Raw genomic sequence first — 45,517 nt, forward strand, 5'->3', positions numbered from 1 at the left:
GCTTTAAGTCGGGGAGTTTTTCCATTCCTTTATCTAATGTCTATCTCCTCTTCTTGTCAAGGGGGTTGAGCAATTACAATAATTTTAATGGACTTACCAATTATTTACCACGAAGATTACATTGCACCTCTGCCACCGAATCACCGCTTCCCGATGGCAAAGTTTCGGATGCTTTACCAGATGCTGCTCGCGGACGGGGTAGCAGATGAATCGCAATTTCACGCTCCCGAACTTCCCCCTCAAGAATGGATTGAATTAGTCCACGACCACTCCTATGTTCAAGCTTACTGCAACGGGACGCTCGATAACAAAGCGACTAGGCGAATTGGTCTGCCTTGGAGTAGCGCCCTTGCTAATCGCACTTGCACTGCGGTTGCAGGAACTGTACTAACTGCCAAGCTCGCTTTAGACTACGGTTTGGCTTGCAATACTGCGGGCGGAACTCATCACGCCTTCCCTGCTTTTGGGTCGGGTTTTTGTATTTTTAATGATTTGGCGATCGCCTCTCGCGTCTTACAAAAAAATGGTTTAGTTCGCAAAGTTTTAATTGTCGATTTAGATGTCCACCAAGGAGACGGAACCGCGGTAATATTCCAAGATGACAGTAGCGTTTTTACTTTCTCGATGCACTGCGAAGTCAATTTTCCCGGCACTAAACAAAAGGGCGATTTAGATGTACCTTTGCCTGTCGGTATGGAGGACGACGAATATTTACAAACATTGGATAAATTTTTACCAGATTTGCTGTCAAGTGTCAAGCCTGATTTAGTTTTGTACGATGCTGGAGTAGACCCTCATCAGGGCGACAAACTGGGAAAATTAGCTTTAACTGATACGGGCTTATTTCGCCGGGAAATGCAAGTTTTGATGGCGTGTTTGGCTGGTGGCTATCCCGTTGCCTGCGTGATTGGCGGGGGCTATTCCGATGACGCTAAGGGGTTAGTTTACCGACATTCACTGCTGCACCGAGCCGCCAGTCAAGCCTACAGGCAGTATCGACTTTGATCGAGAGTGGCCAGATTTCCGAAATATGGCCGAAAAAACAGTCTCCCTCACCCAAACAAATAAAAATACTATTAGCGCTCGCTCCAGCTTGCCAGATCGGTACAACTTGAGCTAAAAAGTTGTTAAACAAACAACGGTACTTATGTCGAAGGCCAGCGAGTCCAATCACCCCTATCCACTGCTGGTTGTCATTGTTAACTACCGAACCTCTAGTTTGACAATTGACTGCTTGCGCTCTCTAGTTAGCGAAGTTCAATCGCTGCCTGGTATGCGAGTTGTAGTTGGCGACAATGCTTCAGGCGATCGCTCAGTCGAAGAAATTAGTAGTGCGATCGCCTCAGAAGGCTGGAATGAATGGGCATCCTTCGTTCCCCTAGACCGCAACGGCGGATTTGCCTTCGGCAACAACGCCCTGATCCGTCCCGCCCTCCAATCCACCAATCCCCCCCCTTACTTCCTGCTGCTCAACCCAGACACCATAGTTCGCCCCGGTGCCTTAAAAGCCCTCGTCGATTTCATGGACACTCATCCGGAAGCCGGCATCGCCGGCAGCCGCTTGGAAGACCCCGACGGCACGCCCCAGGAGTCAGCTTTTCGGTTTCACAACATCTTGACCGAACTCGATTTTGGTTGGCGGACAGGCTTTATATCTAAGTTATTAGCCAACTGGGTCGCAGCGCCTCCCATTTCCCAAGAAACCTGTCAAACTGATTGGGTAGCTGGAGCCAGCATGATCGTCCGTCGCGAAGTATTTGAAAAGATTGGCTTGATGGATGAAGCTTATTTCATGTACTGCGAAGAAATGGACTTTTGCCTGCAAGCGAACAAAGCTGGCTGGAGTTGCTGGTACGTACCCGAAAGTCGCGTTGTCCACTTAGTCGGGCAAAGCTCAGGCGTCACTGACACCAAAAAGCCCGCCAAGAGGCTGCCTACCTATTGGTTTGATTCACGGCGTAGGTACTTTATCAAAAACTACGGCTTGGTTTACACAGCATTAACTGATGTATCCTGGGCTTCTGGTTTTGCAGCCTGGAGGGTGCGCCGCGTACTTCAAGGCAAACCCGATGGCGATCCACCACAATTACTGAGGGACTTTGTATTAAATAGTGTATTTTTTAAGGGGGGTAAGATTGAAAAATCCAAAAACTTTTAAAGGGAGTTGGTAAATCGGTCAAAGCCAACTATACCCGGTTGACCTAGGCAAGCAAAATATTTTATGATGCAGCCGAGAAATTAGTATTATCGATCAACAAAACCGGATTGCTCCTTCCTCAAAAACCTGATAGACCCATTAATATCGTCGGCATCTAGCAATAGAGTAAACAAGCAATAGTGTCAATTAGAGCTTATGGTAACTGAGCAAAACTTAATCACCAGTGAAAATCAAGTAGAAGACCCAGGCCTGGGACTGTGGCAGCAAATTAAAGAAGACTGGATTGCTCATGGTCGAGATTGGACAAAACCGGGATTTCGCGCCGTAGCAGTGCAGCGTTTTGGCGTCTGGAGAATGCAAATAGAACCGAAATTACTTCGAGCACCTTTGAGCATTCTTTATCGATCGCTCTACCGAAAAGTTCGCAATAGTTACGGGATAGACTTGCCTTACACTGTGAAGCTCGGTCGTCGGGTGGTGATTGAACATCAAAACGCTATTATTATTCACGGATATTGTACGATCGGCGACGACTGCATTATCCGCCAAGGTGTAACTTTGGGAAACCGATATTTGGACAAACCGCTGGAATCCCCTCAATTGGGCGATCGGGTTAACGTCGGCGCTGGTGCAAAAATCCTCGGCAAGGTCAACCTAGGAGACGACGTAAATATTGGGGCCAATGCTGTAGTTTTATCAGATATTCCAGCCGGTCAAACTGCCGTTGGTATCCCTGCCAAAATTATCAAATCTCGGCCTCCTGAAAACAACGCTTAAATCATTTTCTTCCTTATGGCTTCTGCTATAACTCTGCGGAGACTAAATAAATCTCCCTAGTCAAGTTAGAGATTCTTCTTAAGGTAAACTGCCCAAACAGGCACAATTGTCAACATCATCAAAAAAATGCACAAACAATGGTTGAGTCAATCACTAAGTCAATCATTTCTGCTACAGAACCAGACTGGAGCCGCGAAAAACTTAGCAAGTGGTGGGAACCGAGTCGCCAACTGCTTAAATCTATCCGCAACTATCAAAAGTGGCAGCATCAGGGTGGAATTGGAGGAGATATTTTAGGCCGTTGGAACGTGATCCAGCATCGATTTTGGAGCGTTGTCACTGCAACAGACATCCCTTTGAACTGCCAAATACAAGGAGGACTGCTGCTGACTCATCCTAATGGCGTGGTCATTCATCCCAGTGCTTCCATTGGTCCTAACTGTCTGATTCTTCAGCAGGTGACAATTGTTGCTGATGTCAAAATCGGTGGTCATGTCGATATTGGTGCAGGAGCTAAAATTATTCGCTCCGTAACGATCGGCGATCATGCTTTGATTGGTGCTAATGCTGTGGTGATTTGTGATGTGCCACCGGGTGCAACCGCAGTGGGAATTCCCGCAAAAATCATCGAAAAAAAACCCCAGGAAGTCTGAAAAATAATTTCTAGAAGTCGCAGAAAAATTATGAAATTAGCTGGAGTTTTATTAAAATATAAAACGAACTACTCAGTAGTCCCTTTCAAGAGGTAAAACTTGAAAGAAATTGGATTAGTTGCGAACAGCTAGGATTTTGGATTTAAAATTAAATAAAAAACCCGTGGCTTTCAGTTGCGGGAGCGTCCAAAAGCTCAAGTTTTCTCCCTCACTTTTCAAGCTGGTTTCAATCTTTCGAGTACCAACTCAGCTCGCCGCCGTGCCACTTTTTCCCACGTAAATTCCTGTGCCCGCTCGCGGGCAGATTTACTCATCCGAAGCCGCAAATCGGCACAACCAGCTAACTGTTGCAAGCCTGTCACTAGCGCTTCTTCATCATAGGGCGAAACAATTATGCCATCTTTGCCATCTCGGACAACCCCACCCGCTCCCATAGGTGAAGTTAAAACTGGCAAACCGTTAGCCATCGCTTCATAAGTAACCAGCGGGCTGCCTTCTTCCAAACTGGGAAAGGCAAAAAAGTCAGCTTCGCGATAAGCAAGGGCAATATCGCTAGTGTAATCCCTATGAATTACATCTGAGCGTGCTAAAATGCTGCTGCAAGTTTCAGCAATTGCTGGCTCCATACTTCCGCAAAGCAGTAGTCTGCCTTTAATTCCTGCTTTATCCCAAGCCCGCAACAGTAAATGAGCTCCTTTTCTGACGCAAACGCTGCCCGCAAAGATAACAGTAATCGTTTCTGATAGTGGCTTGTCGCTCACAAAAGGCGGGAAGCGCTTGGGAGACCACCCGTAACTGGTAAGGATCAGTTTATGTTCGGGAACCCCCGCTCCCATAAAAGATTTTTTCACCTCGGGACTCGGACAAAAGATGAAATCAGCCAAACTAATTTGTTCATCCTCTTCATGAATGGTATCGGCAGTAATTTGGTGTTGGGGATCGATTCCCAAGCGATGGTAAGCATCATCAATAATAAATTTAGCCGGCTTTGTATAGCAGTTGATCCGCTCCAAAAGAATGGGTGTGCTCTCCTGTTTAACTTTCCTAAAGGTTTCGATCGAAGTGTTAGGCCACAAGTAAATTGCATCAAAATCCTTTACATCTCTGAGGAAAAGCTTTTCTGTACAATTTCTAGGTCTGTCAGCGCTGCGGTAATATAGCCATTTGAAGTATCTGGGTACAGCTTCAACAAGATTCGGTCTGCGACATGAGGGATCGCAATTCGGAACAATCATGCGGACTTTAAAGTCAGGGTAGTTCCACTGTTCGCAGAGTGAAAAAAATGTATGGCTGGCTCCCAGGTTCGTACAGTAAAGTGCGAAGAAAGAACTTAAATTTAGCATTGTTAACTAAGCTCTACTCAACATGATCTGTCTGGCTCTTAATACAGAATAGGTTAGAGACAGTTTAACACCAAAAACCGCAGATTAAGGTAAGTTAACAATATAAAGATATTGTAAACTTACCTTGAGTGTCACTAAAATATTAAAATAGCAACTCGCGAGTCGAATTCAAGAGGTAAAGGTTGAAACAAATTGGATTAGTGGCGATCGGACGAAATGAAGGGCAGCGCCTCCGCCAATGCCTAGTCTCCGCCACAGACAAAGTTGCCCGCGTCGTCTATGTCGATTCCGGCTCAACAGACGGTAGCCTAGAGTTAGCCCGATCGATCGGAGCCGATACAGTAGAACTAGAATTATCTATACCGTTTACCGCAGCACGTGCCAGAAACGAAGGCTTTGCCCGCTTGCTGGAACTAGGGCCAGACATCGAATTTGTCCAATTTGTGGACGGTGACTGCGAAGTAGTTGACGGATGGATCGATCGAGCCTACAGCGAACTCGTAGCCAAACCAGACGTAGCAGCAGTCTGCGGGCGCAGGCGTGAACGATACCCCGAAGCAACCATCTACAACAAATTGTGCGACATCGAGTGGGATACGCCCATCGGCGAAACCAAAGCCTGCGGTGGCGACTCCATGATGCGCGCAGCAGCATTTGAGCAAGTCGAAGGTTTCAATCCCGCACTAATAGCCGGCGAAGAACCCGAACTGTGCTTGCGGCTTCGCCAAAAAGGTTGGAAAATCCTTCGCTTAGACGCAGAAATGACCCTGCACGACGCGCAAATGACCAATTTCGGTCAGTGGTGGAAGCGGGCTCAAAGAGCGGGTCACGCCTATGCCGAAGGATCCTGGATGCACGGCAGCGAACCAGAGCGCCATTGGGTCAAAGAAACGCGCAGCACATGGTTTTGGGGCTTAGTCTTGCCAGCCCTAGCCTTGGCAATGACATGGCCGACAAAAGGCTGGAGCTTGTTACTATTGAGTGGCTACCCCTTAGCAACCTATCGCACCTATAACTATTATATAAAGCATCGGTACCTCACAACTAAAGAAGCAGCCATCTACGCTTTGTCATGTGTATTAGCCAAATTTCCCCAGCTACAAGGTCAAATCCAGTTTCACCAGCGCCGATTGCTGGGGCAGCAGAGCAAGCTAATCGAATACAAAACCACCCAGTCTATTAATTCAGCCAGCTAGAATTACAGCTAACATCCCAGAAAGTTCACCCCTGAGTAGTAAACAAATGAGCGATCAAAAATTAAAAGTTTTACTAATTGTAGAGCAGTGCAATCCTGACTGGGCATCAGTACCTTTGGTGGGCTACAACTTTTTTCAACAAATAAACAATTTAGTTGATGCAACACTCGTTACCCATATTAGAAATAAACCAGCTCTTGACAAACATCCAGAATACGAAAAAATATTCTACCTTGAGGAAGGAAAGTTAACCAAACAATATTATAAGATAGTTGAAAAAATTACCGCAAACGGGCGCGTAAATTGGCCTCTTTATAATGCATTGAGCTACCCCATTTATGAAGAATTTAATCAACAAGTATATCAAAAATTTAAAGGAAAAATCCTCAACGGAGATTATGACATAGTTCATGCAATTACCCCGATGATGCCGCGGTATCCGTTTAAGGTAGTCAGTGTGTGCCAGCAGACTCCTTTTATTCTAGGACCTGTGAATGGGGGCATTCCCTTTCCACCAGGTTTTCAAGAAACTGCCAGACAAGAATTTGCTCAATTCAACTTTTTGAGAGCAGTTGGTCGAGCATTAATTCCAGGTTATGTAGAAACTTACAAAAAAGCAGACAAAATCTTAGCAGGTTCAACCTATACTTTAAATATGCTCAAGGATTTGTTTGCAATCCCCGATCAAAGAATTGCTTTGTTCTACGAAAATGGCATTTCGGAGAAATTTTTAAATCCGACAAATATCCTTGATAAAGATGTCAGCCAGATAAATTTGCTTTTTGTGGGTCGATTAGTTCCTTACAAATGCGCCGATATTGTCATTGAGTCTATTGGGAAATTAGAGCAGGCAATTCAAAGTAAAATACGCTTAACCATAGTAGGAGAGGGTTCAGAAAGAAATAACTTGGAAAACAGAGTGAAGGAACTTAATTTAGGGGAAATAATCAGCTTTGCGGGATGGGTAAATCAACAAGAAACTCTGGATTATTACAGGAAAGCAGATATTTTTTGCTTCCCTTCGATCCGAGAGTTCGGCGGCGCAGTGGTAATGGAAGCTATGGCTTGTGGGCTTCCCTGCATCGTTGCCAATAATGGCGGTATTGGTGAATACGTGAATGAAGAAACTGGTTTTAAGATAGAGCCGATTTCTAGAGAGTATCTCACCCAGGAGTTGACAAGTAAAATTAAGCTGTTGGTCGAAGATGATCGTCTGCGGGAACGTATGTCAGCTAAGGCGATCGAAAAAGCCAGAGAATTTGCTTGGGAAAACAAAGCCGTAAAAATCGTCGAGATTTACGAAAAAATGCTCGCTGAGAAAAGTGTTAGTGCATCGACATAGTAGAGCGATATTGTTTAGTTAAAAATTAGAAAGCAGGTACGAAATGAAGGCAAAAATTGGATACTTTATTCCACAATTTCCAGGCCAAACACACATCTTTTTGTGGCGGGAGCGACAATTTCTTGCAGATCTTGGAATTGAAACAGATTTAGTATCAACTCAACCGCCTCCCAGGGCGATCGCTTCTCACGTATGGGCAGAAGAAGCTCAAAAAAATACTGTTTATCTATTTCCCTTTGCTGCGAAAGATTTTATTAACTCATTCCTAGAGATTCTCAAAGCTGGTCCCGCTGCATGGTGGCAATGCCTCGCAGTTATTGCCAAAGCGAGTGACACATCCTTATCTGAAAAGGTGCGACTCTTGGCATGGATTTTTGTGGCTGGCAAACTAGCAGGATTAACAAAAACAAAAGGTTGGTCTCACATCCACGTTCATTCCTGTGCCAATGCCGCCAATATAGCCTTATTTAACTCAATTCTTACAGGCTCTACTTACAGTATGACTCTTCACGGGCCTACTCTAGAAGTGTACGGGTCAAATCAGGAACAAAAATGGAAAAATGCTGCTTTTGTGATCGTCATATCTCAACTGCTTCTCAATGATGTCAAAAATAAATTAGCCAACTTTCTTCCCAAACAATTAGCTGTTGCTCCAATGGGAGTTAATTTTATAGAAATTAAACGCAGCAGCCCTTACACGCCTTGGCAAGAAGGAAGTCCGTGCAAGATTTTTGCTTGCGGTCGCCTCAACCCGGTGAAAGGTCACAAATACTTGGTTGAGGCGGTAGAATTGCTGCGAAATCGGGGATTTGACGTGAGGCTGCAAATTGCAGGCGAGGATGAACAAGGGGGCAGCGGATATCACCAAGACCTACAAAAAATAATTGAAGATAAATCGATGTCCGAATGCGTTGAGCTACTTGGGGCTGTTTCGGAACAGGCAATTCGCCAAGGTCTAGAAGCAGCTCACGTTTTCGCTTTGGCAAGTTTGAATGAAGGAGTTCCGGTTGCTGTGATGGAAGCAATGGCGATGGAGGTTCCGGCGGTAGTTACTAATGTAGGCGGAACTTCTGAGCTAGTAGATGACGGCGTGGATGCTGTATTAGTCCAATCAGAAAAACCCGAAGAAATGGCAGATGCGATCGCCAATCTCCTCCAAAATCCAGAACTTGCTTTGAGCATCAGTCAGCAATCCCGGAAAAAAATCATGGCCAAATTTAGCCACGGTCGCAGTGCAGAAACTTTAGCTCAGTGCTTGGAAAAACTTGGAATAAATAACCCGTCTTAGTGATTCCAAAGAAGAAATTTAATCCCAGAGTACATAAATGTAGTTGAGTCCCATACAAGTTATGCGAATTTTAATTGGTGCTCAGAACGCCTCAACTAAATTCGGCGGCGAGTCATTGCCGCCGCTCAACTACTTTTGGATACTTCGATCGCGCCAAATAGAGACATGGTTAGTGGCGCACGCCCGCACTCCAGCAGAACTCACAGAGCTGTTTCCACAAGAGCGCGATCGGATGCACTTTGTACCCGACACTTGGCTGCACCGGCTGCTTAACAATTGCGGGCGATTTATCTCTGAAAGAGTGAATGACTTTTCTTGTGGGCTTCTCACTCACCTGTACACCCAATTGCTACAGCGTCGTATTGTCCGGCGGCTGGTGAGCGAACACCAGATTGATGTTGTACACGAACCGACGCCAGTCTCGGCAACAGTTCCTTCGTTGATGTTCGAATTGGGAGTGCCGGTAGTTATCGGTCCGATGAACACGTCGGTTAAATTTCCTCTGGCTTTTCGATCGCGCCAAAATCCTACCATTGATATTTTAATCAAGATCGGTCACCAGTGCGTCGATTTCTTCAATCGTCTGTCTTTTCCCCGGTAAAATCAAAGCTGAGACGCTGTTAGGGGCAAACGATCGCACAAAGCAGGCACTTGCATCTGGGGTCCAGGGTAAAATTATTGAACTTGTGGAAAACGGCGTGGATTTCTCGGTGTGGCGATCGGACTCTAGCTTATCAAGAGCAGCGACCGGGTAGGTTCATTTTATTTTTTTAGGCAGGCTGATCGACTGGAAAGCTGTAGACTTGCTGCGGGAAACCTTCGCGCCTGTCGCCGCTCAAACCGATGCAGTCTTGGAAATCATCGGTGATGGGCACATCCGAGGGGAACTTGAAGCTCAAACAGCTCGTTTAGGCATCGACCGCAGCGTTGTATTTAGTGGGTGGCTGTCTCAGAAGGAGTGCGCTCTCAAAATGCAAGAAGCTGATGCAATGGTTTTCCCCAGTTTGCGGGAATGCGGCGGGGCAGTGGTGATGGAGGCAATGGCAGTAGGCTTGCCAGTCATCGCAACGAACTGAGGCGGTCCGGTAGATTATCTGAATTTCACTTGCGGTATTTTAGTAGAACCCACTTCTAAAGAAGGATTTGTCCTGGGACTGACAGATGCGATGCTCAAGCTGGCTCATTCACCAGAATAGTGGCAGAGTATCGGTTGTGCGGGAAGAGAACAAGTTCGGCAGCATTTTGATTGGGAACGCAAAGTCGATCGAATACTTGAAATTTATCAACAAACGATCAACGATCGCCCGAAGCATTAAGTAGCCGACCATTAAAGCATAAAGCAGCAGCTTTCACGTGGAGAGCTGCTGCTTGGGGGTGCTAGAAAAGTATGTGGCGGCCCAAAGACCCCCCTCTACATCCTAGCGATCGAAAAACGGGTTAACCCGTTTTTTTGGTTAACCCGCGAGCTTGGAAACATGCAGATCAATTAGTTTTGCACTACCAGCTTAACGTTGGCATTTTGCAAACCGCGCTGCTTGACTGCGGCCAAGGTCTTGTTAACTGCGTACTTCTGGTTGATGGAGTTGATTAACTCAGTTTGATTGTGTTTTTTGGCGACGCCCCAGAGGTCCGCAATCAGGTCAAAGGAACCATCGCTATTGCGAGACCAACCGAGGTCATATTCGCCTTCGAGAATCGCTACGATGTCGGAGCGAACGCGCTGACCATTATAGCCACGAACATCAGCTTCTGACTTGACTGAAATGCCCAAGTCACGCAGGGAAGCTTTCAGGATTTCGGCGTCGGTGATTTTGGTACGCAGAGTGCTAAAGTGAGACATTGGATTTCCTCCTAATAAAACTGAGAGAGAAACAACAACGGTCTGGATTTAACGGTGCCGCTGGGCGGCTCTTGAATCGAACTGCTAGCTGTTGCTAGCCTTTGCTCCTGTTTGGACCAGGAGAAAGCTTTTAGAATTCCATTCGCTGGTATTCAGCGACGGAAGACGCAGCGGGCCGTGCACGCTGTCTAGCCCAATCTCGCAGGGCGGTGACCTGTTCGGTCATTGTTTTAGACAGTGGCATTGTGGATTTAATGGCCGCGATGATGTCTAGCTGCGTAAACTCTCGATCTTGAGCGAAGGCTTCGTACATTGCGGCTACTAGCGCTTGCTCAATCTCTGCACCTGAAAAGCCCTCGGAAACAGTGGAAAGTTGCTCTAAATCGAAGCGAGTAATTTCCCGACGGCGCTTTGACAGGTGAATCTTAAATATATCTTGGCGTTCTTCCTTGGTAGGCAGATCAACAAAGAAGAGTTCGTCGAATCGGCCTTTCCTCAAGAATTCTCCCGGCAACCGCTCGATTCGGTTGGCTGTTGCCATTACGAAGACTGGGGAAGTCTTTTCTTGCATCCAAGTGAGGAATGAACCGAAAATCCGGCTGGAGGTACCTCCGTCTGAGTCGGCCGAACCAGTGCCTCCTGCAAAGGCTTTGTCTAGTTCGTCGATGAAGAGGAGGGCTGGAGAGATGGATTCTGCAGTTTTGAGGGCATTGCGGAGGTTTGCTTCCGATCGACCCACCATCGAGCCGTCGTAGACTCTACCCATATCTAGCCTCAGCAGGGGAAGTCCCCAGAGGCGGGAGGTCGTCTTAGCAATCAGCGATTTTCCGCATCCCGGTACGCCGAGAATTAACATCCCTTTTGGTTGGGGCAGACCGTATTCTCTCGCCCTTTCTGTAAAGGCGTTGGAACGCTGTCTCAGCCACCGCTTCAGCTCTTCTAAACCGCCGACTGCATCCAGGGTTTCGTCTTCTTCAATGAACTCTAGAATGCCGTTGCGCCGAATTAATTGCTTTTTCTCCGAAAGAACTATGTCTACTTCTTCTTCTGTGAGGCGCCCAGTCGAAACTTGGGCTTTACGATAAACTTTTTCAGCTTCGTCCTTGGTCAATCCCAAGGCTGCTTTTAAAAGTTTTTCTCGCGCTTCTGTGGTAATGCGTCGCGATTTCGTTTGCTCCAACTGACCAGACAATACTTGGTTTAGTTCCTTCATGTCTGGCAACGCGAAGTCTAATACCACTACTTCCTTTTCTAGCTCGATCGGAATTTGCTGCAAAGGAGACATCAGTATAATTGTCTTTTGCGTTCCTTTGAAGTTGGCGATCGCATCGCGCAACCACCTCGTTACCGGAGGAGAATCTATAAAAGGATGCAAATCTTTGAAAATGTAGATGCTAGCGTTACTGTTGGGTTCTCGCTGCCTGATCACCCATTCAATTGCTGCCTCTGGCGAGACGGTGTTGTGTTGGGTGGTGGTGCGGGGTTGACCATACTCCACAATGCCGTGAGTTACAGTCCAGATAAATACTCGTCGCTGTGGTTTTGCTTGAGCTATTGTCGAAATTGCTTGCTCACACCGCTCTTCCTCGGATGTCACGAGGTAGATCAGAGGATATTGAGCTTGGATTAGAATACTGATCTCTTCTTGCATAGTCCTCGACCCACTAGAGACGGTGCTATCTTTGCTGAATCTCAATGCTGCCCTTCGCCCTCTTACTGAAAATTGCAGTTTTAGCTTTTTGGGGAAGCAAGGCATTCTTAGCAGGGAACCAATTCTTCCTCTCCCGGTTTGGCCGTGCTCGCGCCGACGCCCGACACCTGCTTTACTGGAAGATCCTGTTCAGCCAATACGCTCGGCTGACTTGTTACGGATGCCAGTTCTCCATCTCGCATTACTACTGAACCCGTGCATTCTGGACAGTTGTATACCCGATGGGTTTGTCCGTAGGAGGCTTCTACTTCGTCAACCAGTTCGGGATTTCCTAGGTAGAAGACAATTGCCCTTTCTGCAATTGATGACATCGGTTCAGTTTCGACTGCGGCTCGGATTTTGAGCTGGCGATGCAGTTCTGGTGGAAGATACAATGTAACTTTTTGCTTTTCTTGCATATGACAGTGAATTGACTTACCCGGGTATGTATATCAGATTAGCCGCTTAATTCTTTGCTGTCAAGCCTCTATGCTGCTTTAGCGTCATCTTGTAATATTTCGTTACATTTAAGGTGACTCTGGGGCAGTTAACAACGAAAAAATTAGGGGTGTAGCTGATGAGGCCGAGGTGCAGCGGCAGGTATGGATAGCGTCAAGCACGATCGACCACCTATAAATATGAACAATAGATATATAGGAGTAGGGCCAACAAATCCTTTGAGCCGCCATCTGGGGTAAGGTGCGCCATCAGCACCCAGCCCGCTCATGAGGTTACTAACTTTGGGCGTTTTTATTTTGAAACCAAACTCCCCCAAACAGTTTTTATAGCTTTAAGTGTGAAAAATCCGAACGTGAAATAACCGTTTTCGGCTTTTGATCGGGCTCAGATTTAACACACCTGGACAGCGCTAGCGCTCAGCACCCTACCGTTAAACTTTTTGGATGACCTTGTGTAAGGTATTACGCACTTACTTTTTTTGCCCAAATGCTCGCTACAAGGACTCTAGGCTGCAAAATCTTAAATTTAGATGGGTGTCAGCTTATCTTTAATAGGGCAGTGCTGCGTAATATATACTTGGATGCGGACCTGCTAACCTGAAATTTTTAATTTTAGATATCAAAGAACTGACTGATGGATTTAGACCAACAGATTCAAGCATTGATCGAAAAAGCTCCGCCCGACGGTTCGACGCCACAAATCTTAAAGGCGATCGCCCCGGCACTGGTGTTAATTGCCCAACAGCTACAGCACCTCGAATACTCGATCCTGCAAGCGGTAGACCAAAGTTGGGCGATCGTGGTTTTGAGCAATCTCAAGCAACCGGGACGGGAGAAGAGGGTGATTTATGCTTGGAGCAGTATTAAAGATGCGTCGCAGGCTGCGGCTGCTGGGGGCGATCGCCTCAGACCGGTACTTTTGCCTGTTACTCACATTTTATTTCAGATGATAGCTCTGGAAGGTCTTGACAGCATTGTTTTTTTTGAAAGTCCCGGAAACCAGGAAGTCGGGACGGAAATCCCTCGCGAGCAAGTACAGAGTTTAATTAACGTTTACTTGCAACAGTATCGATCGGCTCCACCGCCGGATATTGCCTAAACAACTCAATTTTCTATTTATTGGTAACAGGGCATTAGGCATTGGGAATTCCCCATTACCAATAAAGTGTAACTTTTTAACCTCTAATAAAGTCTGCTCAAAACGTATTCAGCCAAATCAATCAAAGCTTGACGGGACTCTGAATGGGGCAGCGCAGCTAAATATTCGACGGCTTTCTGTGCGTGATTTGTGGCTAGTTCTCGCGATCGCTCTATGCCTCTAGAATCTTCTACCAGTGCCAGGGCCTGCTCTAGATCTCCTTCTTGGGCAAATTCGCGTTCTATGAGAACTTCCAAGTAAGGTTTTTCTTCTAGGGCGAATAGTGCGGGTGCTGTCAGATTACCGCTTCTGAGATCCGAGCCGGCCGGTTTCCCCAAAGTTTCCGTTGAAGCGGTGAAATCTAATATATCATCTACTATTTGGAATGCCAAACCAATGTTCCGACCGTAGTTGTACAAATCGTCTGTTATTTCCGCTGAAACCTCGCTCAAACAGCCCGCTGCTTTTGAACTGTTGGCAATTAAAGACGCTGTTTTGTAATAACTTTTTTCGAGGTACGCTTCGATCGACAAGCTGGTGTCAAATCCATTGAGTCCCTGTTGAATTTCCCCCTCAGCTAAATCCATAATCACTTCTGAAAGCAGTTTGACTACTGGCAGGTTGTCGAGATTTGCCAAATGCCAGGAAGATTGAGCAAACAGAAAGTCTCCTGCCAATACTGCCACTCGGTTGTTAAACCGACTGTGAACCGTCGGCACTCCCCGCCGCAGATCCGACTCGTCCACCACGTCGTCGTGCACGAGACTAGCTGTGTGGATCATTTCCGTGATTTCAGCGAGGCGGCGGTGTTTTTCCGTGATTTCCCGATCGGGCATAGTCGCCTTGGCCATCAACAGAACGATCGCGGGTCTCACTCGTTTTCCCTTTGTGCCGAATAAGTATTCTGCAGCCGCGTACAAGATGGGATGACGGGCACCCACTAACTGTTTTAAGTTTTCTGTCAACAGTCGCAGGTCTTCTTCAACCGAGGAAAATAGGAGAGTGCTAGAGATCATGGATACGCCGACTCAAGCCGTAAAGTAACAAAATTTTACATATCATATCTTTATTTTAAGGTAATTCTCTGCAATAGAAAAGAAAAATCTAGGCGATCGGCAGTTATTTGTCATCTGGCACCCGATGGGAGTCACCCGCCTGCCAGAGGTGAGTAGCCTGCTGCCAGAGGGGTTGCCCCTATTGTATCGAATTGTTAAGGACACTGCCAAAAAATCTCTAAATCCCAGAAACCCTGTGTTATTATGGGTATTAAGGATTTAAACAATTCTATACATTAAGTACAGCTAGACTGGCAGGTAGCTTTTAGGTGCCTGTAAAAGTTTCGTAGAGCCAGCCTTGTTAGTCGATCGCAGCCAAAATTTCTGGTACAGATTTTTAGTTCCTCGCGGCTAAAAGTTATCAGAAGTTAAGAGTAGCGCATCTTATGTGCACGGTAGCTCAAAGCAGCTCAAGTGGATGGCTTTAGGCTGTTTAAGCATCTGTAAAGCAGTAAATCATTATTGATGACCGGGAACGTCTAAAGGTTCCCGCAGGCTTGATATGGAAAAACAGCCTTCAGAACCAAGGCATGGTCTTGCGTGCTGACTTAATGTAGTAGGTCTTGAACTTGTCCTGCTCCTCATCGTCCTTGACTTTTGGTTCTAATTATGATTTATCGCGATATTCCTCTAATTATTCCCATTCTGGCCGCCGGCTATGTAATGACTATTTATGTACTGCTGATGTTGGCCGAACGCAGCGCTAAAATAACTCGATTGGGTGAGTAGTGTACTGCTGGGCAGCCGAAGTCGGCAGTAGCGTCCTCGCTTCACCCTTGAGAATTCGGAATACTCCATAATAACCCTGCTTTGAATGCTTGCGCGCAAAGGCAGGGTTATTATTTACAATTACGGGCACCGTGATTTTCTGGGCTGCTACTTACTGCAACACGTAGCTACAGTTATCGAGGTTCAATGCCCACAGTCTCTGAGGCAAGATATTATATTTAGTAGCAGCTTGTATAGCTCACAGCAAGTTTCATGTCAGGGAAACCCGGCTAGTGTTCAGAGAAAGCTATTAAAGTGCTCTCAAAAATACTGAGTTTGAAGTTGTCGGTTATTGTGCCAAACATCGCAATATTCCTATTTTGTATGGCAAGAAATTACAGAAATAAAACGCGAAATTGCTGAATATAGTAACCTGCTTGCTCAACAGAAGCAATCCATAAAGTTGCACTGCAATCACATATTTCATCAAAGGCTGCTTAAATGACTGATTCAAGCAGATATTCTCTGCCATTTATCCACATATTCCCAACTAAATTTGCTAGAGAGCCACAAAAGTAATTTTTAATTAAAAAATTCTTGATATAAATGTATGATAGTAGCAAAGTGATTTTCCAAATTACTGACCAATTAAAACTATACTAACTTTTAATTAAAATAACTAAAATACTTAGTAGAACTTGTCAGAAATTATCAAGTTCAACTGCCCAAATTGTTGTCTAGTGCAGATGAAGTAAAACAAGTTTCGATAAATCTGAGGCACAATGCTTTACAAGCTATAGAGAATTGCCGAGTTTTTAAATTAGAGGTGAGAGCAGAAAATCCAAGCCTGTTCGTCAGTGGCAACTGAATTACCCGGTAATTTTGCCACGAATATTTGAGCCGTTCTTTACCACAATACCCGCCGACTAAGGCAGCGGGGGGGAAAAGGAGATTGTTAAAAAAAGTGTGAAAAAACATTTGGGTAAAATAGAAGTAACATCAGTTATCGGCCAAAGGACGTGTATGCTATAAATTCCGATCGCCGTTTAGCGAACTAGCACTAAAAATCATACCAATGCGCTAGTAAAAATGCAACTCTAGACCGATGTCAAGTCTCGATTGCGGTGAGCGTGCTGTGACTGTAAAATCGGAAATCTAAAATTGTATTAAGTGCCGGTTCCGCCTGCATCTATCCTCCTTAATTTGCCCATGTCAACAACAGTTTCTGATACCCAAAGCTTTCTAAAACAGGCGATCGACCCCAAACCGCCGGTGCTGCCTCCAGACACACCCTTGAAAGTCGCAGTTGCTGCTATGACTCAGGCGAGTGCCAGTTGCATTTTAATCGCGTTTGAGCAGCAATTGCTCGGAATTTTTACAGAGGGCGATGTTGTGAAAATAACTGCTAGCGAAATACCGCTAGCAGGGGTGGCAATTTCTGAGGTAATGACTGAAAACCCCATCGCCATTTCCCTCGATAAAGCGGGGAATATCTTCAAGGTATTGAGCATATTGCGATCGAAAAGAATCCGTCATTTACCCCTCCTAGACAAAGGTGGCAACTTGCTAGGCGCTATCACCTGCGAAAGCATCCGTGAAATCCTCAAGCCGGCAGACTTGCTGAAAATGTGGCGCGCTGAAGAAATTATGACTACACAATTAATAGTTACCTCAAGCAGCGCCTCAGTTTTAGAAGTCGCAAAACAGATGAGAACCCAGCGGAAAAGCTGCATCGTCATTTGCAGTGACAGCGACAACAAAAATCAGAAACCTGTGGGCATAATTACAGAACGCGACATTGTTAAATTCCAAGCTTCTGGACTAGATTTTGCAGGCACTCCCGTCACCGCCGCGATGAGTTTTCCGCTAATACAGTTGCAGGTAAAAGCCACCTTGTGGCAGGCTCACCAGTTAATGCAGCAGCACCGCATCCGGCGCTTGGTGGTGGTGGATGAGGAAGGATATTTAGCCGGAATTGTGACTGAAATTAGCCTGCTGCAGGCCTTAGATCCGGTAGAAATGCACGCAAATGTCGAGCTTTTGCAGGAAACAGTTGCAGACCAAACTCAGGAGTTGAACAAAATGAACGAAGAATTGCAAAAAGAAGCGTTGCGGAGAACAGAAGTAGAGGAAAAGTTGCGAATTTTAAATAATAGTTTGGAAGAACAAATCAAACAACGAACTTTAGAATTAATTAATGCCAACAGTCAGTTAAAAAAGGAAATACAAGACCGCACCACCGCTGAAGCTGAAGTTCGTCGCCTCAACACCGAACTCGAACAGCGAGTTCTAGACCGCACGGTTCAACTAGCAGCCAGTAACGAAGAATTGCAGCAACAAATTAGCGGTAGAAAATTGCTCGAAGAAAAATTACACTTTTCAGAAAAGAAAGTCCGCGCCGTTTTTGAAGCCATGACTGACATCGTTTTCGTGCTAGACAGTCAGCGGAACATAGAAGTTTTGCCAACGAATGTGGCAGCGGCTTCTGAGCCTGATTGTGATATAGTCAGCTTGACCATAGAACATTTTTTTGACGACGACAACCCGGATGATTGGTGGGTGTTAGTTCAGCAAGTGTTAGAAACACAACAAACTCTTAATTTTGACTATAGCTTAACAGTTTGTGATCGCGAAATTTGGTTTTCTGCCTGCATTTCTCTCTTCTCAAAAGATGCAGTCATTTGGGTTGCCCGCAACATCAACGCCCGCAAAATAGCCGAGTCAGCGCTGTGCCAAAAAAATGCAGAGTTATCTCATACCTTAGAAGAACTGAAGCGGACTCAGAAAGAACTAATTCAATCAGAAAAAATGGCAGCCCTCGGACAGTTAATTGCCGGAGTTGCTCATGAAATCAATTCTCCTTTAGGGGCGATTCGCTCTTCTGTGCAGAACATCGCCGACTTCTGGACGGAACAATTGCAGCAGTTGCCGATATTTTTTCAACAGCTATCCCCGGAACGGCGACAGGATTTCTTTGCTTTGCTACACAAGTCCAGCCAAGAAACAGATACATTATCTAGTAAAGAAAAACGTCAGTTAAAAAAACTTTTGCAGCGGCAATTAGAATCAGAAAAAATTGACGACGCCGCCAGTCTTGCCTGTACTTTATTAGATATCGGCATAGGCAATAATGTAGAACCTTTTTTACCTTTGTTAAAAGACAGCCAAAGTCGAAACATTGTACAAACGGCCTACCAATTTGCTACGGTACAAAAAAGCACTAAAAATATTGCTACTGCCACAGATCGGGCAGCCAAAATAGTTTTTGCTTTGAAAAGCTACTCTCGTTACGACCAGTCTGGTTCCAAAGTAATCGCTAATATTACCGACGGTATTGATACTGTTTTAACGCTTTACCACTACCAAATCAAACACGGTGTGGAAGTAGTCAGAAACTATGGTACTAATTTGCCCTCTGTGCTATGCTATCCTGATGAACTCAATCAAGTTTGGACAAATTTGATTCACAATGCTTTACAAGCGATGGGCAACAAAGGAGTGTTAAAAATTGATGTCAAACACCAAGCAAACATAATATCAGTCAGTATTACCGACAGTGGTCCAGGGATTCCCCCAGAGATTATGCCGAGAATTTTTGAGCCGTTTTTCACAACTAAACCTCCAGGGGAAGGCAGTGGTTTGGGATTAGATATAGTTCAAAAAATTCTGGAAAAACACCAAGGTGAACTGCAAGTAGAAAGCGTGCCTGGTCAAACAAAATTTACTATATTCTTGCCTATCGAAATTCCTTGAGAGCAATTAAAAAAAGAGGTAAATACCCAAGTTTTAAAATTTAATAGAAGTAAAGCTTTATGCCTAAACCAGTAATTTTGTGCGTTGATGATGAAGTTGTGGTCTTAAATAGTTTAAAAATTCAACTTAAAAAAGAATTTGGGGATGCTTACCTCTATGAAGTAGCAGAAAATGCAGATGAAGCTCTGGAAATTATGGAGGAAATTCAAAAAGAAGATGAAAGTGATATTTTGGTCATAGTATCTGACTGGTTAATGCCAGGGATTAAAGGAGATGATTTTTTGATTATGGTTCACCAAAAATATCCTAAAATTGTGAAAGTCATGCTGACAGGACAAGCAGACGAAGTAGCAATAGCACGGGTGAAAGAGCAAGCAAACTTGCACCGTTGTTTGTACAAGCCATGGGAGCGCAAAGAATTAGTAGAAACTATAAAATCTGGTTTGACAAAAATATGAATAATAAACCTGTGATTATTTGCGTGGATGACGAACCGATAATTCTTCAAAGTTTGAAAATTGAGTTAAAAAAAACCCTGGGGGAAGAACATTTATTAGAAACCGCTGAAGGCGGCGAAGATGCTTTAGAGTTAATCGAGGAATTACTGGCAGAGGGCTGCGAAATTGTAGCAGTGATTTCCGACTATCTGATGCCGAATATTAAAGGGGACGAATTGCTGAAGCAGATTCACAGAATTTTGCCAAAAACTATCAAAATCATGCTGACGGGGCAAGCAGACCTAGAAGCAGTGGCGAATACTATTAAATATGCTAAATTGTACCGATACATATCGAAACCTTGGCAGTCGGAAGATTTGAAGTTGACGGTAAAAGAAGCGATTAACAGCTATTTTAGGGAGAAGCAATTAGCGGAACAAAATTCTCAACTCCAAAAGCTGAATCAAGAACTGGAAACTTTAGTCGAGGAGCGGACTGCACAACTGCGCTTGTCTGAGGAAAAGTTTGCTAAAGCTTTTCGTTCTTCTCCCAACCCGATTGCTATTACCAGACTTAATGACGGTCGTTATTTAGAAATTAATGAGGCTTTTTGCCAGATAATCGGTTATTCCGCCGCAGAAATCCTCGATCGCACGGCGCTTGATTTGAATCTTTGGGAAAATATACAAGCCCACGCCGAGTTGTTTAAAATGTTAGCTGAAAAACAAATTATTCTCAATTACGAATTTGATTTTCGCACTAAAACAGGGGAACTCAGAACCGGACTGCTGTCAGCAGAAATCATTGACATTCATGGCGAAACCTGCGTGATTTCTGTGATTCAAGATATTAGCGATCGCAAATTAGCCGAAGAAAAACTCCGAGCTGTAGCGGCTTCTTTAGCAGCAGCTCAAAGAATCGCCCGTGTCGGTAATTGGGAATGCGATTTCTCTGCCAACACAACTACTTGGTCGGAAGAGTTATCTCGGATTTTTGGGCTCGATCCAACCCAATCTGCGCCAACACTAGCTGAGTTTTCGCAATACGTACATCCGGACGATCGACAAAAGTGGCAAACAACGATCGACACTGCTATTGCTAGCGGGCAATCTTATAGTTTGGAATATCGAATTCTGCGCCCGGAACCAAAAATTCCGGCTGATAATTCCCCGTCACAAATAAGTGAAGCCGGCTTCATCCGCTACATCGAAGCCAGAGGAGAAGTAGTTGTCAACCAACAAGGGCAAGTGACAAAAGTATTCACAACTTTGATGGACATTACCCCACGAAAGCTAGCAGAAATAGCTCTAGCAGAGAGCGAAGAAAAATACCGTCATTTAGTTGAAACTTCACAAGACATTATTTGGTCTTGCAATGCTCAAGGACACATTACTTTTGTGAACCAAGCAGTTAAACAAATATACGGTTACGAGCCGGAAGAAATGCTCGGCTGTTCTTTTAGCGATTTCTTGGCTCCTGGAGAAATAGACTGGAAATGGGAACTTCAGCAGCGCTTGCTGACGGGAAAAACTGTGTTTCAGTACGAAAATATAGTATTAGGAAAAGACGGCCGAAAGATTGATGTAAATACCAAGGCGATCGCGCGCATGGACGCTGAAGGAAACATCATCGGCACAACAGGCACTGCTAGCGATATTACCGAACGGAAACAAGCTGAAATAGTTCTACGAAAAGCTAAAGAAGAAGCCGACAGAGCGAACAGAGCAAAAAGCGAATTTCTATCGAATATGAGCCACGAATTGCGAACTCCCCTCAACGCCATTCTCGGTTTCAGCCAACTGCTAGCCCGCGACCCAGACCTCGGTGCCGATCAACAGCAATACTTAAGAATTATTACCCAGAGCGGAGAACATTTGCTAGTTCTGATCAACAATATTCTGCAAATGTCAAAAATTGAAGTCGGCCTGGTCACACTTAATAATAGCACTTTCGACTTGCACAAAATGATAAAAAGTACTGAACATATGCTGAAGCTGCAAGCCGAAAAAAAAGGGTTGCAGTTAATTTTTGATTGCCCACCACATCTACCTCAGTATATAGAAACTGACGAAAGCAAATTGCGACAAGTATTGATAAATGTTGTCGGAAATGCTATTAAATTTACTGCGGAAGGTGGTGTTAATTTGAGAGTAAAATGTGAACTGCTAAAAAACAAAAGCTCCCCAGAAAATTTGCTAAGTGAGAGGTGCTCATTACTATTTGAAGTGGAAGACACAGGTTCAGGAATTTCTGCGGAAGAAATGGAGAATTTGTTTAAACCTTTCGCGCAAACAGAAAGCGGGAAAAAAGCTCAAGAAGGAACCGGTTTAGGCTTGCCAATTAGCAAGCAGTTCGTTCAGTTAATGGGAGGGAAGATGACGGTAACAAGCACCCTCGGTCGCGGCAGCATTTTTAGATTTGATGTTAAAGTCTTGCTCCCTAATGCAGTGGAAATTCAGGTGGCTCAAACAGCTCGCCGAGTGGTTGGTCTCGAACCCGGACAGCGAGAATACCGGATTTTAGCTGTTGACGATCGCCTGGAAAGCCGCTTGCTGTTGGTCAGAATGCTGACATCGCTCGGCTTTGCGGTGCAGGAAGCTGAAAATGGCGTTCAAGCTGTGGAAATGTGGTCAAGTTGGGAACCTCATTTGATTTGGATGGATATGCGGATGCCGGTGATGGACGGTTACGAAGCTACTAAACAGATTAAAGCGCATTTGAAAGGTCAAGCAACGGTGATTATTGCTCTTACTGCAAGTGCTTTTGATGAGGAGCGATCGCTGATTTTGTCTGCTGGCTGCGATGATTTTGTAGCGAAGCCTTTTCGAGAGCAAGTGATTCTGGAAAAGATGGCTAAGTATCTGGGAGTCCGCTATGTTTACGATCGAGAAGCTTCGCTCAGTTCTGATGCTGCGGTGTCCGCCGAGGTTTCGACGGCAACTGAAACGGCTGATTTGGCTTTGACACTCAATTCTTCATTTTTGGAAGATATGCCTGCTGAATGGATTGATGAATTGTATTCTGCGGCGGATGCGGTTGATAACGAGGAGATTTTTCGGCTGTTGTTGTCGATTCCTCCTATTAATGCTAGTTTCCGCAGGGCGATCGCCGATTTGGCGAATAACTTCCGATGCGATCGGATTATCGATTTGATTGAGGAGTTTAGAAATTGTTGAAGGATGAAAGAAGAAGAGATACGGGCAGGTTCAGGATTATTGATCGTGTATGTCGATCACCTATTTGTAAACTCGCCTGCGGGCATTCGGCTAATTTACTTGTAGCCAAGCTCCACACCCTGGTAATCATCAGTCATTCTCAATTCTTTAATCTCAAATCTCACATCCTAAATCTTCACTTGGATAAGTTCTGTAAATAGAAAAGGATTTCATTGAGGAGGGAGTGCTATAATTAACATTTAACCACTTTTCATAATTTCAACATTAAATTAACAAAAAATAGCGATCGATGACCAAAAATCAAATAGAAGAAAATAAAGGCAACATATTAATTGTTGACGATACTCCAGAAAATTTGCAAGTTTTATCAGCAACGCTGTCCGATCGGGGCTACAAAGTCCGCGGCGTAATTAACGGCAAAATGGCAATCAGAGCCGCGCGCTCTGGTTCTCCCGATTTGATTTTGCTCGACATCAAAATGCCGGAAATGGACGGCTACGAAGTCTGCATACAGCTCAAGGAAGATCCGAATACCTCAGAAATTCCCGTTATTTTTATCAGTGCTTTAGATGAAGTATTGGACAAAGTAACCGCATTTAAAGTTGGAGGAGTAGATTATGTCACAAAACCGTTTCATGTAGCAGAAGTTTTAGCACGAATCGAACACCAACTGACTATCCAGAGACTGAAAAAAGAATTGCTCGATCGCAATAAAGAACTGCAAAAAGAAATAATAGAACGCAAAAAAGCCGAAGAAGCAGCGGCCGCTGCATCGCTCGCAAAAAGTCAATTTGTTGCCAACATGAGCCACGAATTGCGGACGCCCCTGAACGCCATCCTGGGTTTTACCCAAGTCATGAGTCGCGACTCTTTGCTCAGCCACGAAAATCTCGAAAACCTCCGAATTATTAACCGCAGTGGTCAACATTTGCTGGAACTAATTAACGATGTTTTAGACTTGTCGAAAATAGAAGCAGGGATAATTGGCTTAGATGAACGCAGCTTTGACCTTTATCAACTCCTCGACACTCTCGAAGAAATGTTTCAAATCAAAGCTGAAACAAAAAAAATGCAACTGAGATTTTCCGTCCAGGCAAATGTTCCCCAATATATAAAAACTGACGAAAACAAGCTGCGCGTCTGCTTAATTAACCTGCTAGGAAATGCCATGAAATTTACTCACGACGGGGGCCGTATTTGGCTGCGCGTGAGCGTGGAAAGCAACCAGCCGCAGCAGCAGAAAAAATCGGAAAGTCATCCTAACTCTACCTCAGTCGAACCATTGTTAATTTTGTTTGAAGTTGAAGATACGGGAGTTGGCATAGCAACAGCAGAAATTGATACTTTATTTGATGCTTTCGTGCAAACACAAGCGGGGAGAAAAGCGGCTGATGGTACGGGGTTGGGTTTGACAATTACTAAAAAATACGTGCAGATAATGGGTGGGGATATTTGGGTAAAAAGTGTTTTAGGTGAGGGAACCAGTTTTAAATTTAATATCCGAGTATTTGCCACTATTTCGTCTGAAATAACAGTGGCGACATTGCAGCGCGTGATCGGGCTAGAAGCAGATCAACCGATTTATCGGATTTTAGCAGTTGACGACAATCAAGAAAATCGGCTGCTGCTGGTTAAAATGTTGCAACCAATTGGTTTTGAAGTCCGAGAAGCGGAAAATGGCTACCAAGCGGTTGAACTTTGGGAAAGTTGGCAACCTCATTTAATTTGGCTGGATACGCGAATGCCGGTAATGGACGGTTTTGAAGCTGTCCGACAAATTAGAGCTAAAGAGAAACAAACTCAGTGGCGAACTGTAATTATTGCTCTGACTGCTAGCACTTTTGAGGAAAAAAAAGGCGAAATTATCGCTGCAGGTTGCGACGATTTTGTGCGAAAACCTTTTCAAGAACAAATCCTCTTTGATAAGATGGCTTGCTACTTGGAAGTGCGCTATCTTTATCAAGAGTTGCCCCGGCTCCCAGTCGGGGCTTTACAGCGTTATTGTGTGAACGAAAAACCCGATTCATTTTTCGGAGAGCTACTGGCTCAGATGCCTCAAAGCTGGGTGCAGGAACTCTATGAAGCAGCTAATGATGTTAATGAAGAGCTGGCGATTCAACTTGTCGATCGCATCTGGGAAAGTCATCCAACTTTAGCTGAGGCTTTAAAAGATTTGCTTGCCGATTACCGACTCGACAAGATAATGGATTTAACTCAATCGAGTTTAAAATAAATGGATAATAGCGAAATTAAAGTATTGGTGGTTGATGACCAACCAAGCAATCTGCGGTTTTTATCCAAACTGCTAACATCCCAGGGGTATCAAGTTTACCGAGCTATTTGCGGTCCACTGGCGTTGAATGTTGCGATCAGCCATTGCCCGGATTTAATTTTACTCGACATTAGAATGCCGGAAATGAACGGTTATGAAGTTTGTCGGAGACTGAAAGCGACACCGGAAACCGAAGAAATTCCGGTAATATTTTTAAGCGTATTAGATGAAATGAACGATAAATTACAAGCTTTTCGAGTAGGAGGCGCTGACTATATTACTAAACCATTTCAAGTAGAAGAAGTTTTAGCACGCATCGACAAGCAAGTCCGCTTGCAAAAACTGCAACAGCAATTAAAAGAACAAAATTATCAACTGCAACAGTCACAGTCGCTGCTTTCTAGCATATTAAATAGTTCATTAGACTGTGTGGTGGCTTATTCTGCTGTCCGCAACAGTGAGGGAAATATTGTTGATTTCCAGTGGCTCTTGATCAACCCTGCCGCTGAAAAATTTTATGGTCTGCTATTAAATGACATAGTTGGCAAAAATTTGTTAGCGAAAGTTTCCCAATTTAGCAATAACGGGTTATTTGATTTGTATGTTTCTGTAGTAGAAACAGGAGAAACTGTAGACCAAGAATTTTATTACGAACAGGAGCGAGATACTATTGTTTGGCTGCACATTGTGGCTGTGAAATTAAACGATGGTCTGGCAGTAACATTTCGTAACATTACCGATCGCAAACGAGCAGAAATTGCCCTACGAGACAGCGAAGAACGCTTCCGCGCCATATTCGAGCAAGCTGCGGTCGGCATAGCTAAAACCGCGCTTTGTGGTAAATTTATGCGGGTAAATCCCGGCTTTTGTCAAATTGTCCGCTATGCACAATCTGAATTGTTACAGCAAAATTGGGAGGCAATTACTCACCCAGATGATAGAGAAGCGGACAGAGAATACCTGCGCTCGCTGTTATCCGGGAAGATTCAAACTTTTTCTGTGGAAAAGCGTTTGCTATGCAAAGATGAGGCAGTGCGCTGGACAAATGTTACTGTGTCGGCAATGCGCGATGTCAAGGGGACGCTGCAGTATTTGATTTGTGCGATCGAGGATATTTCCGAACGCAAGCTGGTACAAGAACTGCTGCAAGCGAGTTTAGACACTCAAACCCGCTACGCTCAAGAATTAACTCGTTCTAATGCCGAACTAGAACAGTTTGCTTACGTGGCTTCTCACGATTTGCAAGCGCCTTTGAGCACGATTGCCGGCTACGCTCAACTATTAGAAAAACGCTTTCCCAATCAACTTGATGCCCAAGGGCATAAATTTATCCGCAATATTGTTCATTCTTGCGAGCGGATGCAGGCGCTGATTGATGATTTGCTGGAGTATTCGCGGGTCGGTCGCAGTCAGAAACCTTTTGAGATGATAGATTGCAATCAGGTTTTTGAGGATGCTTGTGCTAATTTGCATTTGGCTATCCGCGAGAATCAAGCTTCAGTTACTAAGGGGAATCTGCCAAGGGTAAAAGGTGACTGTTTTCAACTGCTGCAACTATTTCAAAATTTAATTGGTAACGCTATTAAGTACCGCAGCAGTGAGGCGCCGATGGTGCAGGTGCACGCTTCGCATCAGGGGGATAGCTGGTTTTTTTCAGTGCAGGATAATGGTATTGGGATTGCCTCACAGTACCATCCGCGAATTTTTCAGATTTTTCAGCGCTTGCACACCCAAAAACAGTATTCGGGAACTGGTATCGGTTTAGCGATTTGTCAAAGAATTGTCGATCGGCATGGTGGCAGCCTGTGGGTAGAATCAGAACCAAATCGAGGCTCGACTTTTTATTTTTCTATTCCTATACCAAAGTGAAGTCAACAGCTCGCCTGAAGCAGCAACTCGTCCTTTACTTAAGCTTTAATCATCTTTATGTTTTCTTTACAAAAATGCTTATAAAGTATAGCATATTCACTGATGACAGCGAGCTAAAAATGTATCAATATAAATCTATTGGCTTTATCCTTATACAACTTATAAATCAGCGGTGCGCGCAAGACTTGTTAATTTTTTTCAACAGTATCCAGAGCATCTTGCTTTGGGATGCAATACTTTCCCTAGTAGTTCGCGGAGAAGGATTTGTAATATGTTTGCAGTTTGCCGGTTCTCGGACAGACTGGAAAGTGAAACAAGCATAATTCGCAAACCTTTGCAAATAGAAAAAAACGGGAAATGGCTGCAACACACTTTTAGTGTTCTCAGCCTGATTTACCGGATGATGGAAAGAGATCCTGTGCAGGTACTCAGACACGGCTCCAAATCACGCAACCTCACAAAGGACGTTCGTAGTGAGGCAAAGCGGTGAATTATAAAAAGAAAAAATTTACTCTTTTAATAGCAAACGATGACGAGGATACGCGCTTTTTGATGGAAGAAGCACTGCGAGAAATTCGATTAGCAATTACGAGCGAATTTGTGGAAAATGGAGAACAGGTACTAGACTATTTATACCGCCGCGATCAATATTTGGCTAGCAGCAATTGGCATCAGGCAGACTTGATACTTTTGGATTTGAATATGCCGAGGCTGGACGGGCGCGAAACACTAACTTTGATCAGAGCTGACCCCCATTTGCAACAAATTCCGGTTGTAATGCTCACAACTTCCCACCGCCGAGGAGATATCTTGCTTTGCTACCGCTTAGGAGCCAATTCTTTCATATCCAAACCAGTCACTTTTGAAGGATTGCTTGAAGTAATGAAGGCTTTATGTGAGTATTGGTTTGAAATCGTTTCACTGCCGCCGGATATGTAAACTTTAATGGAGGGCTAAATCCATAGTTTGAGTGTATAGTGAATTTGATAAGCCGAAATATTTGCCGATCGCAAGTATCGCTCTCAAAAAAAAGTTGCCTTCGACCCGCTCCGAACGCTATAGTTGTGTTAAAATGTAACCAATGTCTGAAAATTTTGTTGGTTGAGGATGACCTCGGAGCTCCGACAATGATCGAAGACCTTCTAGGGTCATTCAGCGAGTCTCTATTTCTTCTCCAAACAGTTAAGTCTCTGGAGATAGGAGTTGGGCGTCTGGAGGTAGACAAGTTTGACGCCGTACTATTAGATTTGTCAGTGTCAGACAGCTTGAGGGGAAGCGAGGCGATCGCAGTTTTGAAAGGGCGATGGCCCACATTGCCAATTGTGGTGCTGACAGATATCAATGATGAAAATATAGCCCGGTCGGTATTGCGCTGGGGCGCTCAAGATTGTTTGGTAAAGGGAAGATTTCATAGAACTCTGCTGGTGCGGGCAATCCATTACGCGATCGAACGCCAGCAAATCGAAGAACAATTGCGACAGCAGGCTCTTCGACAGCGGCTGTTGGGCAAAATGATCGAACATATTCGATCGTCAATAGATCCGGCAAGCATTCTCCAATGTACGGTTGCAGAAGTGCGCCAATTCCTCCAAACAGATCGCGTTTTAATTTATCGCTGTCAGGATTGGGTGTCTCAATTTGATGGGGAAGAGCAAAAAGGTGCGATCGTCGCCGGTGACGGTTTGCCAGAAGGTTATATTGAAAACCAAAATATTAGTGCTGCTTTGGCGGTGTCATGCTTTGTTTTAGTCGAATCCCAGTCGGTACAAGCCATAGCAGATGTCAGCACTGCCCCCTTGGCTGGCAGTTGCAAAGAATTGCTGGCAGATTGTGAAATTGCAGCAGTTATCAGCGTGCCAATTTGGCAATCAGGCGACTGGGAAACGGCAAAAGAAACACAAGAAGCCACTGTTTGGGAAGTCGAGAAAAATCAAGATGCAGCGGAAAATTATATTTGGCATCAGGCGAGTGACAACCCGGAGGCGCAGGGTAAAAATTTGCCGGATACGATCGCACAAAAGGGCAATAGTTTGTGGGGAATGTTGACAGCATACAATTGCTGCGGTGTCAGGGAATGGCAGCAGTGGGAAATAGATTTTTTACAGCACTTGGCAAATCAAGTGGCGATCGCGATCGAACAATCTCAACTTTACCGCAAGCTAGCCATAGCTAATCAAAAATTGCAGCAACTGGCAACTACTGACGGACTGACTGGCATTGCCAATCGCCGCCAGTTCGATCGCGTTTTGAGCTTAGAGTGGCGGCGATTGGCAAGAGAGGAACTTCCGTTGTCTTTAATTATGTTGGACCTCGACTTTTTTAAACTTTACAACGAGTTTTATGGGCATCTGGGCGGGGACGATTGTTTGCGCCAAGTTGCCGGGGCGATCGCCAGATCCACCAACCGGGCTGGGGATTTGACTGCCCGCTACGGTGGCGAAGAGTTTGCCCTAGTGCTGCCCAACACTAGCGCCGAAGGGGCAAACGCTGTCGCCCGGAAAATTTGCGACGGCATCGCCAGCTTGAAACTGCCCCACGCGCGATCGTCGATCGGCCCCTACGTTACCCTCAGTTGCGGCATTGCGACAGCGATTCCTTCTGCCCAGGAATCTCCCCACACCCTAATTCGCAGCGCTGACAGCGCCCTTTATCAAGCCAAAACCGAAGGCAAAAATCGCATTTGTCACGCCAGCAGTAACTCGGAATCTTCCCCGATTTTTATGTAAAAGTTGCAGGTAATTGGTAATTAGTAAGATCGTGTTTTATTTTTCACTCACAACTCATATTGTTGACCTTAGTATCGTAATAATAATTTTCTGACTGTACTGCCAGCGGAATGCGATCGAGTGACCCGGATAAAGGATAATGCTCGCTGGCAGGGTATAATTCCGATGTTACGGTATTTGATATTACCCTTTTCCGCTTCCCAATTTCCAATCACCAATTGCTAATTTATTGCCCCAAATTAGAATTACTACCTGTTAAATTCGATCGCACTGGAATTTCAATCAAAAACTCCGCTCCCTCTCCCGGTGTTGAAATACAGCTCAATCTGCCGCCGTGGCGATCGACGATAATCGAGTGAGAAATCGACAATCCCAAACCCGTGCCCTTGCCCACAGGTTTAGTCGTAAAAAATGGGTCAAACAGCCTCGATCGCACTGACTCCGGTATCCCCCGCCCGTTATCCGCAATAGATACTGCTACGAAGCCGGCAGCAGCCTGATAACTGCGAATAACGATCGTGCTAGGATGTCGATCGCACTCCTCGATTGAACGCTGCTTGTCCCGTTCTTCCAAAGCATCGATCGCATTAATTAAAATATTCATAAATACCTGATTCAACTCGCCAGGAAAACATTCAATTTGTGGCAATAGTTGGTAATCTTTAACTATCTTAATTTCTCCCGGACTGCTGTGAGATTTTAACCGATTTTGCAAAATCATCAAAGTGCTATCAATTCCCTCGTGAATATTAACCGACTTCCCAGCAGACTCGTCTAATCGGGAAAAATTACGCAACGATTTCACAATCTCGACAATTCGCTCGGTTCCTACTTGCATCGAATTAAACAATCTCGGGAAATCCTCAGCAATATAATCCAAGTCTATTTCATTAATTTTATCCAAGACTTGGGCTGGAGGATTAGGACAGTAATCCTGGTAAACTTTAATCAATTCCAGCAAATCTAAAGTGTAATTGCGAGCCGGATTGATATTGCCGTGAATAAAGCTAACAGGGTTATTAATTTCGTGAGCAACACCAGCAACTAACTGACCCAAACTCACCATTTTTTCATTTTGAACGAGCTGAGCTTGAGTCGTTCGGAGTTTGTTAATAGCTGCTTCTAACTCTAGCGCTTTTGAACGTTCTCGCGCTTCCGATTCCTGCAAAGCTGACTCGGCTTGTTTGCGATCGGTAATTTCACTTTGTGCTTGCTCAAACAGCATTGATTGCTGGATCGCGATCGCCAACTGCACGCTAATTTGTTTGAGACACTCAACCTCAATTTCCAGCCAGTGGCGGGGACCCGCGCACTCGTGAGCAATCAATAGCCCCCACAACTTCTCGCCTTGCAAAACTGGCACTACCAAATTAGCTCGCACCTGAAATTGACTTAATAAATTAATGTAGCACTCGGAAAGATCAGCTTGGTAAATATCATCGACAGCTACAGTACGACCGTGTTCGTAAGCAGAAGCATAGCTGTCTTCAAAGCAGGAATCGTCAATAGTTATTCCCTGAATAGCCAGCCAATTTTTGCCCGCTGACTCGACATTTACAAAACCGCTCCAATCGGGATTAAACTGATAAATTACTGTCCTGTCTGTTTGTAAAAAATGCCGTACTTCAGCAACAGTTTTTGTCAAAATTTCTTCTAAATTGAGAGAAGAGCGAATGCGTTCCAGCATTCCTACCACCAGGCGTTCTCGCTTTAATTGCTGGCGCAAGATAGCCTCGGCAATTTTGCGAGCGCTAATATCTTCAATCACACCAATTACATAGCTAGGTTCCCCAAACTCCTCTCGCACTAAAGATACAGTCATATTAGTCCAAATTAATGAACCATCTTTGCGAATAAAGCGTTTCTCAATGGAATAATTAAAAATTTCCCCAGCTAACAGTCTGTCGCGCGACTCGACATCGGCTGCTACATCTTCGGGGTGAGAAATATCCCCAACATTTCGTGATTTCAGCTCCAATTCTGAGTATCCGACAATATTGCAAAACCCTTGATTGGCATTCAAAAGTTGACCGTCTGGCCACACTTTCACAATGCCAATCGCCGCTTGTTCAAATACAGCGCGAAATCGCTGTTCGCTTTCTTGTAAAGCAATTTCTGCTTTTTTGCGATGGCTAATGTCCATTGCCGTGCCAAACAGCCGCACCACCTGACCCAACTCATTTTTAACAGATTGTCCTTTAGCGTTAACGTGCCTGATTTCTCCTGATGGAAAATAGATGCGGTGGTCGATGTCGTAAGCTGTCCCTTCAGTCATTGCGTTTTGCACAACTTGTGAAAACCTTTCTTTGTCATCGATATGAATTTGCTCTAAAATTTCTTCCATTGTCGGTGGCCGATTCAATTCTCGACCGTAAACTCGAAACAGTTCTTCCGACCAAGTAATAATTCCTGCCTCTATATCAAATTCCCAATTGCCGATGCGGGCTATTCTTTGTGCTGTTCGCAACTGTTCGGCACTTAGTTGCAGAGATGCGATTAACTGCGTTTTTTCGGCTTCGGCTGCAACGCGGGCGCTGATATCTTTGTGAGTGCCTGTCATTCGCAACGGCGCACCCCATTCGTCGTACTCGACTATCTTGCCCATCGCCAGAATCCACTGCCAATTGCCCGCTTTGTTGAGCATCCGAAATTCAACTTCATAGATATTAGTCTCACCTTCCAAATATGAATTCAAAGATTTCATTACCTTCACTCGATCATCGGGATGCAGCAATTTTTCCCAACCTTTGAGGTTGTTTTCTATTTCTATTTCTGCGTAACCAAGCATTGATTTCCAATGAAAGTCGAAATAAGTGTCGCCAGTAGCTATATTCCAATCCCACAGCCCCAAAGAACTGCCTGAGACCGCCAACTGCAAGCGCTCTTGACTTAGTTTTAATGCCGATTCAGTGCGTTTTATTTCTGTGAGATCGGAAATTATGGCTATCATTCCTATCGGTTGAGTAGCGCTATCTTTAATGCAGTTAGCTCGTAATAAACTTTCTATAATTTCGCCATTTTTAGTCTTGATTTCAATTTCAGTGTCCCAGGAAAAACCTTTACGCAGCACCCTAAACAACTTTCTCAAATCTTGAGATTTGGGGTACATTACTGCTGGGCCGCCGGCATTATTGAGTTCCTCAACTGTATAGCCGTAGCGCTGAATAAATGCTTGATTGTGATAAACGGAATAACCGTCCAAATCGGCGATCGCGATCGCATCACTAGCACTTTCTACAGCTTGAGTTACCAGGCACAAAGTCAGTTCGGCTTGTTTGCGATCGGTAATGTCAAAAATCGCTCTGTCGAGCCATAAAACCAACCCTTCTAGATTGTAAGTTGGCCTACCTCTTTCTGACATCCACCGCACCGCGCCGTCAGGGCGAACAATCCGGTATTCTAGATTGTACGGCTGTTTCGACTCTACTGCTGCGCTGATTTGTCGATCGACCATTTCCTTGTCTGTCTCGTGGACAATGCTCGCAAAACTCAAGCGGTTGTTGCGAATAAAATCCTCAGCAGAGTACCCACTAATTACCTCAATTTCATCGCTAATGAATACCATCGTCCACTCAGGATCGTACAAGCTGCGGCAGATAGCGCCGGGAATATTCTCAACGAGCGATCGAAATCTGGCTTCGCTCTCCCGCAAAGCTACTTCGGCCTGTTTTAAATCAGTAATATCCAGCACCATGCCTTCCCAAACTATATCCCCTTCCTGCCCTATTTCTGTGTGACAATCAACTCGTTTCGGTCTCGACGAACCGCCTTGCATCCACTTAAGTTTTCCCGACGGTACAATCGTGCGCCATTCCTGCTGCCAGGGCTGCATATTTGCCGCAGAAACAGCAATAGATTCTTCAAAATTTTGACGATCATCTGGATGAATCAACCTAAAAACAAGTTGGGGATTCTGCTGAATATTTTCTGGTTCCAATTCATATAAATCGCGGCTACCAGAAGAAATATAAGGAAAACTTCTTTTGCCGTCGCTTGAGAGACGAAATTGATAAATTATTCCCGGTAAATTGGCAGCAACTTGCCGCAGTCCAGCTTCGCTTTCTTGCTGCGCTAATTGTTTGCGCCTATCCTCAGTGATATCTCGAATTATGCCGACGAGCATTTTCCTGCCATCGGTATTTTCAAACACAGTTTTTTTAGTAGACAGAATGTGCTTTGTACCGTGGGCATCCGTAAATATTTCCTCACTCTCGTTTTCTTTCCCCGTTCTAAACACTTGTTGGTCAGTACGCCAAAAAATCTTAGCTTCTTGTTTTGGGAAAAAGTCATAATCTGATTTGCCCAGTATTTCCTCGCGCTGCTTCCCGATCAGATTGCAAAAAGCATCATTTAAGAGTATCCAGCGGTGCTTTTCATCCTTGACAAAAATTGGATCTGCAACTGCATCGATTGTATAATTCAAAAACTTTTTACTAGCTTCTAGTTCGGAAAGTGCTAAAATTTTATCTGTAATATCATTGATAGTTCCTGTCGTCCCCTGAGCCTCGCCGTTACAGCCAAAAATAAAAAATTCTTGCACTTCCACCCACCGAATTTCACCATTTTTGGTAAGATATCGACTTTGGTAACAACAGGATGTTTTTTGATTTGATATCCGACCTCTAAACGAATTTAAATATTGGTGTTTATCCTCAGAATGAATGTAACTCAAACAGGAATTTCCTAAGCTTTCCTCAACGGTAAAGCCGGTAATTTCCGTCCAAGCCGGATTGAGAAAAGTCCAATTGCCAGCAGTATTGGTCTCAAAAACGACTTCTTTGATATTGGCAACAACCTGCTGGTATTTTTCTTGACTTTTTTGCCATTCTGCTTGCCGTTTCTGGCGGGCGATCGCACACCTGAGCGTCCGTACCAGCAGCCGGCTGTCTAGCTGTCTTTTCACCAAATAATCTTGGGCGCCGGCGGCAATTAACTCAACAGCCCGTTCTTCGTCATCGGCCGCTGTCAGGATGACGATCGGAGTATTTATACCGCAATCTTGAAGGCGGAAAAAAGTATTAAATTTTAGGCTGTCAGGAAGTGAAGTATCTAATAAAATTACATCAAAAGTTTTGTCGCTTAAAATTTCTATAGCTTCCCGGAGGCGAACTACATTGGTCAGAGCAATTGATTGTCCTAGTTGGGGTTCAGACAGTAATTCTTGAATTAGTTTTGCATCTTCTGCACAATCTTCTACTAAAAGAATTTTTAAACAAGCAGGCGTTAAAGTTGACTCAAAAACAGATGTCATACCATTTTATATTTTATATTTTTGATTTGAGATTTGGAATGACTGATGACTATGACCCTTGGGTTTTTGCGTACAGTGGCATTTTTTTACAGCTATCCTTTTGCTATTTTTTAGTAATTATAAAATCTCAGCAGCGGATGCAGCTACCTAGCTCATGATTGGGGAACTTGAATCGCACGCTTGAGAGTGCGCTGTGTGCTTGCAGACCCCGCAGATTTATTTGTAGAATTGAGTTCTTCGCTGCAAGTTTTCCGCCTCGCCCCAAACCTAGTGGCTCCCAACTATTATACTCTTACCAATATTGCAACTCAACTCTCTTTTAATTTACAACCTTTGGCAGGGGAATAGCAAGAGGCAAGTCAAAAAAGGGCGGACTAATCAAAATTTGCATGGCTAATTGCCTTTGAAACTTTAGATTTTAAATAGCCGTTTAAAGTTTGCCTAAAGTGGCATTATTATTTTTTAATAATGCTATTATTACTAAGGTACGAGAATTACCGTTGATTTACAAAATACGCTCTGAGATTGTGTTAGCTTAATTGCCTGCACTTAGCGCATATTTGTATTGAGCAATGGAACTCCTCTCTTGCTCCAGTAAGCAAGATTTGCATTGCTTGCTTCAAACCTAATTACCAACTTAATTGCGATTGTCTATCCGGGCACGATTTAACTCAGTTGAGTCGCTCAATTTTTCTGCGGCTTGGGCAGCACAACTGTAAACACGCTGCCTTGGCCGACATTGCTGCTAATAGCAATCTCACCGTTAAAAGGTTTTAAAAGTTCAATACAAGTATAAAGTCCTAGGCCAGTGCCTGTCGGTTCCCCTTCGATTTTTTCCTCGCCTTTAGGCGGCTTGGATGTGTAAAAAGGGTCAAAAATTTTTGGCAGTTCTTCAGATGATATGCCGCATCCCGTATCTGCAATATCCATATATATGTTCGAGTCATCTTGCCGAGTCACGATAGTTATTTCTCTGCTTTTCTTTTCCCACATAGCATCCATTGCATTATTGATTAAATTATAAAATACTTGAGAAATATATGAATAAATTAATGGAATACTGGCAATTTCTTCGTCATAAAAGTATTTTTTTCTAATCTTATTTTTAAAATACAGGTTGCCTTCCAATAGCTGAATTTCTCTCTGCACTAAATCGTTGATATTCACCGGGTGCAAATCTTGCTTTTGCTCGTTTCGGCTTTTCATCATCAGAGTATCCATAATCTGATTGATTTTTGTGACCGCTTGAAAAATATACTTACTATAATTAAACAGAGAGTCTTCTTGAATTTGTGTAGCTTTTGTTTCAATCAAATCAACGCTAGTCTGAATCACTTGCAGCGGACTTTTGAGGTTGTGAACCATTCCCTGGGTCAAACGTCCAATGATGGCTGTTTTTTCCTGGTTTATTAACTGCTTGGTTTTTTGTTCAACAAGTTTTTCCAGGTTTTGGTTGAGGTGGGCAAGTTCGAGGTTTTTTTCTTCGAGTTTTTTTTGCAAGCTGCGGATTGTCAAGTGGGTTTGAATCCGGCTCAAAACTTCTTCGTGCTGGAAAGGCTTAGTGATGTAGTCAACGGCTCCTGTCTGAAAGCCTTTTACTTTATCAGGCGTATCAGAAAGGGCGCTCATAAATATGATGGGAATATCTTGCGTTGACGAGTCTGCTTTCAAACGTCGGCAAGTTTCAAAACCGTCAATTCCTGGCATCATGATATCCAAAAGAATCAAGTCTGGATGGATATAGTCAATTTGCTCGATCGCACTTTCGCCGTCTAGAGCTACTAATACTTTAAACCCATAATTCCTTAACAACTCGAAAAGTACGTCAAGATTTGTTTGGTTGTCATCGACAATTAGTATGATGCTTCTTTCGGAATTCTTATCGTTCATATTCAAGGCAAACATTCAAGTTTTTTACTTTTTAGTTGTGGGTTGTGAGTTTAAATGGGATTAAAGCGATTTTCGGTGGCTCTCGAAACCAGGTTGCTTCGTAGATCCCTTTATTTGCAATCACTCTTTCTTTTATGGGGGGGTAGGACGCCCATCCCACCAAAATTTTATTCTCTGTGGAACAGGCATATTGCCTGTTGCTGACAAAAATGCAAGATGTGAGATTTAACGGATTTTGAGTTGTGTGTTAACTACAGTCAATTTTAGGACAAATGTTGCTTCAAAAAATCTCTAATTTGCTTGAGCTGAAATCCTTTAGCAAGTTGGCGCAGGTGATGAACGAAAGGCACTAATGTCGGGTCAGAATGTTCGATTTTAGCAGTTTCTTCCAGAATAGCTTCAATATCGCCCATTGCAGCCAATCTTAACAATGCCAAGACTGACTCTGAGGCAGGAGACACCATCGTGGAGTCAGCAGCAGCAATCTCAGAAGATGCTTTTGCAGTTTTATCTATCCGCTGTTTGGTATGTGATCTTTCTTCGTAAACCCATTCTAGTCTCAAATGCAGGCGCAATAATTCTAAAAGCTCGTTAGTTTGAATCGGCTTGGTGAGAAAATTATCGCAACCTGCAAGCCTGCTCTCTTGCTTGGTAGTCTCGTAAACGTTAGCGGACAAAGCAAGGATCACCGTATCTTTTAATTCCGGCAACCGTCGCAGCCGCCTGGTAGCTTCCCAACCGTTCATTACGGGCATCAGCAAATCCATGAAAATTATATCCGGTAGAAATTCCTGTGCTTTATGCAAGCAGTCTTCGCCGTCTGTAGCTTCTGCAATTTCAAAGCCTAAATGAAAAAGCAGCCTGTGCAACATGGCGCGATTTACTTCGTGATCGTCCACTATTAGCACTTTCCGCTGAGGACCGGTAAAACCTACAAGCCGTCTTTTTTCTTGCCGGGATGGGAGTTCCGAACACTGGGCGACTGCGGGCAAGTCTAGATCCAACCAAAATATGCTGCCTTTGCCGGAGGTACTTTGGACGCGAATTTGGCTGCCCATCATTTTGACTAATTTTTGGCTGATGGAAAGTCCTAGTCCGGTACCTTCGACGAAATTGTTATGATCGCCCACTTGATGAAAAGGCAAAAATATGTCTTCTAATTTATTCTGCCCGATGCCAATGCCGGTATCTTCGATTTGAAAGCGAATTTTAGGGGTAGGGGCACGGCCGATATTTTCTGCTGTTGTCACCTCGCGCGCTTCTGTTGTTCCCAGCGGCGGGTTCGACATTTGCTGCACGTCTAAATTCGCGGTCCAATTGATCGTTTGATTGGCAATTTTTGCTGGCAAATTAGAATTTTCGCAGTTAGTTTGAGGAGAATTGTCGGGAAATTTTTCTGCATAACCGACTTTGAATGTAACCCTGCCGCTGTTCGTAAACTTAACGGCATTGCTGAGCAAATTTATCAAAACTTGACGCAACCTTTTTTCGTCTGCCAAAATACTGTCGGGAAGCGCTGAAACCTGATCGTAATTAAAGGCAATTCCTTTTTGAGCAGAGCGCATCTTGAACAAATCAATAATACTTTTAACAAAACTGGAAAAATGCACGTTTGTTAGCGACAGCTCCATTTTACTAGCTTCGATTTTTGAGAGGTCTAAAACATCATTAATCAGCATCAGCAGGTGATTGCCGCACTGGTGAATGTTGTTAAGACTTTCCTGCTGATCTGCGGTAAAGTTTTTATCCACTTTGAGCAGTTGAATGTACCCCAAAATCCCGTTCAAAGGCGTCCGCAATTCGTGGCTCATGTTGGCGAGAAAGTCGCTTTTAGCGCGGTTGGCGGATTCGGCGGCTTCTTTAGCTAATTGCAGGGCGGCTTCTGCAAGTTTGCGATCGGCAATTTCAGTTTGTGCTTGTTCAAATAGCACCGATTGCTGAATGGCGATCGCCAATTGCACCCCCAATTGTTTTAGGCACTCTCCCTCCAATTGTTGCCAGGGACGCGGGCCTGTGCAGTGGTGGGCAATTAACAGCCCCCACAAGTTTTCGCCTTGCAAAATCGGCACTACCAGATTCGCTCTCACATCGAGCCGAGTCAACAAAGCCAAGTGGCACTCGGCTAGGCCGGCATTGTGAACATCTTCTATGGCTCTAATTCTGCCGTCTTGGTAAAGAGGAACGTAGGCTGCCCCGAAACAGGGGTCATAAATTTCCATTCCTACAATCGGTAGGAAATTTTCGGCAACCGACTCGACAGCGATAAATCCGCTCCAATCAGGATTGAATTGGTAAATAATAGTGCGGTCTACTTGCAAAAAATGTCGCACTTCTTCGACGCTTTTGGTGAGAATTTCTTCGAGATTGAGAGAAGATCTAATGCGTTCCAGCATGGCTACTGCCAACTGTTCACGCTTTAACTTTTGGCGCAAAATTAGTTCAGATTCTTTGCGCTTTGTGATATCTGTAATTACTGCAATTAAGCCGATGTAATTACCATTAATATCTTGAATACTGTCGGCTCGCACCAGAGCAGTTACTGCTTCGCCGCTCTTAGTTTGCAGTGCAAGTTCGCCACACCAAGAGCGACCTTGGCGAAGGCTTTTATAGATCTGTTTGTAATTTTTATGCCGGACATAAAGCGCGGCCATATCGTCAATATCATTGAGTTCTTCCACCGTGTAGCCGTAGCGCTGAATGAAGGCTTGATTGTGGTAAATAGACCGCCCTTTCAAGTCGGCGATCACGATCGCGTCGCTGGTACTTTCGACGGCTTGAGTGACCTGCAGTAAAGCTAATTCTGCTGCTTTGCGATCGCTAATATCCGTCATCGAACCCACCATCCGCAGAGGGTTTCCAGCTTCGTCCCACACTGCTTGAGCGCGGGCGAGCACCCACTTATAGCTACCGTCTTTGCACTGCAAGCGGTATTCGGCGGCGTAATAGGGGGTTTGGCGATCGAGATAACCTTGGATCGCTGCTTGCACTGGTGAGCGATCGTCTGGATGGATGCGATCGATCCATGCGCTGTAGGTGCTGTCGATTTCGCCGTCTGTGTAACCGATAATTTCTTGCCAGCGGGCCGATCGAAAAGCTTCATTTGTTTGAAGATTCAGATCCCAAATTCCGTCTTGATTGCCTTTGAGAACTAACTGCCAGCGTTCTTCACTTTTACGCAATTCTTCTTCGGCTTGTTTGCGCTGAATATGATCGCCCAACTGAGTCGCTACAGCCTTGACCAACTCTACTATACGCGGTTCCATAATCGAGCGGTCGCGCTTGCAGAATACTAAAACTGCCAGCACCTTTGAGCTAGCGTGAATTGGCACTCCGAAACAAGCTTTTAATCCGACTGATGCCGCCATTTGCGATCGGGCAAAAAGATGATTTTTGGCTAGAGAAATATCTTCAATCCATTCTACTTTTCTGGTTGACCAAATCCGTCCAGGTACTGCCACTCCGGCAGCGAATCTAATTTTTTTACTTTCGCGGCCGAACGCATCTAAATCGCGATGGCTAGCGTACCAAGTTTCGCTGTGTTCCAAAAAAGTACCGTTAGCACTCGGTATCCAAGCTTCCGCAAAATTCCAGCCGATCGCATTGGACAGCAACCGCAGGATATCTGGGAGGGCGCTATGAAAATCTGCGGACTGACTAATGGCTTGAGTTGCGGCCAGCAAAAGCTTTATTTCATCTTCTGCTTGTTTGCTTTCTGTAATATCAGTTGCCGTGCCGAGAATTTGTTTTAACTTACCGTCGGCTGTTTTCGCAAATACAGTATCTCGGCTAACCATCCAGCGCCAAGAACCATCCTTGTGCCTAATTCGGTATTCAATTTCAAATATATCCCCTTCGATCCCTGTTTCGACTTGCTGTAAATAATCAGGCATTTTGATAGAATCTTCGGGGTGGATTAAAGTTGACATCATCCACGGCCCCATTGCCTGAATCTCTTCTACTCTATAGCCAAGAATGTGGTAGATAGAAGCGTTCCCATAGATAGTTTTTTTTTCAATTAAGTCACAAACATATAAAATATTAGGACTTGCCCCAGCAATTTGTTGAATGAATCGCTGGCTCTCTCGCAGTGCTGCTTCTGCTTGTTTTCTTTGGGAAATATCGCGAACAACGCAAATAGTTTCTCCGCCGGCTAGCATGGTCAGCGATACATCTAAAGGAACCTTCGATCCGTCGCGGCGGCATCCTACTGCTTCGGTCATGTACCAACCTTTCTGCACTAAAGTAGGCAGAACTTCTTGCTCAAACCTTTGCAGTTCTGCACCTTCGTAGCATACTTTCCAACTTTTGCCTAACAGTTCTTCGACAGAGTCGTAACCGTAGATTTTTAGTCGTGCTGCGTTGCAATAAATCAAAAGTCCGTCGGTATCGATTATGGCTATACCTTCGGAAGCGGCAGCCATTGCCGCTGCTTGCCTCTGAAGTTTTGACTCAAAACGTTTGCGATTGGTGATGTCGCGGACGATCGCGATAATTTCGTCATCGGTACAGAAAACAATTCTCGCTTCAAAATCGTACAGTTCATCATTAACGGGCATTTGATATTCTACAACTTGAATTTCGCCAGTCGCGATCGCTTGTTGATGACCCGACAAGATTTTGTCAGCAAAAGCAGCCGGCAATATGTCTTGTGCTTTTTTGCCAATTAGTGCTTTTTGTGGGAGGATTTTATCGAAATCTTTTGCGGGCTTGAAGTCTACAAAAGTGCCGTCTGCCCGACAGCGAAATATCATGTCTGGTATCGCATTTAAAAGAGCGCGGTTAGTGGCTTCGCTCTTACGCAATTCAGCTTCAGCTTGCTTGTTAAATGTAACGTCCCGGGCCACTGCATAAATCAAACCTTCTTCTGCAAACGGCGATGCTGTCCATGACAGCCATTTATAAGTACCATCTTGGCAAAGATAGCGGTTTTCTAAGCTAATAACGGGGTGGCTTTTTTTAAGTTTTTCTAATTCCGCTACAGTAACTTCTAGGTCTTCTGGATGGATGAATTCTATCAAAGGTTTGGCTAAGATTTCATCACTGCTATAACCTAATACATTTGACCAAGCGGGGTTTAAGCGTTTGAAATAGCCATCAAAACCTGCAATGCAAAGTAAATCCAGCGAGAGATTAAAAAATCGATCGCGGTCTTGCTGGGTTTGTTTCAATTCGGTAACATCCATCACCAAACCGTCCCAAACTATATCGCCGTTGGCTTGCTTTTCTGGCTTCGACGCCCCTTGCAGCCATTTCACTCGATCTCCCATAACTTGCCGCCACTGGTGTTGCCAAGCTTGCTGAGTCGCCGCTGAAGTTGCGATCGATCGCTGTAAGTCTGAGATGTCGTCTGGGTGAACTGCTGTAAAAGCCAAAGTGGCATTTTCTTCTATTTCTTCGGGTTTTAAATTGTAGATTTGCCAACTGCCGGAAGAAACGTAAGTAAAAGATGTTTTACCATCTACATCAAGCCGATATTGATAAATCATTCCCGGCACGTTATCGGTCATTATTTGAAATCGGGCTTCGCTTTCCTGCAACGCAATTTGCTGGCGCTTGTAGTCAGTGACATCTCGCATTGTTCCGACCAACATTTTACGACCATCGGCGTTGTTAAATACTGTTTTTTTAGTAGATATAATGCGTTCTTTGCCACCGCGATCGGTAAAAACTTCTTCTGTTTCCTGAGAAAGACTTCTTTGCAATACTTGCTCGTCTTGTTGCCAAAAAAAAGCCGCTTGTGCTGGGGGTAAAAAATCGTATCCTGACTTGCCAATCAGTTCCGACCGCCTTTTTCCTATCAAATTGCAAAAAGCATCGTTTAAAACGATCCATTGGTGCTGCTCATCTTTAACAAAAATTGGGTCAGGGGTAGAATTAATCGTGTGATTTAAAAACTCTTCTGATGCTTTTAATTGAGCTTCGTAACGGTAGCGATCGCTCACGTCCAAGACTACTTTAATCAGATGGTCTATCGAGCCGTCTAGGGCGCGGATACAGCGCAGGTAAACTCTAGTATAAACTGTATTTCCGTCTTTTCTGCGCCATCTTTGGTCTAAAACATAGCCTTCACTCTCCCCTGCTAAAATTTTATTGAACTGCTCTAAACTCGCCTGCAAGTCTTCAGGAAAACCCCACCTCTCCCAATTCTCATGCAAAAAATCTTGGCGATCGTACCCCAGCAAATCACACAAAGCATCGTTTACTTCCAACCACTCGTATTTTTCTGGTGCTGAAGGGGATATCGGAGGAGCAAGAATGGCAATTCCGACGAGAGAATTCTCGACTACCGAGCGATATTTTTCTTCACTTTTTCGCAAAGCTTCTTGGTTGTGCTGTCGCTCGACTGCGTAACGAAGCGATCTAATTAACACTTCGCTGTCGATTTTTCGCTTGACTAGATAATCTTGAGCTCCGGCTTGGATTGACTGCACGGCAAGCTCTTCATCGTTGCGGGCAGTCAGTACGACAATCGGAGTATTTAGGCTATATTCTTGTATTTTGACAATTGTATTTAAGTCTTGGCTATCGGGCAGCGAAAGATCTAGTAAAATCACATCAAAATCTTCGCCGATCAAAAGTTCCTGCGCTTTACTGAGACGGTCTGTACAACTTACTGATAGCCTTTGGGGTTCGGCTCTACTAACATTTGTTTCTAATAATAATTCTTCGATCAGCTCGGCTTCTGCTTGATTGTCTTCGACCAGAAGAACTTTAAAGCCGTTTCGCTTTGCGGGTGGACTCAAAACTGATATCATATACCTTGTTTTTTGTCAGAAGGCAGTGTAGCCAACTATTATAGCATATAAAGAATTGTATAGCCACAAATCCCCCCGTTCCAGTTGAAAACTCTTTGGTGCAAGAATTACAAGGGAGTATCTCATATTTGTAAAAACACTTCTTTTCCCTCGTTCCTTCTTCCTCTTGCCTTCTGCCTCCTGCCTCAAAAATCCCATTTCTAGCTGGGTTGCAAAAGTAATATTATCCTATTTACAATGCACTCTATATCAGAGAGTGGACTCTTCTAAAAAACGGGTTTTTCTGCCCATTTCACAAAGAGTAAACTTTCTGGTTATGGGTTATTTTAACGCGCCTTTAAAAGGCTTATTGAAAATGGCGCAATATCTGATATCTATGCGATTGTGTTTTTCCTCTAAGTAGGTCAAAGCCATCAGAGGGAAAATTTTTAGGGTTTTTACAAGCTGGGTTTCAAGAGGAAACTAAGCTGCTGAGTATTTTTTGGGGCCATCGCCCCTGTGACCAGATTTTAGATTTTAGACTTTAGATTTAGTCCACAGATGAATCGGCGAGGTTGAACTAGAATCTAAAATTTTGGGTGACTCACGACTCCTGTCGGAAAGTAAGTATCCATTTTTGGGCGGGTTCAGGCGATGATCGCGCGATCGCACTTCACCCTTTGTTGCCCTTGGATTACGCTAGCAACAGCATCCAAGCGATATCCCCGCACCAATAAGCGCTCAACGCCAAAAAAGCGGTGGCAACTATCTTCGCTATTTATGTTTTTACCAATTCTTTTATAATACCTTACATAAACTGATTACTGCGATTTCTTTACTTTCTGCAATCAAATAAAATATCTCCACAGGCCTTGCTATTTAGCAAAAAAGTGATAATCTTGAATTAGAGGCAATCGAAAACTCGGTTGATACAGCCTAGGAAAAAACTTGAGAATTTTAGTAACAAAATTACAATTCCCAATAACCTGTCTTTTGTTTACTGTCCTTTGACCGAAATGAGCTGAAGTTGAGAGGAAATAAGCAATGCTCGACAATTTAGCAATTGAACAAAAACCCGGTTTAATCCCCAAAGAAAAAGCCTTAGTATTGTGGTTTGATGAAGTCGGCATCGCCGACATTCCATTAGTAGGAGGTAAAAATGCTTCTTTGGGCGAAATGATTCAACAGTTAACCGCCCAAGGAGTCAGAGTTCCCAACGGATTTGCCACTACAGCACACGCTTACCGCTACTTCATCCAGTCAGCGGGTTTAGAAGCTAAATTGCGCGAAATTTTTGCTGATTTAGACGTAGAAGATCTGCAGAACCTGCGACAAAAAGGCAAGCAAGCGCGGGCACTGATTCTGGACACACCATTTCCGCGAGAACTCCAAGCGGCGATCGCAGATGCTTACGAAAAATTGTGCGATCGCTACGGCGACAGTACCGACGTAGCAGTGCGTTCCTCCGCCACCGCCGAAGACTTACCCGACGCTAGCTTCGCGGGACAGCAAGAAACCTACCTCAACGTCCAAGCTTGCGCTGGCGTCCTCGAATGCTGTCACAAATGCTTTGCTTCGATATTCACCGATCGCGCGATTTCCTACCGCCAACAGAGGGGTTTCGACCACTTTGAAGTCGCCCTATCAGTCGGCGTCCAAAAAATGGTGCGATCGGACTTAGCATCCTCCGGCGTCATGTTCAGCATCGACACCGAAACCGGATTCAAAAACGCCGTATTAGTCACCGCCGCCTACGGATTAGG

The 45,517-nt window shown here is 44.4% G+C and carries 28 protein-coding genes; 20 read left to right on the forward strand and 8 right to left on the reverse strand.

The features are described 5' to 3' along the window. The first annotated feature begins 87 nt into the window (after positions 1 to 87). The 4 genes from QUA38_RS05800 to QUA38_RS05815 all read left to right on the forward strand — a co-directional run bounded on the left by QUA38_RS05800 (position 88) and on the right by QUA38_RS05815 (position 3,588). Positions 88 to 1,005 carry a histone deacetylase gene (locus tag QUA38_RS05800; protein WP_333160004.1) on the forward strand — a complete coding sequence of 306 codons (918 nt, stop codon included), beginning with the start codon at positions 88 to 90 and terminating at the stop codon, positions 1,003 to 1,005. Between the two features lie 142 nt (positions 1,006 to 1,147). Next, positions 1,148 to 2,158 (forward strand): glycosyltransferase family 2 protein, encoded by a 1,011-nt coding sequence (locus QUA38_RS05805; RefSeq protein ID WP_333160006.1) that lies wholly within the window; start codon positions 1,148 to 1,150, stop codon positions 2,156 to 2,158. 195 nt (positions 2,159 to 2,353) lie between these two features. Beyond that, on the forward strand, positions 2,354 to 2,935 hold the full coding sequence (locus QUA38_RS05810) for a serine acetyltransferase (RefSeq protein WP_333160008.1): 582 nt from the start codon (positions 2,354 to 2,356) through the stop codon (positions 2,933 to 2,935). Positions 2,936 to 3,072: 137 nt separating this feature from the next. Next, on the forward strand, positions 3,073 to 3,588 hold the full coding sequence (locus QUA38_RS05815) for a serine acetyltransferase (protein WP_333160010.1): 516 nt from the start codon (positions 3,073 to 3,075) through the stop codon (positions 3,586 to 3,588). A gap of 215 nt (positions 3,589 to 3,803) precedes the next feature. Here QUA38_RS05815 and QUA38_RS05820 read toward each other — a convergent pair whose 3' ends face one another. Continuing rightward, positions 3,804 to 4,931: a glycosyltransferase family 4 protein gene (locus QUA38_RS05820; RefSeq protein WP_333160011.1), complete on the reverse strand. Its 1,128-nt coding sequence runs from the start codon at positions 4,929 to 4,931 to the stop codon at positions 3,804 to 3,806. Positions 4,932 to 5,113: 182 nt separating this feature from the next. Between QUA38_RS05820 and QUA38_RS05825 the strand changes: the two genes are divergently transcribed. From QUA38_RS05825 to QUA38_RS05845, 5 genes are all read left to right on the forward strand, one after another. Further along, entirely contained in the window at positions 5,114 to 6,127 is a 1,014-nt protein-coding gene (locus QUA38_RS05825; RefSeq protein ID WP_333160013.1) for a glycosyltransferase, read from the forward strand. Positions 6,128 to 6,173: 46 nt separating this feature from the next. Further along, a complete protein-coding gene (locus QUA38_RS05830; RefSeq protein ID WP_333160015.1) occupies positions 6,174 to 7,469 on the forward strand; it encodes a glycosyltransferase family 4 protein in 1,296 nt (431 codons plus the stop codon). Positions 7,470 to 7,512: 43 nt separating this feature from the next. Next, positions 7,513 to 8,757 (forward strand): exopolysaccharide biosynthesis GT4 family glycosyltransferase EpsE, encoded by a 1,245-nt coding sequence (gene epsE, locus QUA38_RS05835; protein WP_333160017.1) that lies wholly within the window; start codon positions 7,513 to 7,515, stop codon positions 8,755 to 8,757. Positions 8,758 to 8,818: 61 nt separating this feature from the next. Beyond that, a complete protein-coding gene (locus QUA38_RS05840; RefSeq protein WP_333160019.1) occupies positions 8,819 to 9,358 on the forward strand; it encodes a hypothetical protein in 540 nt (179 codons plus the stop codon). A gap of 202 nt (positions 9,359 to 9,560) precedes the next feature. Next, positions 9,561 to 9,833 carry a glycosyltransferase gene (locus tag QUA38_RS05845; RefSeq protein WP_333160021.1) on the forward strand — a complete coding sequence of 91 codons (273 nt, stop codon included), beginning with the start codon at positions 9,561 to 9,563 and terminating at the stop codon, positions 9,831 to 9,833. 410 nt (positions 9,834 to 10,243) lie between these two features. On the opposite strand, the gene QUA38_RS05850 is transcribed toward QUA38_RS05845, so the two are convergent. The 3 genes from QUA38_RS05850 to QUA38_RS05860 form a co-directional block, all read right to left on the reverse strand. Then, complete coding sequence (locus QUA38_RS05850) at positions 10,244 to 10,597, reverse strand: DUF1257 domain-containing protein (RefSeq protein ID WP_006635781.1); 354 nt, start codon at positions 10,595 to 10,597, stop codon at positions 10,244 to 10,246. 130 nt (positions 10,598 to 10,727) lie between these two features. Beyond that, a complete protein-coding gene (ycf46, locus tag QUA38_RS05855) occupies positions 10,728 to 12,248 on the reverse strand; it encodes a stress-responsive protein Ycf46 (protein WP_333154480.1) in 1,521 nt (506 codons plus the stop codon). 107 nt (positions 12,249 to 12,355) lie between these two features. Next, positions 12,356 to 12,706, reverse strand: coding sequence for a hypothetical protein (locus QUA38_RS05860; RefSeq protein ID WP_333160023.1), 351 nt, complete (start codon positions 12,704 to 12,706; stop codon positions 12,356 to 12,358). 673 nt (positions 12,707 to 13,379) lie between these two features. Here QUA38_RS05860 and QUA38_RS05865 point away from each other — a divergent pair. Then, complete coding sequence (locus QUA38_RS05865; RefSeq protein ID WP_333160025.1) at positions 13,380 to 13,844, forward strand: hypothetical protein; 465 nt, start codon at positions 13,380 to 13,382, stop codon at positions 13,842 to 13,844. Positions 13,845 to 13,927: 83 nt separating this feature from the next. Here the strand turns inward: QUA38_RS05865 and sds are convergent, their stop codons facing one another. Continuing rightward, the gene (gene sds, locus QUA38_RS05870) at positions 13,928 to 14,899 is read right to left on the reverse strand and encodes a solanesyl diphosphate synthase (RefSeq protein WP_333160027.1); all 972 of its coding nucleotides are present in this window, start codon (positions 14,897 to 14,899) and stop codon (positions 13,928 to 13,930) included. Positions 14,900 to 16,855: 1,956 nt separating this feature from the next. Here sds and QUA38_RS05875 point away from each other — a divergent pair. The 8 genes from QUA38_RS05875 to QUA38_RS05910 all read left to right on the forward strand — a co-directional run bounded on the left by QUA38_RS05875 (position 16,856) and on the right by QUA38_RS05910 (position 29,879). Continuing rightward, positions 16,856 to 19,399 (forward strand): CBS domain-containing protein, encoded by a 2,544-nt coding sequence (locus tag QUA38_RS05875; RefSeq protein ID WP_333160029.1) that lies wholly within the window; start codon positions 16,856 to 16,858, stop codon positions 19,397 to 19,399. Positions 19,400 to 19,458: 59 nt separating this feature from the next. Continuing rightward, positions 19,459 to 19,857 carry a response regulator gene (locus tag QUA38_RS05880; RefSeq protein WP_333071745.1) on the forward strand — a complete coding sequence of 133 codons (399 nt, stop codon included), beginning with the start codon at positions 19,459 to 19,461 and terminating at the stop codon, positions 19,855 to 19,857. Continuing rightward, entirely contained in the window at positions 19,854 to 23,012 is a 3,159-nt protein-coding gene (locus QUA38_RS05885; RefSeq protein ID WP_333160031.1) for a PAS domain S-box protein, read from the forward strand. Before QUA38_RS05880 ends, QUA38_RS05885 begins: the two co-directional genes overlap by 4 nt. Positions 23,013 to 23,301: 289 nt before the next feature. Beyond that, positions 23,302 to 25,245, forward strand: coding sequence for a response regulator (locus QUA38_RS05890; RefSeq protein ID WP_333160033.1), 1,944 nt, complete (start codon positions 23,302 to 23,304; stop codon positions 25,243 to 25,245). After that, positions 25,246 to 27,153: a PAS domain S-box protein gene (locus QUA38_RS05895; RefSeq protein ID WP_333160035.1), complete on the forward strand. Its 1,908-nt coding sequence runs from the start codon at positions 25,246 to 25,248 to the stop codon at positions 27,151 to 27,153. A 271-nt stretch (positions 27,154 to 27,424) separates the two neighbouring features. Next, entirely contained in the window at positions 27,425 to 27,643 is a 219-nt protein-coding gene (locus QUA38_RS05900; RefSeq protein WP_333160037.1) for a hypothetical protein, read from the forward strand. Continuing rightward, the gene (locus QUA38_RS05905) at positions 27,640 to 28,092 is read left to right on the forward strand and encodes a response regulator (RefSeq protein WP_333160039.1); all 453 of its coding nucleotides are present in this window, start codon (positions 27,640 to 27,642) and stop codon (positions 28,090 to 28,092) included. Before QUA38_RS05900 ends, QUA38_RS05905 begins: the two co-directional genes overlap by 4 nt. 125 nt (positions 28,093 to 28,217) lie before the next feature. Then, a complete protein-coding gene (locus QUA38_RS05910; RefSeq protein ID WP_333160041.1) occupies positions 28,218 to 29,879 on the forward strand; it encodes a diguanylate cyclase domain-containing protein in 1,662 nt (553 codons plus the stop codon). Between the two features lie 226 nt (positions 29,880 to 30,105). On the opposite strand, the gene QUA38_RS05915 is transcribed toward QUA38_RS05910, so the two are convergent. After that, on the reverse strand, positions 30,106 to 35,130 hold the full coding sequence (locus QUA38_RS05915; RefSeq protein WP_333160043.1) for a PAS domain S-box protein: 5,025 nt from the start codon (positions 35,128 to 35,130) through the stop codon (positions 30,106 to 30,108). A gap of 195 nt (positions 35,131 to 35,325) precedes the next feature. On the opposite strand from QUA38_RS05915, the gene QUA38_RS05920 reads away from it, so the two are divergent. Next, the gene (locus QUA38_RS05920; RefSeq protein WP_333077529.1) at positions 35,326 to 35,478 is read left to right on the forward strand and encodes a hypothetical protein; all 153 of its coding nucleotides are present in this window, start codon (positions 35,326 to 35,328) and stop codon (positions 35,476 to 35,478) included. A gap of 336 nt (positions 35,479 to 35,814) precedes the next feature. On the opposite strand, the gene QUA38_RS05925 is transcribed toward QUA38_RS05920, so the two are convergent. Together QUA38_RS05925 and QUA38_RS05930 are read right to left on the reverse strand one after the other, a co-directional pair. Further along, positions 35,815 to 37,035 carry a hybrid sensor histidine kinase/response regulator gene (locus tag QUA38_RS05925; protein WP_333160046.1) on the reverse strand — a complete coding sequence of 407 codons (1,221 nt, stop codon included), beginning with the start codon at positions 37,033 to 37,035 and terminating at the stop codon, positions 35,815 to 35,817. Positions 37,036 to 37,283: 248 nt separating this feature from the next. After that, positions 37,284 to 43,775, reverse strand: coding sequence for a PAS domain S-box protein (locus tag QUA38_RS05930; protein ID WP_333160048.1), 6,492 nt, complete (start codon positions 43,773 to 43,775; stop codon positions 37,284 to 37,286). A 1,023-nt stretch (positions 43,776 to 44,798) separates the two neighbouring features. Here QUA38_RS05930 and QUA38_RS05935 point away from each other — a divergent pair. After that, positions 44,799 to 45,517, forward strand: a 719-nt coding sequence (locus QUA38_RS05935; RefSeq protein ID WP_333160050.1) for a PEP/pyruvate-binding domain-containing protein, incomplete at its 3' end; no start/stop codon positions are given.

The organism is Microcoleus sp. Pol12B4, assembly GCF_036701385.1.
GTDB lineage: Bacteria > Cyanobacteriota > Cyanobacteriia > Cyanobacteriales > Microcoleaceae > Microcoleus.

What these genes read in the sequence shown, in the direction of transcription:
- QUA38_RS05925 (WP_333160046.1), bottom strand. Translation starts at nt 37,035, where the DNA reads ATGTTTGCCTTGAATATGAACGATAAGAATTCCGAAAGAAGCATCATA.
- QUA38_RS05875 (WP_333160029.1), top strand. Translation starts at nt 16,856, where the DNA reads ATGTCAACAACAGTTTCTGATACCCAAAGCTTTCTAAAACAGGCGATC.
- QUA38_RS05820 (WP_333160011.1), bottom strand. Translation starts at nt 4,931, where the DNA reads ATGCTAAATTTAAGTTCTTTCTTCGCACTTTACTGTACGAACCTGGGA.
- QUA38_RS05815 (WP_333160010.1), top strand. Translation starts at nt 3,073, where the DNA reads ATGGTTGAGTCAATCACTAAGTCAATCATTTCTGCTACAGAACCAGAC.
- QUA38_RS05915 (WP_333160043.1), bottom strand. Translation starts at nt 35,130, where the DNA reads ATGACATCTGTTTTTGAGTCAACTTTAACGCCTGCTTGTTTAAAAATT.
- QUA38_RS05900 (WP_333160037.1), top strand. Translation starts at nt 27,425, where the DNA reads ATGTTTGCAGTTTGCCGGTTCTCGGACAGACTGGAAAGTGAAACAAGC.
- QUA38_RS05890 (WP_333160033.1), top strand. Translation starts at nt 23,302, where the DNA reads ATGACCAAAAATCAAATAGAAGAAAATAAAGGCAACATATTAATTGTT.
- QUA38_RS05865 (WP_333160025.1), top strand. Translation starts at nt 13,380, where the DNA reads ATGGATTTAGACCAACAGATTCAAGCATTGATCGAAAAAGCTCCGCCC.
- QUA38_RS05805 (WP_333160006.1), top strand. Translation starts at nt 1,148, where the DNA reads ATGTCGAAGGCCAGCGAGTCCAATCACCCCTATCCACTGCTGGTTGTC.
- QUA38_RS05860 (WP_333160023.1), bottom strand. Translation starts at nt 12,706, where the DNA reads ATGCAAGAAAAGCAAAAAGTTACATTGTATCTTCCACCAGAACTGCAT.
- QUA38_RS05830 (WP_333160015.1), top strand. Translation starts at nt 6,174, where the DNA reads ATGAGCGATCAAAAATTAAAAGTTTTACTAATTGTAGAGCAGTGCAAT.
- QUA38_RS05800 (WP_333160004.1), top strand. Translation starts at nt 88, where the DNA reads ATGGACTTACCAATTATTTACCACGAAGATTACATTGCACCTCTGCCA.
- QUA38_RS05850 (WP_006635781.1), bottom strand. Translation starts at nt 10,597, where the DNA reads ATGTCTCACTTTAGCACTCTGCGTACCAAAATCACCGACGCCGAAATC.
- QUA38_RS05840 (WP_333160019.1), top strand. Translation starts at nt 8,819, where the DNA reads ATGCGAATTTTAATTGGTGCTCAGAACGCCTCAACTAAATTCGGCGGC.
- QUA38_RS05880 (WP_333071745.1), top strand. Translation starts at nt 19,459, where the DNA reads ATGCCTAAACCAGTAATTTTGTGCGTTGATGATGAAGTTGTGGTCTTA.
- QUA38_RS05885 (WP_333160031.1), top strand. Translation starts at nt 19,854, where the DNA reads ATGAATAATAAACCTGTGATTATTTGCGTGGATGACGAACCGATAATT.
- QUA38_RS05810 (WP_333160008.1), top strand. Translation starts at nt 2,354, where the DNA reads ATGGTAACTGAGCAAAACTTAATCACCAGTGAAAATCAAGTAGAAGAC.
- QUA38_RS05930 (WP_333160048.1), bottom strand. Translation starts at nt 43,775, where the DNA reads ATGATATCAGTTTTGAGTCCACCCGCAAAGCGAAACGGCTTTAAAGTT.
- epsE (WP_333160017.1), top strand. Translation starts at nt 7,513, where the DNA reads ATGAAGGCAAAAATTGGATACTTTATTCCACAATTTCCAGGCCAAACA.
- QUA38_RS05895 (WP_333160035.1), top strand. Translation starts at nt 25,246, where the DNA reads ATGGATAATAGCGAAATTAAAGTATTGGTGGTTGATGACCAACCAAGC.
- ycf46 (WP_333154480.1), bottom strand. Translation starts at nt 12,248, where the DNA reads ATGCAAGAAGAGATCAGTATTCTAATCCAAGCTCAATATCCTCTGATC.
- sds (WP_333160027.1), bottom strand. Translation starts at nt 14,899, where the DNA reads ATGATCTCTAGCACTCTCCTATTTTCCTCGGTTGAAGAAGACCTGCGA.